Below are 55288 nucleotides of genomic sequence, written 5' to 3'. Positions count from 1 at the left end.
TGGCTTCTTCTATCAGCCGCTGCGTGAAGGTGAAGACCGCACCGTCACTTTTTTCCGCCGACTTAAGCGGGTGACTGCACCCGAACTACGTCGCGCCTCAGCGTGGCAACGGTGGCTGGAAGACCTCAGCCTGTTTCTTGAAGAGTACGTTTCGTTCCCTGAGTTAGATCTGCCAACAGATTTCCTTTCCCTCCTAGCGACAGACAACGTCGATTTGACCATCATCGATGACGCAGCCCTTCGCCTTCGCAAGCACTGGCGGCTTGGCCTCGGCCCGATCGAGCACCTCACCCGGACTGTGGAGTCCCACGGCATCCTGGTCTCTCGATTTGATGTTGGCGCTGATGACATTGATGGTTACTCGTTCTACAGCTCGAGTGGCAGAGGAATCATCGCCCTCAACGACTACAAGACCAACTACTTCCGTTCCCGATTTGACCTCTCGCATGAGCTGGGGCATTTGCTGCTCCACCGACAGGTCATGCCAGCAGAACTCAACGATGACCGGATTTACGAGCGCCTTGAGAAGCAGGCCCACCGGTTCGCTAGTGCTCTGCTGCTCCCTGCAGGTCCTCTCCTGCAAGAGGCAGAGTCAATCGACCTGGATTCTCTCTTGCTGCTTAAGAAGAGATGGGGCGTCTCTATTGGCGCTATTGCCCACCGACTCCTTGACTTGGAAGTGATCGAGCAAGAGGACTTTGTTCGAATCCGCAAAAACCTAGTGAGGCGGAAATGGAACAAGCGAGAGCCCCTTGACTTCTCAACTGATCCAGAGGCGACTGTCGCATTCCCACAAGCAGTACAAGTGCTTCTCAGCGAAGCTGACTTCACCAAAAACGACATCTGCGCCGACCTAATACGGTCACCCGAATCAATCAGAAGAGTGGGTAACCTACCGCTCGATTTTTTTAAGGAGCCGGACGAGTTGGTCGAAGTACACAGCAAGAATCTTCAACTCACCACTGGGTGAGCATTCACGGAAGCTGGCCCTGATGCATCAGGGCCAGCTTCCGTGTTGTAAGCGCCAATGACAACCGTCATCGTCTCTTTGATCAGGAGTCGCCATGTTCCGTCCCCTGAAACTGAAAGATACACTCAAACGCGAAGACCTCGTCCGAGTCCATTACCACTCCGCCGACCCTACTCGTACGTATGAACAGGGCTTGGCTTTACTCTTGTCGGCCAGCCGGCAGGTACAAGTCTTCGTGGTGCGCCTCTATAGGGGCGTGCCCGTACGTGCCATGCGTGCAATTGAGCCTGCCGAACTGCGCCGCCCGACGCTATTACCCGGTCAGACGGCCTATGCACTGGCATTTCAGCAGGGCGAGCAGAATTTCCTTTTGGTGGTCTCGCCTGGCGAATTACGCCTCCCTGAGCATGGCACCTTGCGGAGCCTGTTCGAGTCTGCCGGCATGCTTCACTCCTACAGACAACCTTCAGCTCCTATCGCGTTTACCAAAAACCGATCCATAGACTGACATGACCATGCTGCATGACCCTGATGATCTGATCCTGCAGATCCGCGCGCCGGAGATTCGGAAGTACGTCAGTGAGAGCGTACGGGCTCTCCGGGCCGGCGCACTGCGCGCCGCCGTCCTAAGTTTGTGGGTGGCAGTCAATTCCGACGTTATCGGAAAAATTCGTGAATTGGCAGCCAGTGGGGATCCGCAGGCCACCGCTGAGATCACGCAACTTGAGGGGTGGATTCAGAACAAGGAACTTCGCAATCTTCAAATCTTTGAGCACGAGATTTTGACCCTCGCCCGTGACAAATACGAGTTCCTGAGCGCGATTGAGGCGGATGAATTAGAGCGGTTGCGGCAAGATCGTCACCGGTGTGCGCACCCAGCGTTAACGCCAGACGGCACTTTGTATGACCCGACGCCTGAGCAGATCCGGGCACACTTGGTTATTGCCACGCGTGCGCTCTTCGCACACCCTCCAGTCCAAGGGCGTAGCGCTCTCAGACGATTCAAAGCGGAGGTTGAGAGTCAGACTTTTCCGCTCCAACTCAGTCAGGTGACGGCTTACCTGGGGCCAAAATATATAGATCGTGGCAAGGATGTCCTCGTCACACAGATCGTCAAGCTATACCTTCAGCAGGCTCTCGCAGAGACGCCTGCTGTACCGCGCTTGCGAGCGCTCCATGTGTTGCTCGCAGTCAAAGACCGCCGTTTCGCCTTGTATCAGCAGGCCATGAGTGACCATTGGGTAAAACGTGTGTCTGACGGAGACGAGAAAACGCTCCCCTTTGTAATAGACCTGCTACAACTTGACTCAGATCTGTGGCTCCAGCTGCCTGACCACGAACAGCGTCGACTGATCACATTCTTAGAGCAGGCCGCGGCTACGCAGGGGGAGACGCTGTTGAGCGCGTTGAAGCTGCCACCACTTCGCCACGCTGCATACACCCGGCTGGCCGAGATGCCGGCAGATGAACTCGTTCCTATCCTCATGGCTGAGAACCAACCACAACGCGACCTGGCGTTGCTGGCTGTGGAACGTCTTGAGACAGTGAACACCTATAAAGCTGCAGGACAATTCCTGGAATTGATTCTCGGAATGCTGAATATCCTCTCTGAAGCTGAGGTTCGTTGTGTGCTCGTAGCAGCGCGGGAGAACAGACAGATCTACGAGGCAGATTTTGTTGTTCCATTCCGGTTGCGTCAGTTGCTGCAGAGTACGAAAGAAACCTATGCAGGACTGGCACCCGACTGGAATCAACTGGTTCAGGATCGTCCTTATAGTTGGTTCACCGGGCTTAAGCGCGAGTTGAAGGAGTTAGGGTGGTTGGCAGAAGACCCGGTCGAGGATGAGCCAACGCCTACCCGTTCTACGGTAGAGCCGGCCTAACACGACATGCCCTTTGGCTGCCTCCTTGGAGCCTTTTGGGACATGCGATCTGCTGATACGTGCACAAGTTTGAAGCGCGGCTGGATGCCGCACCCTTGGCTACAGTCCCCTTACATCTCTCGTCAATGATCACTGACGAGAGATGTAAGGGGCTCCATCACCGCTATCAGTTAAGGTGCGGAACAGCAGTTTCGTCACAGCTGGCCTACCAGTCAGCGTTGACCTTCTTCTTCCCGGCGCGGGCGTAATTCACGTAGATCTCGCTGCTCGTCACGTCCCGGTGGCGCAGCGTGTCCCGCACGGCCAGCAGGTCCTGCGTCACGGTGAATACCTTTGTGCCCGCCGAGTGCCGCAGCCCGTGCACCTCACGGCCCTCGTACTGCACGTTCGCCTCCCGACACAACCGCTTGACCGCCTTCTCCAACCCCTGCCGCGTGCGGATGCTGAGCACGTACGGCGCCACCCCGGGTGTGGCGGCCAACCACGTGCGCAGCGCCGCGGCCGCCGAGCGGGACAGCGCCACATCCTGGCGCTTGCTGCGCTTCCCGGTCACCGTGATGTACGGCTCCCGCACGTCCAGGTGCACGTCCTTGCGCAGCAGGGTCAGCATCTCACTGTTGCGCAGGCCGCAGTGCGCGCCCAGCAGGATGATCACCGCGTCCTGCATCCCGCCTATCGCGAGCAGCGCCGCGACATCCTCGTCCGCGTAGGGCTTGCGCTTCTCCCAGCGCGGTACGGGGTCCGCGGCAGTCTTCACGTCCGTGAACGGCGCGGCCTGCGTGGCTTCCGCCCAGCGCAGAGCGCTGAACAGGGATCGCGCCGCCGCGAGGCGCACCCGCACACTGCTGGGCGATAGGCCCTGCGCTTCGAGAAAGCGGGCGTAACGAAAACCATCGTTCGCCCGGGGCCGCAGCAAACTCACGCTGTTCGGCTGCGCCCAGTCCAGGAAGGTCTGCACGCCGATCTGATAGGACTCCAGCGTGTGTTTGCTCACCCGGGCGCCCCGCCCACCCCGGGTGACCAGGAAGGCTTCCACGAGCGCCCACAGCGCGTCGCGGTTCAAATCCCGGGCGGCTTCGACCGCTTCGCGGCGCAGCGCGTCCGGTTCCAGGCGCGCGAGTCGATCGGCACGGGCCTGCAGGTCCAGGTTGTGGGCCATCAGCGCCAGTGTCATGCCCGAGAGCATACCGCCGGACGCGTGCTGCACTCATCTGCCACATCAAGGAGTGGAAATGACGTATGTGAGCCTTATTGTGCGGCACTTATGGAGGTTTAGGAGCTGCCGGCCTCAGGCTTGGCGGACTGATCGGCCTGAGCGACCTCCTCCCGGTAAGCCTTGATCCTCTGCCACATGTCAGTCTGAGGCGCGATGGGGTAGAGACCAAAGACCAACTGAGTGGCATGGGCCATGGTGCGTTCGTTGACCCAGTCGACATTGCTGCGGGTTGCTGGTTGCACTTCATAGGGCCGCAGCAGGGGCGATGTGCGGAAATAGGCCGCTGTGAGATCCGGAGCCAGCGGAAAGTAGAGTTGCGCGCGGGGATGCTTGAGCCCAGGCAGCCTGCCCATTTTTGAGCGTGTGGTTGAGCGAAAACCGTGTGAACTGGAACGGACCTCAATGGCATCATGCAGCGCAAGCACAGGGGCGTCACTCGCCCAGAAGGACCGGTTCGGGGGCGCACGGAGAACGGCAAGCTGAAATTCGGCCAAGCTCTCCAGCACCATATTTAGGACAAAACTGTCTGTGCCTCTCAGGAACTCGAGATGCCAGGCTCTGGCGGAATCATCGAGCGGACCTGGAACCCCAGCTTCCTTCAGGAGTGGCTTGACCAGCTCTCGGGTGCGCGGCAGCCGGAGCATCTGGTAGGCCGTCAGACTGTCCAGATCTGCGCGAAGGTCTGCTGGTAATAGCCGTTGTTGACGCAGGCTGGTCAGTGTCTTCTGATGCACGCGAGCGAGAGGATCTTCCACGTTGGCGCTGAGCCAGTGTTCGAATTCATCTGGGCGAGCAGCTCCGATCACTGTGTGAAAGCCTTTGACGTACGCCACCTCGGCCGGCTTAACGGGCGGGAGCAGTTGCTCTCGCGGCAGATGAAAGGCAAACATCCGGCCGTCTGGTTGGGTCCAGTGCTTCAAGTAGAACTTCGGCACCACATGGTGCCGCCGCGCTGGCTTCTGCTTCCCGGCCATCCGGTCACGCTAGCAGGCTCTCCCCTTCCGGCGAGCATGTTCATAAGATGACGAACCCCCGCTTTCGCGGGGGCCGGTATGAATGTGCTGGTCACATTAGCCGATAAAAACGGCTGGTGAAACGTTGAATATCTTGCTCAGCTGTTTGATGAGGTCGGTCGTGAATGCGACACGCCCATTAATGAGCCGGCTGATATTGCTTTGATGCACTTCCAGACGTTCAGCAAGCTCGTGCTGGCGCACGCCTTGTTGTTCCATCAGGAAATCAAGCATCACATGCGGTGGGGTCGGTTCAGTAGCATAATGCACCTCTTCGTAAGCGGTGATTTTCTCGATCAATCCCACATAGACTGGAGCAAGTGGATGATTGAGATCGCCTGCGATTTTTTGACCCAGGTATTCCTGCGCTTCAAGAGCGCGTTCGAGCTGCTCTTCATCACGAATTGGTGAGAGCCATTCGCGGGCGGCATCTGGGAGTTCAAGCAGGGCCGCAGCAGCACGTTCAAAGTTCTGGAGTTCCATGAATTTCATTCACCTCCCCCTGAGGGGGTGGCCCGCAGGGTATACGGGCCAAAGGGGTTAGGTCAGGGTTTCCACTTGTCGTAATCCGAGTGCGTCAAGAACTCCTTGACTCGGATCTTTCGGAAAGCGAAATCCACTGTGGTGATCAGGCGGAAGTGGTTGCCCTTGATGTTGAATATGAGGTATTCGGGGCCAACCCAGCTCACAGTTGCGAAAACTGCTTGCACGTCCGCAAATGAGGCGAAGTCTGACTTGCACGCCAGGTCATACCAGGCAAGTAGAGCTACGCGGGCTTCGGGGTACTCCTCTGCGAATTCGAGGAGTGTGCGTTTCGCTAGCACATTCATACCCCTGCAGCTTAATGCGATTATCGCATAAATGCAATCTTCGCATAAGACGCCCGACGGGGGTAAGCCATTGGCTCAACTCTCTCCTCTCTGGCGAGCATATGCGTAATACATGTTATGGAAACTCACCTGACTAGAGGGGGAATTAACAGACAGGAAAAGGCAGTCGGCTGTGAATCCCCTCACTTATTCATTCCCTCAAAGGAGCACCATGACCACCCCCACCACCCCAGAGGCCAGCGCCCCAGCAAACGCCACGGCGCCGGTCACTTCCACGCTCCTCGCCTATATCGAGGACCGCCTGAACACCCAGGCCCCCTCCCACGACTACGGCGCCGGGTACTGCGCGGCCCTGCACGATGCCACCCGCCTCTGCGCTGGCCTCAGCACCGAGCGCCCCCACGAGGTCACTCATGTCGCAGCTCCCTCAGTTCACCGGAGGAAACATGATCCGCAACCGTTCCGGCACCCAATGTAAGTCCGGGCATCCACCCTGTCCTGCCTCAACCGCCCCCCGCACCTGAATGACGGGGAGACCCACGCCCTGAGCCCCAGCTACATCCGCCGTGAGGCTGTCCCCGATCATGCACACCGCCACTGCCTCAGGAAACGCCCGCAGCACCACCCTGAACGCCTCAGGATGCGGCTTCTCGAAACCCGTCTCCGCAGAATTCACCGCCACGTCGAAAAACGCCGCGAGCTCCAGGCCTTCCAGAAGGCGCCTGAACTCTGGCACGTGGTTGGTCAGGACCGCGTGGGTCCAGCCTTCAGTGGAAAGCTGCTGCAGCACGGGCACCGTATCCGCATAGACCGACCAGTGCGCTGAGTCCGTGTACTGCTGCCGCATCTGCCGCGCACACCGCTGAGCCAGCGGTTCAGATAGCCCCGCCTCCACGTATGCACGCTTAAAGAGGGGCTGGAGTTCCGCCCACCATTCATCTGCTGAGCCCAGCGGGTGCGCCTGATCAGGCGCATGCCAGCGAAAGCCACGCTGCAACGCTGGGCGCAGCTGCTCAAGCTGCACGGTGTGGCCTGGCGCCTCCCGGTCTAGGATCTGCAGGAGGGCGCCGCTCCAGAGCCCCTGCCGATACGCCAGTGTGCCGTCAAAGTCCCAGATCAGCAGCTTCCTGACGTCATGCGGGGCAAGAGCGTTCATGCACCCCACAGTAGACATAGGCATCGACCTCGCCTCATCTATGTCGACACACGGTCGCTCGCCAGTCACCATCTGATCCGCCTCCGCCCTGGCCCGCGCCAGCACCACACCAGAGGTCACCATGCTCCAGCCCACCCCCGGGCCCGCCTGCCCCCCGCAGGCGGGCCTGCCCCCATTCCAGGTCACCCTTGCCGGCAGCCTGAACGTCATCATCAGCCTCGCCCAGACCAAAGGCAGCGACGCCAGCCGCTTCCAAGCCCTGCTGCCCCAGGTGGCCCACTTCCCGCAGCTGGACCCAGAGCGGCACCTCAGCGCTGTCCAACGCGAGACAGCCCGCCAGGCCCTGCTCAGCACCATGACGCTGGTCGAGGGAGGCCTGGTCGAGGACCCCCACGGCGTCCTGACCCTCGACGCCTTGGACGCCGGCCTTGACCTGCTGACCGGCGCGGCAGCCGCAGGACTGGACGCATGACCGAGTGGACCTTTTCCCCTTTGCAGTTCGTCCTGGTCCTGCTGGCCACCGCCCTGGGCGGCGGCCTGATCGGTGGCGCGTTGGTCGCCACCTACGCCTCCTGGCGCGCCGAGCAGGACGCCAGGGCAGCGGTGCGCCAGATCCGCACCCGGGAGCTTCTGGAGTTCTATGAGCGCTGACCTGTCATCGAGCCCCCTGCTGCAGCAGGCGCGCGCGCTGGCGACGGCCGCCGCCGAGCAGGACCTGGGCGTGCTGATCCTGCTGGCCCGGCCCACCCCCGAGGACTGGGCGGGCGAGGACGTCCACGCCCTGGTGCACGCCCTGCCCCGCGTCAGCCGCGACACCCTGTGCGACCTGGCCTTCGAGGTGCTGGCCCGATGAGCCCGCTCGGCGACGTGCAGGTGGCGGCGCTGCTCTGCCACCACTTTCCCCAGGCCTTCGTCCTGACCACCCTGCTGGGCGACTGGCCCGCCGCGCCGGCCCTGGAGCGCTGCCTGACGGCCGCCGCGCAGGGCGGCGATCTGCTGGTGGCCCCGCGCCACAGTGAGTTCTACAACGCCGAGCTGACCTGGGTGGCGGGCGAACTTGCCCCCACGCCCGCCGAGACGGGCCAGGCCGGCGCCGCCGTGGCCAGCCTGGCCCGCTCCCTGAACCTCAACCTGGTGCAGGGCCGCGACGTTACCGGCCGGATCTGGGTGACGCTCGACCAGCCCCAGGCCCAGGGCCCCAGTCTGGTGCAGGTGGGGCGCGGCCCCTGCTTCAGCGTGGCCGCCCTGCGCGCCCTGGCGCAGGCGGCCCAGGCCTGGGCCCTGCCCCGGAGGCCTGGGTGAGCTCGCCCCCCGGCGTCAGCCGGCTGGCCCAGGGCCTCGCGGACCTGCTGCGCCAGAGCCGGGCCACGGGCGAGCCGACCAGCGCCGCGCTGCACAACGGCCTGCATGTGCAGGCCGAAACTGTGGACGAGGACCTGCTGCGCCTGTGGCGCCGGTCCGGCCACCCCAGCTCCGACGAGGCGGCCACCGTGGCCCGCGAGGTGGGCTGGCTGGTTTTCGACGCGGATTGGGAAAGCGCCCACGGCACGCGGTATCTGGTGGTGCGCCAGCGCCCCGAGGTTGAAGATGACCACCCGGACGACGTGCCGCCCTGGGAGGCGCGCCCCCCGGCCACCCGCTCCGGGGTGCTGTTCCAGGCCCCGGAGCCCCAGCCCTACCCGGACGTGGCGCTGCGCCTGCGCCGGTCCTCTCAGCCCCCACCCGGGCGGATGATGGGCCGGCGCGACGAGCTGAGCCCGGCCGAGCAGGAGGCCTACGCGCGCTGCCTGCGCACCCGGCTGCCTGATCCGCTGCGGCTGCACTCGCTGACCGATTACGCCGCGCGGGTGCTGAAAAAGCGCGGTCTCGTGCACTGGCGCGGCCTGAGTCCGGCCCAGGCGCAGCAGGTGATGGCGCGGTGCGAAGCCGAGCACCCCGTGCGCCGGGCCGTGGACAAGGTGCCGAAAGTCGTCTGAGGCACAACCGTGCATGCGCCACCATCGACAAAACCGCGTGATACTCTGCCCCTACCCCGGTAAGGCACCGATTACAACTGCCTGAAAGGCGAATGCCCAGTGCTGGAAACACTGAGCATTCACAGGGACGCAGAGTTTTTGAGGGGCTCTGAACCATCTGGCTTCCACTGGAAGCTAGCGGCTTACCCGTAGTTTAGACGGTCTACGGGGTGCTGGTCAACGACACCAGCAGCGGCGCGAGCCGAAGCCTATCGCCACCGCCCTGCGGTGGAGCCGTCCGAGGACCATCCCGTGAGTTCAGATTCAGCCGGTACCAACGGCGCTGCAACCCCCCTGGCCGTCAAGGCCAAGGGCAACTTTAACTATGGATTCACCATCGTTCCGAACTACCTCCGCGACGAACTGATGCCTGTAGCTGGGAGCGACGTCTTCGTGCTGGCCTACCTGATCATCAGCTGGGCCGGCGAGGGCGACCGTGGCGCCCGGCTCTCCGCCCGGTACACCAAGACCGTCACCAAGTGGAGTGCGGGGCGATTCCAGTCGGCGAAGGATGACCTTCTGCAGGCCTTGCCCCGGGTGTTCAGCAACGTGCCAGGAGACCAGAAAACGTCCCGACCGGAAACCTGGTGGGTGGATTTTGACGAGCTCAGCCGGCTCCACGCGGCCTACCTCGCGTCCCTGCAGGAAAAGCAGGCGCAGAAACGTGGTCCAGGACGCCCAAAAAAACCTGTTCCGGAAACCGACACAGGTTTTTCTCAGGACACGAAAAACCCTGTTCCGGGAATCAACACAGGTTTTTCCGGCTTCGGGGGCTTCTTCGGAGAAAACCTGTTCCGGAAATCGGAACAGGGGTGTAGCGATTCCCGGAACAGGGGTGTAGCGGTCTCCGGAACACACAAAGAAAAGGGGGAAGAACAAGGAAAGGAAAGAGGAGGAGAGGGGGAACAGCCCCGCCAGTCTTCAGGTGGAGGTGGCTCCTCCTCCTCGGGGGAGGCTGCGCCTTCAACCCAGATCGTCCCTCCAGCGCCGGGGCCGTCAGACCAGGGGCCGCCTGACGGCGGGGCCGCTAACGCGGCCAGGGGAGGCATCCCCTCACGGAACCAGGCCAGATCAAGGGGCAAGACAAGCAGCGCAGATTCAGTCAAAGCAGTTGAACAGGTTCCGGCCGCCGCGCCGGCCCTGGACGCGGTCGACGATCTGGTGCCCCTGCCGCGTGCGGAGCTGGAAGCGCGGCCCCTGAAAGCCCGCAGCAGCGCCGAATTCCAGGCGATGATCGAGTACGGGGGCGAACTCACCCGCAAGACCATCGGCGAGAAGTCGCGCACCAACCAGATCCCCCGCTCGGAGTGGTGGCTGCGCCTGGACCTGGACGAGATCCACCTCGCCGGGCAGACCGCCAGCCGCGAGGCCGGGGCGGGGGGCGGCAACATGAGCACGCTGTTTTTCCGCGCCCTGGACCGTCTGGTGGGCGCGGTGAAGATCGAGAAGCCCACTGGCCCGACCATCGCGGACCCCAACTTCCGGGTCGGGGACGGCTGCACGGTCAAGGAACAGCCTGGCGTGGTGCAGGCCGTGAAGGCTGGCCTGTACCAGATCCGACTGGTGAGCGGCGAGGACGTCACGGTGCACCGGGACCGGCAGGTGCAGCTGGGCTGGCTCGGCCGGCTGGAGCAGGCCCCAGAACTGCCCCAGGAGACGAGCGGCGGCATCCCCGCTGGGGCCCTGTATCACCACACCGGCACAGGGCTGATCGTGCAGGTCAAGGAACAGTCCGGCGGCTTCGTGGTGCTGGACAACGGTGAGCGCATCCTGCTGCTGGAGTTCAACCGCCTCTACCGGCCCGGCGCCCGCGCCAGCGCGTAGCGTCCCCACCCCGCGGGGTGAGTTCAGGAGGCCTCCATGCCCACCCGTGAGCAGCTCGCCCAGCGCTGGACCACGTTCCAGATTGTGGCTGACCCTGACCCGGCCTGCCCGTTCTGCGCCGGCCACGGCCAGATCCAGGGCCCGGACCCCTACGGCCTGCGCCTGCCCTGCAGCTGCGTCCTGGGGTGGCCCGGCACGCCGATCATGACCCGCTGCACCCCCGCGCCCTTTATCCCCGAGGACCCCGCATGACCGACTCCCGCTGAAATGAGCGCCAGCGGCGTGCCCGGGGCACCCCACAAGCTCAGGACATGGACGACATCGTTCTGAACTTCGGCCTCAACCTCCTCGCTTCCGTCACCACCACGCTCCTCTTCCATGTGGGGGCCTGGACCCACGCGCGGTTCACGCGGCGCCACCTGGCGGGTGGCCCCGTGGTGTACATCGGCGCAGATCCACTCGCCCCGGTCGGCCACCGCGTCCGCCTGCAGGGGCGCGACTACCTCATCGAGACCGTGTTGCCGCTCGCGGATGGCCGGTTCCGTCACCAGCTGCGCCCCTGCTGAAGGGGCCACGCCGCGCCCTATGGGGCGCGTTCCTTCCCCCGTTCTGGCCCTCCCGGCCGGCGCGGGGCTTTTCGTTGGAGGTGCCCCCCATGACCGCCCCCGATGACCTGGCCCTGGATCTGCGTTCCCTGCAGGCCGAGGCCGACGAGGAACTCAACTGCCACGGCCCCGAGGCCCCCGGCGCCCAGCAGCGCCTGCAGGCCCTGACCCGCCCGGCCCTGCCCAGACCGCTGGACATGGAGACGGTGCTGCGCATCTTCGGGGCGGACCTGTGACGGTCGCCCGCGAGAATGCCCTGCCCTACCGCCGCCGCATCCCCGGGCCTGACCCGGCCCAGCCTTTCACCGTGCTGCAGGGCGTGGCCGTGGTGATCGGCCTGCACGACAGCGTGACCCTGCCGGCCGGCGCGACGTGGCCCGGCACGCGGCGGCTCAGCCCGGAGGTGCAGTCCCAGCTGCAGCCCTGGGAAACGCGGCTGCTCGGTAACACGGTGGTCACGCCCTGGACGCCCACGCCGCGCGAGGTGGAATTCGCTGCCGCCCTAGTGGTGGCGCAGCTGCTGCGCGGGCGCTCGCCCTTACCGGAGCGGCAGGCCCTGCTGCGCCAGTGCCTGCCCGCGACTGGGCAGGAAGAAGCGGGGCACAACCTTGACACCCTGGGTGCCGCCCTGGCGGTGAGCCGCAGCACCCTGCGCGGCATCTCGCTCTGACCAGCCCCCGCCCCGTTCGCCTGGCGCGGCCCCCATCCGCTGAGGAAGAGGGCCGCGCCCCTGCTTCTGGAGGTGATCCCCATGCTGCCCGAGTACTCGACCTGCCCGCCGCATCTGGCCAGTCGCACCGCCCTGAAAAAGCTGGGCCTCTCCCCCACCGAGGGCCCGGTCGCCACCTTGCGCTACCGCACCCCGGCGGGGTGGGCCAGCTGCAACCTGTACAGCCGCCACGCGACACGGTCCCAGAAGGACGCCAATGCCGCGAAAAAGCGCCGGCTGGCGAACCTGGGCGGCCAGTTTCTGCTGTTCCCCGCGGGGAACGAGTGAGGTTCGCCCGCGAGATCCGGGCGCCGGCTGGGGCCGCGTGTCAGGCCTGCCTGAGCTGGGGGCAGCATCTGCCCCCCAGCGCCCTGCGCGCCGAGATGCCGGGCGCGCACACCTTCCGCAATTGCCGGCGACCCCGCCACATCGCGTACAGCGGCGAGGTCACCGCCTATGGCCGCACCCTGTACACCCACCCGGACGGCCGCTGCGCCGATTTCACCCCAAAAGGAGACCCTGCAACTTGACCCGCCCCCTGCTCGTGATCAACCCGTTTTCTCTGTCCTCTGAACATCACTTGCTGCGTCGGCTCAACGACCGCGAGCCCACCACGCTGCTTGACGCCGTGGCCCGCGTCGTCCAGCTGTATCCCCAGTTCACGGTGCTGGGCCGTGCCGGTCACCCCAGTGCCGCGGCCATGCGCGCCTGGGACGCGATTGCGAAAGAGTCTTGGACCCAGGCGAAGCGGCAGGGCGGCCGGCACGGCCTGGTGCTGACTGGTCACGGCGAGCTGCGCCTGAAAGACCTGTGGCACCGCGAGGTGGTCACCCCATACCTGCGCCGAGTTGAACACGAGTTGGGTGTCGAAGCGGCCCGTGCAGCGGCCGCCGAGCTCGCCCGTGAACGCTGAGCCCCTTTCCTCTGGAGGTTTCTATGACGGTTCTTCGCATCCTGTTGGCAGCATTGATCGGCACGGTGGCCGCTTCGCTGGTCGTGGTGTTCCTGCCGGAGCCAGTCAGATTATGGGTTCGTCCCGTTCTGGCGGCGCTCATCAGCGGGAGCTTGTACCTGATCTGGTCTGCCCGGAAAGCGCACCGCGAAGCTATGGATGCCATGCACGCGCGGGTGGAGGAGCGTCTAAGCGCCATTGACGAGGACCTCCGCCTTGCGCGCACCCACCCCAGGCAGCACGCCCAGGCGCTGCGCCTGCATTTCGAAGCGGAGAAGCGGTCTGTGCAGGCCCAGGTGGCGTCTGTGAGCGCCGGCCAGTTGCTCCCTCGGTTGGTGCCGAGGCCCAGGCCGACCCTCAGCTGGGTGCCGGAGGTCCGTCGTCCCGAGCCGGTCAGCGCCACACCACCGATCCGGGCGATCACACCTCGGATCAGCACGGCCCCCCTGACGCGGTCAACGGGGTCCAGCAGTTCGGAGACGCCCAGCAGTGGTGACGCGTTCTATGCCGCCCTGTTCCTGCAGGACGTCCCCCAGGGGAACGTGCCTGGCCCGAGTGAGGACCGTCCCAGCCTGTCCACGCCGGACTCGCCGAGTTCGGGGGGCAGCGACTCGTCCAGCGCGGGGAGCAGTGACAGTGGCAGCTCGTCCTCCACCGACAGCGGTGGCAGCGGGTGAAGAGGTTCTGATGGGGGTGTACCGCGTGCGCGAGGGGTGCGGGGGCCTGCGGAAGGTGGTGCGCTGGCAGTGGCCCTGGCCTCGTTCGGTGACCTGCCCGGTCTGTTGTGGGTCTGGGATGCAGTTCCTTGACCGATCGGGCCAGCCCATCCCCCGCGTGCCTGAACCCCAGCCCCTCCTAGCCACGCCGTGCCGCTGCTGTGGCGCCCGTGGGTCGTGCTGGTCGGGCTGCCCCATGGGGCAGGTGCAGCGCCGGTGAGCCGCAGCAGCAAAGCGCGGCGAGCGGCGCGGGAGGACACGCACCTCAAGCGGCGGCGTGTTCGGTTGCGGGAGATCAGCCGCGCTCTTGATGAGGGGCTGCCCTTGCAGCTGGCGCAGGTGCGCGCCGCCCGGCGCCTGCGCGGCCAGACCGGGTCCGTCCCCATCCATGACCAGGAGCCGCACCTGATCACTGAACTGGGCCTGCGGCCGGTCCTGCCGGACGTGTGTGAGTGACTGGCCAGCAACCGCTGGCCTGGAGGAAGTGATGAACGTGACCACCCCATTAACCCCGGAAGAATTCAAACGCCGGTTGCCTGCCGCGCTGGCCATCGCCCAGGCAGAAACAGAATCGCCGGAGGACCGTCTGGCCAAACTGTCGTCACAGGCGGTTTGAGTTCGCTTGTATTCCCTATATTGGCGAAGCGATGCCCAATCCAGTCACTGGTCTCTTGCTCGGCTTATTATTAGCTGCCTGCGGCCTGCCGTTGCCCTGGAGTGCCGCTGCTTTCTTACCGCTTGCCCTAATCCTGCTATTTATCGCGTCTGCTCCTAGGCCACGGCAAGCTTTCGGTCGGGGCTTCTGGGTGGGACTGGGATATTTTGGCTTACACCTGTGGTGGCTCGGCGCCTTCCTTCTCAACCTCGTACCAGACTTTCCACCGTTGGCCGCTGCATCGCTGCTCCTCTTTGCCCTGGAGGGAGCTTTCCTGGCTAGTGCGGCCTTTGTTGCCTTCAGGATCACCCGCAGCCACACTGGGCGCATATGGACGATGGCGGGCGCGTGGGTGCTCCTAGAGTGGCTGCGGTTCCTCGGCCCGCTCGCGTTCCCCTGGCCCACCCTGGGTTACACGCTACTTCCCACGCTCGCTATCCAGATTGCCGATCTGGGTGGTGTGCTTCTTTGCAGTGTGCTCGTGAGCCTCACAGCAGCCAGCTTTGCTCACGCCTGGATCGAAATCCAGCAGAACGGAAAACACCCTCTATGCCCCATTCTGCTCACTGCTGTCGCCTGGGTGGCCGCCCTTGGCTACGGCTTGACCCGCTCGCCTGGCAACGGTCCCGAACAACCCATGCGGGTCATGCGCGTAACGTTCGACGCATTCGGACGCGCGAACGGGTCTGTCCCCGTCGAGCAACAGTTTCAGGTTGCCTGGGAAGCGAGTCAGAATCGCCCTCCGGGAAGCGTAGTCGTTTGGAGTGAAACGGCACTGAGTTACCCGGGGCGCCCTGGTCCACGTCCTGACTTTCCCGGTCCTGGCATCAGTGGGGCGGGTCGTTATACGTTGTATTTATCGCCAACGGCGACCGCTGATGACTTGCAGGATTACAATACGGCGCTGAGCTTCGACGCAACTGGACAGATCACCAGTAGAAACGACAAAACAAAACTCGTGCCTTTCGGGGAGGAGTTTCCGTTCCAGGCCATTTTCGGCCCTGTATACCGCCTAATCCTTACGCCTTTGGGCTTCGTGGCTCCGAATCTTATCCCTAACCCACGCCCAATACCACTGATATTGAATGGTGTGCAGTATGGGGCGTATATCTGTTATGACAGTGTATTTCCCCGCGTCGCCCGTGCATTGGCAGCGCAGGGGGCTCAGGTTCTCGTGAATCCTAGCAACGACGGCTGGTACAAGGGCTGGGGGGTCCAGCAGCACTTTCAGATGGGCCGAGTTCGTGCCATCGAAACCCGGCGTTGGCTCGTGCGGAGTGTCAACAATGGTGTTGCAGGCGCTGTGAACGACTTAGGACAGCCGATCCAGATTGCGCAGAGTGGTAATCAGCTGCAAACTCTGGATGTGCGGCCCAAACTTCTTAATGGGACCACACTGTATGTCCGGCTTGGTGATTGGCCGGCGCTGGCACTGGCGCTGGCTATGATCGTGTTCGGCTTGACGCGGCCGCCTCAGGACTAATGGTCTGAAGTAGAAGAATATTGGGAGTTTGAGAATTGGATTGGGGAGGTGGACAATGCACCGTGGCCCCTCATCCCCAGCCCCCATTTTGACCACCGAGGAGCGCCAGTTGCTGACAGCATTGGTGCGTCGTCGCAGCCCCCTCGGGGTCTGGCGACTCGAGCGAAGATCATCTTGCTCAGCGCCGACCAATCCACAGCGACGCTCGGTGACGTCGCCTCCCAGGTTGGGCTGTGCGGCGACACCGTGGGCACGTAGCAGCGACGATTCGCCCCCGAGCGTATCGTCGGGTTGAGTGATGCCTCCAAGAATGGCACCCCTAGTGGGTCAATTGACACGCCGCACGGCATAATGCTCAGACAGCTTCGTCGCCGTGCACCGAGCCACCCATCATCTGAAGAGGAAGCCCGATGTACCGGATGCGCTGCCAAGCCACCACGAGCTTCGCTTTCAGCACGGCGACAGAACGGGCACAGAAGTTGCCCAGCACATGGCGCTTCACATACGCCCACACCAGCTCGATAGGATTCAATTCCGGGGCGTAAGGCGGCAGAAACACCAAGGACAGTCGTTCGTGCGGCTGCACGAACGACTGTATTGCCTTCGCCCGGTGGATCCCGGCGTTATCCAGCACGACGACGATCTCTTCCTGTATGTGCTGTAGGAGATGCCGGAAGAACCGGATGACATCCCATTTGCGAATGGCGCCGGACTTCGTGTGCTGGAAGAAGCGTCAGTCCGACGTGATCGCCCCAATCGTTGAGAGTTTGTCCCAGTTGGCTGGCAAGGTGGCCAGGGGCGTCACGCCCCTGATCGACCATGTGCGGCGACGCACGCCTTTCAGCGAGAAGCCGACCTCATCCAGATATACGAGGATCGCGCCCTGAGCGACCTTTTTTTTTCAACTCGGGTGCCGTGTGTTCTTTCCAGGTGGCCATCCGAAGTTCATTGCGCTCAGCCGCACGTCCATCCGGCATTTGAGGCGTAAACCCCAACTGGCGAAGGATTTTTCGGACGTGATTGTGGTGATACCACACATCGAACTTCCGCCCAATCAGGTCAGTGACTCGCTGGGTGGTCCAGGTCTCGTCGGGAAAGCCATGCTGCAGTGCACCCTCCCGCAGGAGGGTGCGGACCTGGTTAAGGTGGGTGGCGGTGAGTCGAGCGGGGCGTCCAGTGGTCACCGTCGCTTGAAGACTGCCGGTGCGTTTCAACCGCTTTTTCCTGTTGCCGACAGTGTGCACGGAAACACCAAAGTGCTGGACGATCTCTTGGTGTGAACACGTGCGCTCTTGCAGCCAGGGCGTCGCGGCCAGCCGGCGTTCTTCTAGCTGGGCCCGGGAGTAGAGGGGTGCCATTCGGCCACGCCGTCAGCCTATCAGGCTGCACTTATGCCGCTATCAATAGGGGTAAGGAGGGGTGCAAAGAAAACCGGCAGCCCAAACTTGCTCCCTCTTTGTAACAGTTTGCGAGTTTTGTTCCCGATATTCACCAGTGGACGGATTTAGCTGCATGTAAAAACGCTGCCACGTGCTTTCAGTACCGAAGGGTATTCTCTCACAGGAGAGCATCTTCCACGGCCCCCAATATCCTGTAGTCATGGGCTGAACGAAAGAAACGGGTGTTTTAGTCAAATTTACAGGTGCTTGAGTGATTGATTGAGCGAAGGCTGTGGATAGTAAAGATGGAAGCATAACTACACATAAGGCAATCTTTTTCATTTAACCCTCCGAGTCAGAAAAATCAACTGCAAAGATATGAGGCGCACGCAAACAGCGCCCCCGAAAACGAAAGACTTCTCTTTGAAGTCTTTCAAATAGAGGTTAGAAAAATCTGCATCTCTGCGCAAGCGGACTTGCGCTATCGCACGTGTGTCGCTTGTGTTAGCAGCCATCCTAGAAACGCCTGGGCAGCGGCCAAGGTCGCTTCGCTCTCCTCATGCAACATCAACAGCGTGGTCCCGTGGCTTCGATTGATCAGCACTGGGATCTTCTTGGCCCTTTCTTCTCAGATCCACCCCGCTGCACTGATGGCAAAGGTCGTCCTCGTACCTCGAGCCAACCGATTCTCAATGCGATTTTGTGGATTCTCTGGACTGGTGCGCCTTAGAAGGACCTGCCTGCACACGACCCCCCACGCTCGACCGTGCACCGCCGCTTCCAGGAATGAATCAGCTCAGGTGTGTTCGACTACGCGCTGCTGATGGGACGGGTGGCGCCCCACCACCCCTGTCCTGCCGAGCGCGCGCCCGCCCCGCACCACCCAAACCGCTTTGTGCTGTGCGCTGGGGCGCCACCCGGGTGGTGCTGCTGCTCGGGCCCTGGGCGGTCAAGTGGCCCAACCCCGCGACGTGGCGCAGCTTCCTGCAGGGTCTCCTGGCCAACGATCAGGAGACCCGCTTTGCGTTCGCCGACCTGGGCTGGCCGCTGTGCCCCGTGCTCTGGGCCCTGCCCGGCGGCGCCGTCCTGGTGCAGCGCCGCGCCCGCCCCCTGACCGAGGCCGAATTCGCCGCGCTGCCCCGCGAGGCCTGGACGGACCTGCAGGACCTGGTCGAGTGGAAGCGAGACTCGTTCGGGGTCCTGGATGGGCAGGTCGTCGCGGTCGACTATGGCTGAGCGGCGCCGCTACCGCTGGCTGACCGAAGGCGAGACCTACCTGTTCCAGATGGACGCGCGCAAGACCGCCGTGCCCGAGCGCCGGGGCCAGCGCGTCGCCCTGCTGACCCTGTCCGCCCCGCGCGCGGCCTTTCCTGGCTCGCGCAACGTTCTGATCCGCTTTCCGGACGGGCTGATCATGATCACCGTCCCGGGCGTGCTGCGCCCCCTGCCCAAGGAGCCCCCCATGCATACCATCGCCCCCAAGGTCCGCCCATGAGTGGCCGTGACCGCCGTCAGGTTCGCCGGGCCATCGAGCAGCACCAGAACCGCCCCGCCCTAGTCAGCCCACCCATACCCGCCGCCGGGGTCCTGGGGGAGCCGATCGGCGCCGCCGCGCCCCTGCTGCGCCAGGACGCGCCAGGGCCCGCCGCCTCTCGCCCAACTCCGCCACCCCAGGCCGTGCCTGTGCCTGCGCCCCGGGTGGCGGCTGAGCCGGGGCCGCCCCCGACCACCCCCGAACCTGTGGTCCATCCCTTTACACCGGTGCCGTCCCTGGAGGCCCTGCTGCAGCAGCGCTACCCCAGCCCTCCCGCGCCGGATCTGCCCCCGCCCCATGAGCAGGCCCAGGACCTGCGTGACCTCCTGGCGCCGCCCAGCCCGGCCGCTGCCGAGCAGCTGCGCGCCCTGGGCATTGCCGTGCCTGCGCCCATGCCTGAGCACCTGCCCCTGCACCAGCGCCTGCTGTTCGAGCTCGTGAAAGTGCATCTCCAGATGGGCCAGGATTATTACCCGCTGGCCCGGCTGCACAGCGACCTGCCGGAACTCAAGGCCCTCGTGGGTGAAGTCCTCGCCTTCGAGCGGCCGCGAGGGGGTGAGGCGTGACCCTTCCTGCGTTGCCGGAGGCCACGCGCCACAGCCTGCGTACGGATCTGCGCCGCGTGGTGCAGGAACACATCACAGCCTCTCGTGCCGTGGAGGTTCTGGGCGATCCGGAGGCCTGGTCATTCCACGGCATCGGTGAGCGCACCTGCACCACGCTGAACTGGCGCACACCGGAAGGCTGGCATGTGGAAGTCCTGGTGTCGTTCAAGCAGGAAGGCCAGGCCTGGTATGGCCCCTGGGGCAGTGCCGCCACCTTCCGCCAGGACGGGCACCAGCTGAACCAGGAGAACACCAACGACCTCGCCCTCGTGCTGGAGAACTGCGCCCACCAGGTGCACGGCACGCGGGCGCGCAGAGACGGCGAGACCTGGCGGGGCTGGTACGGCGAGGCGGACAATGAGTGACGCGCCGCGCTCTGGCCAACGCTGGCGAGATGGGGAGGATGCCGAAGGGGTGATTGAGGCGGACGGCGCCCTGGTGGTGGTTACTCCGGAAGCCCGTGTCGGTGGGATCATCCCACCCCAGCACCCTGAAGCCCCCGGCACCGGCTGCACCTGGGTGCCCGTCGCCGACTCACCCCCACAGGTCGGCAGGGTCCGCACGTCAGCTGCGCCGCCCCGCACCCTCCCATGCCCGGTTGCTGGGTGCGGCACGCGCGTGCAGGCCCCCGGAGCCTCGCCCAGTTGTCAGCCACGCGAGTTGCCGATCAGCGCCACCCTGGCCACCCGGCCCTTCACCTGCACCTGCGAACGCCGCGCCGTGCTGGAACTGGCCCGCACAGGCCGCGGGCAGTGGAAAGTCCAGGAACTGCAGACCACCCCCGTGCAGCGCGAAGCGCACAACCTGATCGCGCACGCCCTGTTCATGGGGCAGGTGGAGCGGAACCGTACCGAGCGCCGTCCGACTGTCCGCGCTGCGGACCCGAGTTCGGCCAACATGGTCGAGGCCTTCCAGAACGCGCACCATCACTTCCGGCAGGCGGCCCTACAACTGGTGCAGGGGCACATCGCAGCCGCGCAGCGGGAAGCGGAACGCGCCCTGGCAGCCGACGCGGCCTACCAAGCGCATGCCCGGGTGGTGGCGCGCCAGCGCACGGGAGGCGTCCGGACGGGCCGCTGGCAGAACGGTGAGACCTTCTGGCTCATGCTGCCCGTCCCGCCGCCCGGGCAGTTCGGTGCGCCGCCGCAACCGCCCGTCCCGACCCGGTTCCGCTTTCAGTTTCTGGCCGTGTGGGGCACCGCGCTGGCGCCACCGGCTGAGGGCAGTGCCGTGGCCACCGTGGGCAGCAACACTGTGGAGGTCCTGAATGGGCCGGACATTGAGCGGCAGAGTGGCGTGCCGGTCGGGCCGGATGGCTGGCGGCAACTGATTGGCCTCCTCACCCGCTTTGAGGGCGGTAAGCCCGGGCAGGCGCCAGATCCGCTGGAACTGATCTGGCGCAGTGAGGACGGGAAGCTCAAGCTGCGCCAGCACATCAAAACGCGCTACCCCCGCGCCGTGCTGGCCCTGGAGGCCCTGCGCCGAACCCTCGTGCCGGCACCGGTGTACAAGGGCAGAGATCTGCCCTGGAGTGATGAGCAGGAGCCATCCTGGGTGCAGGACATGCTGGCGATTCGAGACACGAATAAAAGAAATGAGGAACCCTGACTTTACACTTGGGCATGCCGCCTGAAGCGCTAGCACGTTACAGAGAGATTCTTGCCAGGGGCCAGGAAACGCCGAAGATTGATTTCAAGCTTCAATTCAACCCTGAAGGGGACGGTCTTGCGGAGGCAGTAAAGGACTTTTGCGCTTTGGCAAATTCCTTCGACCCGGCAGACCCCGACCAGCGGCAGGGTCTGCTGTTCGTTGGGGTGAGGGACGACGGAGGTGTTCAAGGGCTGCCTGATGATTTCAATCACGACACTTTGACGTTGCGTCTGACACAACGTTTTGAGCGCCGTGTTGCGCCACCCATGCGCTTTACGGTATCTCCTCCAATTCTAGATGAGGCGTCTGGACAGAGCTTTGCAGTAATTGCCATTGAGCCACCAGTGCATCTTCCTCACCTTGCCATTCAAGAAGTGGGAAGGGTGCAACCGGGACAATGGTTCGTTCGTCGTAATTCATCGACGGTCCTTGCTGGTCCTGAAGAGTTTGCTGAACTCCACCGCCGTCTCCTAGCACAGGAGATTCACCCCATGCGCTCCGGCTTAGACCGACTCGCTGGTGAACTGGCGGTTCTGCGGGAGGAGCTTGGCCGTACTCAGGCGCGCGTGGGCGGAGGTGGAAGTTCAGTGCAGCCAACTGACCTGGCAGATGTACCTTTGGCGGAAGCCATACGCCAGGAATACGCACCGAAAGAAACCCTCTTGTTGAGCCGTATTCGTCAACTAGGTCGTGACCTGGTAGCACGCGTGCTGGAGATTGAGGCGGCCCACTTAACAGCAGGAGAGCGGATCACAGCTGAACACTTTGAAGCTGCGCTGACAGCCTTAGAGGAAGCCGCGCGGCCGATGGCTGAAGTGGGATTTGAGATCAGTGCATATGTGGACGATGCAAGGGTATGGGAAGCGTTCGCTCTGACGATGGAAGATGTGGTCAACGCTGTGGTGACTGGCCGTGTTCGCGAGGACGGCGCATTGGCACCCGTTTTGTGGTTTCCCTTCATTCTCTGTGCGTATGCTGCCGCGACGGCCGCTGTTATTCATCGGCGTTATCACCAACTGGTACCGATGCTTACTGGAACATACTTCCAGGGAAAACTTCCCATAATGCGCGCAATACGCGTTCTCCCTAGAGCGGAGGAATGGTACCGGCGAGCCACTGACAGCCGACAGTGTGCTCCTTTGGCGATCCGAGCTGTGAATGCTATGACAGGGGCAGCTGGATGGTTTGCTCACCGGGTACCGCGTGATCCAGAAGTGACAGGCCGCTTTGCTGAGATTGTGCTGTCACTTGTCTGGATGGCCACAAATAGCAAACTGAACCCAGGTGATCAGGCTCACCCTCTGCCGGGTGCCTTCCTCTACGAGTGGAGACATGGAGATGCGCTGCACCGTAGAGTGAGGCAAGATCGTGATGAGCTCCGGTCTGGGTTTCCTAACCTGCCTGATTTGCTGCGCGACTTTGACAAGAATGCATCGAGATACTCCGAGGGTGGATGCATGGTTCATTTCCACTCTCAGTTGGCCAATGCGTTGACTGAACCCTAAGAGCAGTAGCCATATTGATCCGCAGGCCAGCGCAGGCGCAACTTGCCTGTGCTGGTCCGCGTTGACACCCGGGGCACAATCGCCTATTTTTTCCTTACTCTGCGCAACGTGTCTCCATGAGCCCCCAGCGGGCCTTTTTCCGTTGCGCCCCACAACCCCGCTCCCCACCTGCGCCCCGGCCTCCCCCGGGGCGTTTCTCTTGGAGGCCTCTTCTGACCCCACGGCTGCTCAACGAACAGGTCGAACTGGTTGCCCTCGACCAGCTGCGCCCCCACCCGGAAAACCCTAACCAGGGCCATCCCGAGGCCATCGCCCAGTCCATCCGCCTCAGCGGCTGGTGGGGCACGGTCACGGCCCAACGCAACACGGGCCGCATCCTGGTCGGCGAGCACCGCTGGAAAGGCGCGCGGCTGGCCGGCCTGACCCATGTGCCCGTGTTCTGGGTGGACGTGGACGACGACCAGGCCCGCGTGATCCTGCTGGCGGACAACCGCTACGCAGAGCTGGCCACCCGCGACCCGGACGCCCTGCGCGCGCTGCTGGAACAGGTGCAGCGTGCCGGTCAGCTGGAAGGGACAGGGTATTCCAGGGCGGACCTGCAGGCCCTGATCGCCGAACTGGACGGTGAGGTCAGCCGCGAGCTGCTGACCGACGAGGATGACGCGCCCGCCCTGCAGGAGCGCCACGTCGCCCAGCCCGGCGACCTCTGGACCATCGGGGAGCACCGCGTGGGTTGCGGAGACAGCACCGACCCCGCCCAGCTGCGGCGCGTGCTGGGGGACCAGCTCGCCGATGTCATCTGGACCGACCCGCCCTACAACGTCAACTACGAGGGCAAGACCAAGGCGCGGCTCAAAATCGAGAACGACGCCATGTCGCCGGAGCAGTTCCGCGTGTTCATGGGCGCGGCGATGAACGCGATGTACGCCGTGATTAAGCCGGGCGGCTGCCTGTACGTCGCCTACGCGGAGCTGGAGGGCGCCACCTTCCGCGTGGCCTTCGATGGGGCCGGGTTCAAATACTCGCAGACCCTGGTGTGGGTGAAAAACGCCGCTGTGATGAGCCGGCAGGATTACAACTGGCGGCACGAGCCCCTGCTGTACGGCTGGAAACCCGGTGCAGGGCACTACTTCGCCCAGGACTTCACCAACACCACGGTCCTGGACCACAGCGTGGATCTGGCCAGCCTGAGTAAGACCGACCTCGTGGCCCATCTGCAGGCGATCCGCGACGCCAGCACCGGCGTGTACGAGAAGAAGCCGAACCGCAACGACCTGCACCCCACGATGAAGCCCGTCGCCCTGGTGCGGAAGTTGCTCGTGAACTCCAGCCGGCCCGGGGAGCTGGTACTGGACCCGTTCGGGGGCTCAGGCACCACCCTGATCGCCGCGCATCAGTCGGGCCGGATGGCCGCCCTGAATGAGCTAGACCCGCACTACGTCGACCAGATCATCCGCCGCGCCCAGGAGGCCACGGGGATGGTCGCCACGCGCCAGGACGGCGCGACATTCCACGAGGTTGCCCGGGAGGTGGCCGTTTGAACACACCAGACACCATGCGCCCCCCGTTCAATCGGCTCAGCCGACTAAAGCATCGCCATTGGCGAAAGCGCCGAGCGACGCTCTTGATGCCGAGGAAGGCGAGCGTGAGCCTCACGTTTTGCAGGCGGCGTGTCAGAGGTGATCATCTACACTGACGCATGCTGAATCGCTCGCTGTAGGTCACACCAACCCCCATGGTGCTTCACCCTGACGCCGTGTTGTGGCTGTTGATCCTGGTGCCCGGCGGTCTTGCGCTGACCGCGTTTGTTCTTTACGGCCGTACGATTCTCTGGTTCCGCCACCTCCCCATGGACAACACCCCCCTGTCTCAACATCTCGTCACGGTGGCAACCCCTTCAATTGACCGCCGTGCTCAAAGCTGCTTCGCACTTGAGCCCAACACCCCTGAACAGCAGGCGCAGGCCAAGCGGGCCCTCACGTGGGCGTGGTCGCCGATCGCCCAGGATCTCCTCACCCGGTACCCGCGCCGTCAGGTTCGGTACACCAGGCCATTTCTAACCCCGGAAGAACTTGAAGCGGAATTGCTCCGCACATGGGGCCAGTCTTTTCCAGCCGTGGTGGCATTCCAACGCGAATTGGCCGGCGTGACGTACCGAACGAGCTTGGGTGAAGCTGGGGATGAGTGGGCCATTTGGGGATTGGTGGCGGGAGATATCGATGGACCAGATTTTCATGAGCCGGGCGAACCTGTCGCTTGGGAATGCTGCACCTACACGACAGCGCGACCAGACGGTTACGCCATTGACCAGGAGGGGGTCTTGCGGTGGGACATACCCGTCGCCCGCAATGCCCACATCGAACTGGAACGGATTGCCTGGAAGATGCTGCGTCAAGTCGGCCCCTTTCCCGCACCGCGCCATCACCTCACCTTTTACCGATTGGCGTTGGATTTGGCGCTGGCCTTCGACGTGCTCAAACAGGCGAGCGAGCGGTGGGGGTGGGTCATTTACAGCCCGGGTGAAGACGAATTCGAGAAGCTCTACATTGGCGCCAGCGGAACCATGGCTGTTCAACAGGCGTTCGAAGATGCTGAGCATCTCCTGCTCACACTCCACAGCACTGAGCGGGCCCATGTCGAAGAAATTTACGCAGCGTTCCAGGCTTTGACGCCCTTGCCGCCACTGAATCTGCGCCCCCGTGCGGATGGCCACGTGCTCGACTGCACGGTCTGGTGATCCACTGACAAATGGGCAGTGAACGCGCGCCGTTCAAGAGCTGCCGAACGGCAGTTGCCGCCATTTGCCTCTGCCTTCAGAGAGCAGACGGCTGAGCTCGCCAGCCCTGCGCCCGTCTCGCTCCCCTGCCCCAGCGGCCCGCCTCCCTTCGAGCGCGGGCCGCGCCCCTGTGCACTGAGAGGTGACTTATGGCCCCCCGAGGGCGGAAAACCAAACTGACCCCCGCCCTGCAGGAGAAATTCATCCGCGCGGTGCGCGCCGGCAACTGCGTCGAGACCTGCTGCGACTACGTCGGGATCAACCCCGACACCTACTACGAGTGGCAGAAGCGCGGCCAGCAGGGTGGCGCCGCCAACGAGATCTACCGCGAGTTCCGCGCGGCGGTCCTGGACGCCCAGGCCAGCGCCGAGATCGAAAGCGTGGCCCGCATTCGCCTCAGTGGCCAGAAGGGCAACTGGCGGGCGGATGCCTGGTACCTGGAGCGCCGTCACCCCGACCGCTGGGGCCGCCAGCGTCTTGAGCTGACCGGCAAGGACGGCGAGCCTGTCACGCCAGGTGCGGTCGTCATCATCCCCAGCAACGGCCGGGACGACGCTTGATCCCATTTCTGTTCCCGAAAGCGAGGTGAGCCCTGTGGCCCCCAAACAGAAAGCACCCAAGCGCGGGGCCAAGGCTGCCCCGCGAGAACCCAAGGTCGAGCTGACCCCTGCGCAGCAGAAGTTCGAGGACAAGTTGCGCGAGTGCTCCCCAAAGGAACGTCTCTTCGTGAAGTTCAAGCTCGAAAAGAAGAGCCACACGGAAGCGGCCACTTTGGCGGGCTACAGCGAAAAAACCGCTCATGTGCAGGGGTCCCAGCTCTTAAAGCGACTTAGAGTTTGGGACGCGTATCTGGCGGGGCTGGAGGCCAACGGCTTCGGCATGCACGACATCCTGGGCGACATCCAGGACCTGCGCACCTTCGACCGCTCCCAGATCGAGCGCGAGATTCAGGTGCCGAGTGAAGAGTTCGTGGCCCGGCGCGTGGACGAGCTGTTGCCTGAGGTGCAGAAGCAACTCGAAGCCCTGCGCAACTACGTGAACACGCAGACCGAGGTCGAGCAGTCCACCCTGGAGCTGCAAGGTGAGCGCCTGCTCGCGCTGCAGAACAAAGCGATGGATTATGTCGAGCGCCTGGCGATCAACCCCGACGCGAAAATCGTCGAACTCCAGACCGTGTTCGTCACCAAACGCGTGCTGTGCTACGACCTGGCCAAGCAGAAGGGCCTGACCCGCTTCATCAAGAGTGTCAAACCCGGCAAGTACGGCGACGTAATCGAACTCTACGACTGGGTCACCGGCGTAGAGATGGGTGCCAAGGCCCTGGGCGTGTACAAGGAGCGCCACGAGTTGACCGGGAAAGACGGCGAGAGCCTCGGCATGGCCACCGTCATCGTGCTGCCCAACAATGGCCGAGACCGGAGCCCCGAATGACGCGCCGCCGCAAGGGGGGTGATCCCACTCCACCCCCAGCCGCACGAACCTTGCAGCCCCAACCCGGGCCGCAGACGCAGTTCTTCGAGTCGCCCGCTGACATCGTCATCTACGGCGGCGCCGCTGGGGGTGGCTAGGTAAATCCTGGTCGCTGCTGGTGGAGCCGCTCCGGCACATCAGCAACCCCCAGTTCGGGGCCGTGATCTTTCGCCGTGAGGGCGTGCAGATTTTCAACGAAGGCGGCTTGTGGGACGAGGCGATGGAGCTTTACCCCATGCTGGGGGCGCGCAGCAACCGCAATGAGAAGACGTTCTTCTTCCCCAGCGGCGCGAAAATCGGCTTTGACCATCTGCAACGGGCCGATGACGTCAAAGCCCACCAGGGCTCGCAGATCGCCCTGATCGGGTGGGACGAGCTGACCCACTTCCTCGCCTCACAGTTCTGGTACATGTTCAGCCGCAACCGCTCGAAAAGCGGCGTGCGGCCCTACATCCGGGCCAGCACCAACCCGGACCCGGACTCCTGGGTGGCCGACCTGATCGCGTGGTGGATTGATCAGGACGAGTTGCTGCCCGACGGAAGCGCCAACCCCCGCTACGGCCTCCCGATTCCAGAGCGCAGCGGGGTGGTGCGGTATTTCGTGCGGGAGAACGGCGAAATCATCTGGGGTGACAGCCCGGCAGATGTGATCGCGCAGCTGCCCTTCGCCGGGTTCACCGTGGACGACGTCAAGAGCCTGACCTTCATTCCGGCCAGCTTGGAAGACAACCAGGTGCTGATGAAGGCGGACCCGGGCTACCGGGCCAACCTCCTCACTCTGGACCCGGTGGAAAAGGCCCGGCTGCTGGGCGGGAACTGGAAGATCAAGGCGGCCGAGGGCCTGCTCTTCCGCCGTGGCTGGGTGACCTTCGTGGACGCCGTGCCCCGGGTGGCCCGCCGCATGCGGTACTGGGACCGCGCCGCCACCGAGGTCACCAAGGACAACCCCGATCCGGACTGGACTGTGGGCGTGTTGATGGCCATCACCGACGACGGGCAGATCTACATCGAAGACGTGGTGCGCGAGCGCGGCGGCCCGCTGAAGATCGAACAGACTGTCAAGGCTACCGCTGAACTGGACCGCCAGCGCTATGGCATGACGGTCACGATTGGCATTGAGCAGGACCCCGGCGCGGCGGGCAAGTCGGACGCGGCCAACTACGTACGCCTCCTGCAGGGTTTTACCGTGCGGGTCTACCCAGTCAGCACCAACAAGGTCACGCGCTTCGGCCCCTTCAGCGCGCAGGCCGAGGCCCACAACGTCCATGTGCGTCGCGCAGACTGGAACCACGCCTATCTCAGCATTCTGGAGAAATTCCCCAGCCCCACTGCCCATGACGACGACGTGGACGCCACGAGTGGGGCCTACAACGCGCTGATGGCCATGCCGGTGCTGCGGCCCCGGGGCGCCGCAGCCGCTGCTGGTCCCAGCGATGCCGACTACACCTGACCCCAGGAGGTGAACCTTTGTCCGTGATCCTTGGCCCTGATGGACGCCCGATTCGGAGTGCGTCCGCCCCCCAGACTTTTCACGAGGCCCGCGCCGTGCAGATTCGTGGCGGCCAGATGCCAGGCCCTGGCACGCCCCTGACCTCGGGGTGGCGCGACGTGACCAGCGGTGACGGTGCGCTGGGCTATGGCCGCTACGGCCCCAGCCGGGCGTACACCCGTGAGGTCAGCCGCCGCCTGTATTTCGAAAACGGCCTGTTTCAGATCGCCACTGATATCGCTGGGGCGTTCCTGGTGGGTGACGCGATCAGCTACGGCACGTTCGCAGATGACGGCCTGCGCCAGATCGTGGAGGACTTCTGGCAGGCCAACTCCTTCGAGCACCTGCTCAGCGGGCGCATGATCACGGAGTGGATGCTCAACGGTGAACAGGCCGTGCTGTTTCCCACCGGGGAGTCGTCGCCCGCCACGGATGTGCCCGCCCTGATCAGCTTGCTCGACGTGGACATGGGCGGCTTCGAGTTGGAAGTGGACACCACGCGTGGCGCCCTGCCTGCCGATATGGCCCGCGCCGTGGTGCTGCGCCAGAGCAGCGGCGACGTTCGGCGCTGGGAGGCGGGCGAGTTCACCTGGGCGGCGCACAACGCCATGTACAACGATGCGCGTGGCTGGCCCGTGGTGATGGCGGCAATGGATTTCTGCGTCGCCTACATCAATATGATGAACATGCGGCTGAACGTGCATCAGCTGCAGCAGCGCCTGCTCGCGGTGTATGAGGCGTTCATGGACCCAGCGGGCGTCGACGCCAACGGCAATCCGGACGGCGGCCGGTACGAGTGGAACCTGAAGAAATCGGGCTTCAGTCGCATGCCAGAAAACGGCGGGGTGCTGACCGTGGTGCACCAACCCGGCTATACCGACACGGACGGCACCAAATATGAAGGGGTGCGCGAGCGTATCGACTTCCTGCGCCCAGGCCAGGGGGCGTCGGAGGCCGGCAGCGACATGAAACTGATCCTGCGCATGGTGGCGCTGACCATCGGGGGGATGCCCGAACACTACTTCGGCGAGGGCGGGGGGGCGACCCGCACCACCGCGTCGGAGATGGGCCTTCCCAGTGTGCGGCTGGCCAACGTGCGCCAGGCGGCCATTCGAAACAACGTGACCCGCATCCTGCGCGCCGAGGCCAAGCGCCGGGCTGGGCCGAACGCCCGGTTTAAAACCGTGAAGGGCAGCCGCAGGAAAGTGCCGGTGGACCTGATCGAGTTCCCCCTGAACTTCCCGCAAATCCGGGAGGAAAGCTACGAGGACATCGTCAAGCGCGTTGAACTCGCGCTCACCCACGCGATCGTGGATGAAGAAACCGCCCAGGCCGACCTGGGCTACGACCCGGCCCTGATCGCCGAGCGCCGGCAGGGTCAGACCCCCAAACCCATGCCGGGCGACCCCAAGGCCCCCAAGGAGAAACAGGGATGAGGAAATCCTTCGTTCTGATGGCGCTGCTCAGTGACCTGTCCCTGGCCGGCTCGCTGAGCCAGATGCTGGTGCCCCGGCCCCCCGTCTCGCTGTTCGTGCCCCGCACCCTGCCGCACCGAGCCAACTCCCGGGCCCCCATCTGCCTGGACCGGCGCCCGGAGCGCGGCCCCGCCACCCGCCGTCAGTAGCCCTGCCCCTGGAGGTGACTGTGATGCCCCAATCCCACCCGGCCTGGCCGTGTGGCCCCTGACCCATGCCCGCTCGCCGCCCTTTCCCCGCCCCTGCGAGGTGTCCCGTATGACTGACCCGGATTCCGCCCCCATCACTGCGGCGCAGGCTGCCCAGCTGGCTCAGAAAGCTCAGCAGGACCATGCCAGGGTCAACCGCGACGCTATCAAGCCCGCTCTGACCCACGCCTACGCCGAGATTCGTCAGGCGGCGGGTGGCCGCAGCGGCCTGAACAGTGTGGAGGTCAAACTCCACACGTTTGGCATCAACCCCGACCAGCTGCTGGCGTTCCAGCGCGTCTTGCAACACGCGGGATTCAGCGCCCGCTGCCATCCCAGCGACCACAGCACATTCGTCGTGGGATGGCAGCCTGTCGCAGCAACCCGCCGCTCCAGCCCCGACCCACAGTTCGGCGTCCACGTCGGCACACAGCAGCTGCTGCGCGAGTAAAGGAGCCCTATGACCACGACCCGGAGCCCCTGCGCCCACCTCCGCTCCCTGGGGCTGATCAGCAGCCCCTTTCCCCTGCCTGCTGTGCCGTCCAGCCTCACCGCGCTACAGGAGGGGGCCGCCGAGCCCCCCACCCGCCCCACACCCGAAACCCTTCGGGAACAGGGCGTGCACGCGGGCCAGGTCGATAAGAACGTGGCCCTGCACGAACAGCCCCTGCGCCTGGGCGCCGTGCAGGAAATCAGCCGCGAGGCGGTCGAAGGCACCGACCAGGAACTGGTAACATTCCGCGCCGACATTGCGGTGTGCGACATCATCAACCTGAACTGGCGCTTTTACCCGCGCAGCGCCTACGAAGGCGCGATTGCTCGGGCGCAGAAGGCAATGGAGCAGGGCAAGCTCACCGCCCTGCTGGAGCACCCGGGCTGGGATGACGGCTGGAAAGGTCGCCTGAACGCCATTGCCGCCCGCTGGACCGCGCTGAGTATCGAAGAGCGCGAAATCGAGTGGCCGCCCGATTCCGGGCAGCGCGTCCGCAAGCCCGTGGTGTCCGGCGAGGGCGTGTACACCCGCACCGAGGGTGGCGCCCTGGTGCAGACCCTGCTGCAGGACGGTGTGTACGTCGGCATCAGCACGAACGGCTACAGCAGCGTGAAGTGGCTGACGTTTGCCGAGCTGGGGATTGATGACCCCACCGGCCTGCTCGACCCCGAAACGCCCATTGCCGTCACTGGCGACGACCTGACCTTCCTGACCATTGACTTCGTGGCCCTGCCCGCCAATGCCATCGGCCAGGTGCACGCCGAGTCCGGCCCTGCCGGCGGCTTCGCGCCGCCCCCTACCCGCCCCGCGCCCCCCGCCCCCTCACCACGTCCGGCCCCCACGCCGGCACAGGAGCAACCCGTGATTCACCCCAAAGTGCAGGAGCTGCTGACCAAGCATGGCAAGACGCTGGAACAGGTCAAGAAAGAGCACACCGGCGAGTACCAGGCCGTGCTCGAAGCGATTGCCTCGGACAGCCTGGCCCAGACCGCGCGCATCACCGAGCTGACCGGCCAGGTCACCACCCTGGAAACGAACCTCCAGGCGGCCACCGTGCGCGCTGTGACCGCCGAGCAGGGCCTGGTCAAGGAAAGCCGGGCCAAGCTGGTGGATGACGCCATTGCCGCCGCCAACCTGCCGGTGCTGCCCCCCTACCAGGACGGCGACACCCAGGTGGACCTGAACGCCCAGTGGCGCGACGCCCTGCTGGCCGAGGCGGTGCGCGCCGAGACCGACGACGCGGCCAAGGCCGTGATCACCCGCCAGGTGGCGGCCCGCCAGCACGTTCTGGGCGCCCGCCCCGTCGAGCAAACCCAGCAGCGTGAGGGTGCCCAGCGCCTGCCTGTGCCGGCGCCCAAGCTGCCCACCGGCAACAACGACCAGCCTGTGCCGCTGACCGAGGACGCCTCGCTCAGCGGCGACAGCCTGCTGGTCGGCATGCTGCGCTGACCCCAGCCCCCCGCCCCGTTTCCCCCCACTTTCCTGCCTCCGGAGGCATCCATGAAAAACCAGAAATACTACGGCGATCAGCACGGGCGTGGCCTGGCCATCGCCCTCCCCGTGCCCGATGGCACGGTCAGCGGCCGGCCCACCACCATCGGCCCGGCCGGCGACCCCGTGCTGGTGGTGCCGTTCACCGAACGCCAGACCCCAGCCCAGCGCGCGCTGGGCTGGGGCCAGGGCCTGAAGGACGGCGAGGCCAGCTGCTACGTGCCCGGCTTCGGCCAGATCCTGGACCTCGGGGCCATGCCCGCCGGCGTCGTGATCGGCCAGAAGGTTTATCTCAGCGCCGCCGGGATGCTGACCACCACCACCACCGACCTGTACGTGGGGCGCGTCATGCCCATTGAAGGGCCGGGCGGCGGCTTGGGGGTGGCGATCCGGGTCAACACCTGAAGCCTGAACTTGTTCCAGGGCCGCCCAAGCACCTGCTGGGCGGCCCCGTCGTCTGTCGCCACATCCCCCATCCCGGGAGGGACCCCCTGTGAAAAAGGACCAGATCACCGCCACGTTCCACAAGTTCCGCGAGGCCATCCGCAGCCGCCCCGCGCTGCGCGGCCAGGACGCCAACCAGCTGACCGGGACCTTCCTGGCCCTGGCCAGCCTCAAGCGATTCCATGAAGGCTTTGGCGGTCAGCTGTTCAAGCAGCAACTCAAGGCCGGCGCCGAACTGCGCGCCACCAACCCCGAGGCCTACGCGGCCACCCTGCGCCGCGTGCAGCCCTACCTGAACGATATCCAGGACCTGGGCCAGGACGCGGTGCGCGTGGTCGAAACCCTGACCAGCACCGACCTGAGCTTCGCCATCGGGACCACCCGCGAGATCGAGCGCGACGGGCAGGCCAACCCGTTCAACACCAACCTCTACACCATCGTGCGCCGCCGCACGGTGACGGACCTGATTCCGGTCGCCACCAGCAACGGTGTGGACCTGGAAGATCCTTTCCTGGCCTTCCGCAAGGAAGGCACGCCGCACAAGCAGACCAGCTGGACCGGGCGCACCGGGACGCTGAGCGTGGCGAACATGGAGCTGGGCTTCGAGCTCACGATGGAAATGCTGATGCGCGACCGGCTGGGCGAGTTCCTGGATGCGCAGGAAGAGCTGGGCAAAGCGGCGGCGCGTACGCGCGCCTGGACGATCATGGACGCCATCCGCCGCAAGGCTGAGCGCATCACGATACCCGTGACGGGCCCGGCGGGACCTGTGCTGGCGAACATCACGGCTGTTGACGCGCTGCTGGGTTACCGCGTGATTCACGGGCGGGAATACATCCGCCGCCTGACGGATCTGTACGTGCCTGGGCAGTACCGTGGTCAGGCGAACACCGCGCGCAACACGCAGACGCTCGCGCCTCAGGGTGGGGCGAATGGTCCGGCCACGCAGGTCAGCACCAGCAACCCGCTGTACCAGGCGTACGAGGTGCACGCCGAGGAAATCCTCTCGCGCATGGACGTCAGTGGCTACCCTGGCCACTCCAAAACCGACTACATCGCCGCCGACCGGGACGCGGAGCCGGTGGACTTCGCCACCCTGCAGGGCTATGAGGGCGGCGCGCGCCTGTTCGCCCGTGTGTCCGATGTGGCGAACTTCGAGCGCATGGGCAGCTTCGACCGCCACTTAATCGAGTACAAGGCTTCCGACTGGACGGGCGCCGAAGTTCGCGACGAAAGCGGTCTCGTGATCGTTGGTACCCAGTAACCTCCCTCGCCCACTTCACATTGGGGGCCGCCTGCAACTTTGTTCCAGGCAGCCCCCATCCAGGAGCACCCCATGAAGAAACAAGAGCTCATCGTGGATAAGCGCCTGTACCACGGCCAGCAGTGGTACAACCCCGGCACTGTCTTCCCACCGGAGACCGTGGAAGTGAGTGACGAAATGCTGACTGCGTACCGCCAAGGCGGCTATCTGGCCACCCGCGACGAACTTAAGGCCCGCGAGAACCCCCAGGCGCACACCGCCGAGCAGCAGCGTGATCAGGCGCAGGCCCGGGTGGCGGAACTGGAGGCCCAGCTGGCCCAGGTCGCCCCCCCGGACCTCAGCCCCCTGTACGCGGCCCTGGACCCGAATGGGGGCGTGTCCTCGGTGGAGGATGCGGTGGCGTTTCTGCACAAGCGGCAGGCCCAGGCACAGCAGGCCAGCGCTGACCTGGTCCGCCGCGCCGAGCAGGCCGAGGGGCAGGTCTCGGCCCTCACCACCCGGGCCGAGAAGGCGGAGCAGGATCTCCAGGTCGCGCAGGCCCGCCTCACCACCTTCGAGACGGTGTTCGCGCCGGCCGAAGGCACCGAGCTGCCCGTTAACTTCGCGCGCCGGGGGGCGCTGGCCAGGATCGGGCTGACCACCTGGGAGAGCCTGCGTGGCCGCAGCGCGGCGCAGCTCACCGCCATCGAAGGCGTCACCGACGAGGACGCGGCCAAAATGGTGGAAAAGGTCGCGGCGCATTTCGCCGGCGCTGACGGGGCGTAATGACCGCGCCGCAGCCCCCCGCCCTCTCGGCGGCGGCGCGCCTGGAAGGGCGGTACGGCCTGGTCGCCGAGGATTTCGCCCTGACGCCGACCGACTACGCGCAGCGTGTGGCGCTGTGGGAGGCGATGGCCGCTGAGCAGGCGAGCGCGACGCCCGAGCAGCGCCAGGCCCACGTCCAGGTCCTGGCGCTGACCGCCGTGATCATGGCCCAGACCCGCCGGGCGGACAAGTTCCGCGCCGAGGGGGACATCACCACGGAGCGCGACATCCTGGGCCGCGTCGCCATCTTCCAGGGCTGGCTGGCCGTGGCCGAGGGGCTCGCGGGCCTGGCACCGCCCGCGGCGGCGCCTGGGCCACGCCGGGCCAACCCCAGCCCCGTCATTGACCCCTGGGGGCTGCGGTGACCCTCCGGGACGACCCTGAGCTGCAGGCGCTGCGGCGCGAGGCGCAGGGCGAGGTGCAGGCCAATGCGGGGCTGATGTTCCGGCACCGGGGCACGTTCGAGCACACCCAGGGCGGACGGACCACCCCGTATCTGTGCACGTTCAGTGTCAAAGACCCGGTCAAGGGCAACCGGGATGAGGTGGCCGCCGCTGAGGCGTTTGCCACGGCGGAGCAGGTGCCGTTCCGCGACGTTCGTCTCCTCACGGTGAATCCGGCCGATCAGCGGCCACCCAAGGGCTCCTTCCTGCGGGAACCCTGGGATGGCGGTCGGCTGGAGGTGCGCAGCTGGAGTCAGGCCAGCGATTTCACCGGCCTGCGCCGCGCCCTGTGCATCCTCCGGAGGTGAGCCGTGCTGGACCAGATCGCCAGCCGGCTGCGCGCGGCCCTGCCCGGGTCGGTGCCCATTCTCCGGCCCCTGCAGCTGCTGGACGCCGCCGACTGGCTGGAAGTGGACGAGGCCGGCGATCCCCTGCCCGAGGGGCGCAGCGGCCTGCAGGTGTATTTCGAGCAGCGCGCCCCGCTCGGGTACGTGCAGCTCTACCACGGCCAACTGGAGGTCCGCGATGGGCCCAAGGACCTGGGTCGGCTGCAGATCGACGTCATGGCCCCCAGCCTCGGGCACGCCCAGGCCCTTGATGGGCGCGTGCGCGGGGCGCTCGACACCACGCCGGTGCGGCCCACCCCGTTCAAGCTCAACAGCTGTCAGGTGCTGGAGGAGATCGACCACACCCGCATCGTCCTCATCTTCGAAACCCGCGACATAGGAGTTCCCGATGTACGACAAAGTGCAGAACACTGACAACCTCGACAAGCGCATGATCAACCTGAGCGGGGGCTACCGCCTGTTCGTGCCGGACGCGGCCAGCCCTTTCTTCAACCCCACGGCGGGCCGGCAGGCCATCAACATGGGGCACGTCCGCGCGCCCAGCGAGACCTACACCCCCACCACCAAGAAGATCGGCAGCGCCGTGTACGGCAACCTGCGCGACGTGCTGGAAGTCACCACCCGTGTGGAAGAAACCGGCACGTTTGAAACCATCTCGGTGCGCAACCACATCATTCGTGGTCTCTGGGCGGGCAGCAAAGCCGTCGCGGCGGGCGCCACGCCCATCGCGGCGTTCCAGGCCAACACCGCCTATGCCGCAGGCCAGTTCGTGGTGCCCACCTCTGCCAACGGCCACTATTACGAAGTGACCACGGCCGGCACCACCAGCAGCACCGAACCTGTTAACTGGAAAACGGACGGCACCACCAACACCAGCGGCACTGTGACCTTCACCGACCGTGGCGTCATTCCCGAGTCCAGCGGTCTGGTGGTCATTCCGCGCAACCGCGCCAGCTTCACCGGCATGCTGATCGATGTGAGCGTGAGCGCCATTGCAGGCCAGCCGCTGGAAATCTTCGTGGCGCCCGCCGTCGTGCTGCGCGGCGACGGCTACGGCTCGGGCCGCGACGGCGAGAACGAAACCGCGCTGAAGTTCGCCTACACCCTGCTCGCCCCCCCGGCGGGGTACGTGATTCCCTCGACCATTGACGCGGCGTTCAGCCCCGTGAAGGTGAATGGGGGCTACGACATCTTGGACGTGCCCGAGAACCAGGAAGTGGCGATCATCGACAAGCTGATCGCCGCGTACTACGACTGAGCCCCTCCCCAAACGCGCCGGGGCCCTGTGTCCCGGCCTGGACTTCCTTTTCGCACTGCCCGGGAGTTTCCCATGAGCTATTACAGCCGGCCCTACACCCTGACCAGCGGGGCCACCATCACGCTGGAGCCCTGGTCCTACAAGACCTTCGGTGCCTGCTACGCCGACCTGCGGGCGGTGCTCAAGGCGTTCCGCGAGCGCGCCAGCGACAGCCCCAGCCAGGAAGAGGACCTGCAACTGCTGCTGGACCGCGTGTTGCTGGCGGCCGTGCCACGGGCCGAGGACCGCGACCAGGTGCTGGGTCCGGATCTGGCCGATCTGCTGGGCGCCATCTTCGACCTGAACCGGGTTGACGAGGTGGCGGCAAAACCCCTCAGCCTGTACCAGCGTCTCCTGCAGGCCGAGTTGAGCACCCTGGAGACGCCGCCTCCGCCCTCGACCGGAAGCTCCTAGAGGAGATTGCCGACCTCATCGTGGGGATGGGCACGGGCGTCTTGGACCTGCCGCCCGCCGCGTTCGCCGACCTGCGGGCCGCCCTGGTCCGCAAAGATGCGGCGCGGCGCTACCACGCCATGACGGAACACGAGCACCTGGGCGTGAAGACCGTGTGGATCGGCGAGGGGTCTCCGCCACCGCCGCTCTACGACTACGACACCACGGCGCGCGAAGCGTACCTGCGCCACCTGCGGGATCTGGCCGGCATCCCCCATCCCCTGCCCACCTCCCAGGAGGCGCAGCTGGCCCAGGACCGCGCGAACTGGGCGGCCCTGCGCGCCCAGCGGCGGCGGCGATGAAGGCCAGAACCAAACGGGGCAGCGCCAGCGTGTTCCGGAAACGGGCCCAGGCGCTGCAGCGCAACCTGGGGGCCATCGCCCAGCAGGGCGCCCGCACGGCGGAGCTGCACGCCCGGCGGGGCGCCCTGCTGAACGTGTACCAGACCGCGCCGGGCGAGTACCGCCGCAGCAGGGCCCTGCTGCGGCACATCTATGCCAGCGGCCACGCCAGCGGCAGCGTCATCGGCATCCAGGTGGGCGACCGCGCCAATTACGCCAGCTTCGTGGAGTACGGCACCGTCCCCCACGCCCTGACCCCGGCGCAGCTGGCCAGCTACCTGGAGGCCCTGCCGCCCGGCGGGCTCCTGCGTTTCGGGCGCAGTGGCCGGGCCTACCTGCTGCCCGGACCCTTCATCGGCCCCGCCCTGTTCGCAGCGCGGCACCGCACCCACGCGCGCATCCGGCAACTGCTGCAAGAATTGTGGAAATATTGATGCCTGCTTAGATTGGTCACGCTCTGGGGGCTTGGCTCGATACGTAGGTGAGCAGGAGTCGCGGTAACTGTGGTCATCCATCTACTCCTGATCCAGATTTCAAAATCACGGATCTGCACAGGTGTCAATAAGTCAGAAGAATCGTGGTTTGATAGCAGCATGCCCGAAGGCCGCCATGACGTCTCCCTTGGCTACAAGTCGAGAAGCGCCTTGCCTGGCGGCTTAGGCAAGAACACTGACGCGGGTCTGTTGCCAGGTAAGCAGATTCGCTTTGAGGCACACACCAATCTGGGCGAAGCAGCGATCCTCACGTCAGCCCGTCTACTCCTTATGCATGTTGGCCTCTCCAACAACAGCATAGGCAAGATTGACGCTTTTGGGTTTTGTGAACTGATTGACGTTACTTTTCAGGAATGTGGGTTCATCAAGAAATTCTACGTTATTTATATAAAGTCTGCCTTATATAATTATGAATCTACCATAGCGGATCAAGTTAAAGAGATTGAGAAGGTAAGTCATTGATTGAAATTGTTGAGCCAGAAGAGAGATTTGCCAACGTGTTCAGGACTTTGTCCTTCATTCTTGTAAACCATCGTTCAAAGATGTTTGGCGAGTTGGGTAAATCAGTTGAAACCAGACTCCAAGTTGAAGAACAGGTGCTTCGGGAATATCGCTCGTAACTGTTCATCAATGCTGCGCTGAATAGTCGCCCAAGGGATGTTAGTTTGTTGCTATAAATATACACGCCGCTATTAAAAGGAGGGGTTGTAATGATAAAGTTGGACGGTCCTTATGGCAGATACTTTCGATTCGTCGTCGGTATTCATCATATTTGCCCACCACGCTCTTTTTGGAAATATTTTAGAGGTTTGTTGAATTATCGATTCATATCTATAGCATTATGCATTTTTGGTTCCAATGCCTACGCCCAGCTAAGAGCGTGTAATGATTCTAATAGCTCTATGTCCATAGCGAGGGTGGTATGGAATAGTCCTGGGTACGACTCTGTGGGATGGTATAAGATTGATGCAGGTGCATGCAGAACAATATATGACCGGCCCATGAAACCAGGCATGCCCTTCTATTATTATGCAGATAACCCGAAAGGTAATACGTGGAGTGGAGCCGATTCAAGATGGAATTTCTGTATTCACCCTAAAGATGCCTTCCGTTTCAACTGGATAGTGGACTGCCCAGAGAACCAAAAGGTCGTATTTATACGGGTGGAGAATCCATCTTACACTCGAGTCACGTTCACTTTGCCACCTATCTCTAGTGGACCAATTACTCAACAGCGGATACAGGAATGGGTCGCCTTCACCGGAGGTACTGAGCCCAAAGCTGCACCCATGCCTATTCCAGCTCCAAAACCCATGCCTATTCCAGCTCCAACACCTGTGCCTACCCCAGCTCCAACACCTGTGCCCACTTCTCCTTCCACATCTACTTGGACGCCTCGAGAGAACTTCATGTGTGCCACCCAAGCACCTCCTTCAGGTTGGGTCGTTGTCCGGCATGGTGAAAACCCTTTTCAATGTTCACAACCTGGCTCACTTCAATACAAAATCATTGATTTAAGCGATGCTCCAATGAACACTGTTGTTGCCGTGTGTGATCTCGGTCTTCCAATACCTTCAAATTGGCAGATCGTCGGGCAAACCTTTGGTGCTACTAATTTCCTCTGCACTTCTAAAGTACGTGATGGCAGAATGTTAAATATAAAAAAGCTCAATTAGGGATACATTTGTCTGCTAAGCGCGGCATTGGGTGTGGCGTTGAGTAGTCGCCTTCACTCAAAACGTGGAGGGCTCGTGGAAGCAGATCAGCATAAATTACTTGTCAGAGGTGGTCCGGCGTCGCAAACGATGTTCAGGCGGAAAATGAAAAGCTATCTGTTCGGCGCCATTACAAGCATCAAGGTCAGCGCCAGTGCACTCATCGGCAGAATTCAGATCATAGTCCCGGGTTCGTCGGAAGGCAGTGATCGTTCAGCAGGTCCTGCAGTCACGGAGCAGATGGAGAATGTGGACTACATCTCGCTTCCGAGGTCGCCTGAAGCGCGCGCCATAGCCAATTCATTGAAGAGAAAATTGCCGCCAAGCAGCCTGTGAAACGCATGACACACGGACACCGCGCGGTGTCCGTGTTCCGACAGCGTCTCGATCATCTGGAAGTCCTCCTGCTTCATCCCTCGCCTTCGTCCTGCCGGACACCTGGGACCTCATGCCCAGTTTTAACTGGTAGTCAGCCCATGGCTATGGCGCCGCTTTACGCGGCGCCATACGTCATTTGAAAAGGAGCAATCCCCCGTGGCCGAACTGCGCGACACGATGCTGCTGGACAACACCCAGCCCATCCGAGCAATCGAGGAGATGGAGCAACGGTTCGCGCGGCTGTTCCGCGAGCGTGAAGTCCCCATCAAATTCAGCCTGCCGCCGCTCCCCAAGCCGGGCAGCCGCCCTGAGCGCCGCGCCCAGGACAGTCAGCTCGACCGCCTGAGCAACCGCCTGCGGGTGGTGCAGCAGGAGCTCAAGCGCCTGGGCGACAACGCCACCGGCGACCAGCTGCGCGTGCTGGAAACGCGCCTCGCCCGCCTCACCGCCCAGGCCGAACTGATGGCCCCGGGGCTGGACAAGGGCAGCCGGGCCGCCGCACGCCTCAGCAACGTCATGACGGGCCTGGTGACGACCAGCGCGGGCGTGCAGGCGGCCATGAACACGGTGGGACAGCCCAAAGGCCTGCAGACCGCCGAGGGGCAGATGAAGGCCTACGCCCAGACCCTGGGCACCGTGAACAATCTGTGGCGGCTTCAGGTCCTGACCGATGAGCAGGCCGCCAAAAGTGCGGCCAAGCTCCGCGACGAGCTGCTGAAACTGGCCGCGGCTGGCGGCACCAGCGGGGACGCGGTGCTCAAGGCCGTCCAGCTGGCCACGCAGGCGCAGCGGGTCGTCGACGGGGCGATGGGCGAGGCCACCAAGGGCGGCTTTGCCTACAACGCGGGCATTGCCATTCTGGACGGCATTGCCCGCATCCGTGGCCCCCTGGGCGTGCTCGCGGCTGGGTTGGGTGGTGCCATCAACACTGGACTGTTTACCGGCATGGGCGCGGGCAAACCCAAGGTGGGCCGCGGCGCCCAGGACCTCGGGGACGAGGTCATCTCCGCCCTCAAAACCCGCCTGCAGATCCGCAGCCCCAGCCGCCTTGCCCAGCTGTTCGGCCTGAACGTCGCTGAGGGCCTCGCGCTGGGCATGAAGTCCGGGCAGGCCCAGGTGGCCAAGGCCGCGGCGGATCTGGGCAAGGCGGCTGGGGCCAATGTGAACTCGGCCCTGCAGGGGCTGACCGGGCCCAAGCTGGCGCAGACCGTGGGGGGCAGCGCCGGGGCCTTCGCGGGCCTGACCACTGGGGCCAGCAACGGCGCCGCCGCGCTGGGCCGGATGGCGATCAGCGCCGAGGCCCTGGCGTTCGTGGCGGGCGCCACGGCAGCAGCCATCACCGTGCTGGCCACGGCCTTCACTGCGGCGGTGAACAGCGGCGCAGCGTTCGAGGAACAGCTCGTCAATATCAAGGCGCTCACCCAGCCGACCGCCGAGCAGCTGGCGCAGCTGAAAGACGCCGCCATGAACCTGGGCACCGACCTGGGGGTGGGGCCGAAAGAAGCGGCGCTCGCCATGCTGGAGCTGAACAAGGCGGGTCTGAGCGCCCAGCAGGTGATCGGTGGCGGGCTCGCCGGGGCGCTGAACCTCGCCGGGGCCGCAGGCGTGACGGCGGGGGAAGGGGCGAACATGGCGGTCTCGGCCATGACCGCCTTTGGCCTCGTGGCCGAGGATCTGCCCCGTGTGGCGGATGTGTTCGCCAACTTCGCCAACAAAACCACGTTGGGCGCGGCGGATCTGAGCCAGTTCTTCGCCTCGCTCGGGCCGACGGCGAAAGACGCCGGGCTGAACATCGAGCAGGTCGCGGGGTACGCCGCCACGCTGGCCCAGGCCGGTTTCAAACAGATGTCGGACGCCGGCACGTCGTTCAAGACGTTCCTCACCAGCCTGCAGGCGCCCAGCGACACGGCCAAACGCGCCCTGAAGGAACTGGAAGTGAGTTTCTACGATGCGACCGGCGCCACCCGCCCCCTGGGCGAGGTGCTGGAAGAAACCCGTCAGAAGCTCGCCGAGCTGTCCGACGAACGCCGCAACGACCTGATCACCGACATCTTCGGGTCGGATGCGGGGCGCGCCGCCCGGTCGTTCTTCGGGACCACGAACGCCGCGATTGAAGAAAACATCAAGGCGATGGGCCTGCAGGGTGAGGCGGCCCGCGTGGCGCGCGAGCGCATGGAAAGCTACGCGGGTCAGGTGAAGGTGCTGGGCGCCGAGTGGGAGGCGTTCACGGCCATGATCGGCCTGATCTTCCTGCCCGCCCTGACCAGCATCGTGAAGGGCATCCGCAACGTGGTGGAAGGCGTGCGCGTGTTTCTGAACGACGGCGAGCGCCTGAAGCTGCTGCTGCAGAACACCGCCATCGTGGCGGCGGGCGTGGGCCTGGCCTTCGTGTACCTGCGACAGGAAATGATCAAGGCGGCTGTCCTCGGAGCGTGGACCGCGCTGCCCGGTATTTTTGCCGCGTCCCGGCTGGCCATCATCGGCGCGGCCACCGCGATCAAGACCACTTACATCCCCGCCATCATCGGCGCGGCCAAAGCCACCGCCGCCTTTATCGCCGCCAACCCCTGGCTGCTGGTGATCGCCGGCACGGCCGCCGCCGCTGTGGCGATCAACAACCACTTCGCCACGATGCGCGACACCTACGCCGAGGCGGACGCGGCGAACGAGGCCAGCTTCGAAGGCACGATGAAGCGGGTGCGGGCCCTGACCAAGGAGGGGGGCGAACTCAACAACACCAAGGCCAAGTACCTGCTGGCCCTGGAGACCCTGAAGAACGCCGAGGCGGGCCGGGTCAAGGGCGTGACCCTGTTCGGCGAGCGCATCATCGAGGTGGACGAGAAGGAGGTGGCCCGCGCCCAGAAGCTGGTGCGGGATTACCACGCCGAACTCACCCGCCTGAACACCGAGGCGGCGCGCCGTCCCCCGGTCAAGCCCATCAATATTGACCCCAAGGAGGTCGAGAAGCAGAAGAAGGGCCTGAAGGACCTGCGCGAGGGACTCGCCGGTCGCCAGCTGGAGCTGCGCGTGAAGGGCATGACCGAACTGGGCGGCCAGATCGAACAGCTGGGCAACCAGTTCGACGCCCTGGCGATCAAGCTCAAAACGGCGTTCAACTTCGACCTCTCCAACTCGGATCTGCAAAAGGGGCTGGCGGAACTGCGCGCCCAGCAGGCCCGGGAGCAGACCGCCCTGGTCAAGGCCTCGCTGGATGAGCAGAAAGAGGTCCGATTGGGCCACGAGCGCGACGTGCGCTCGGCCGAGGCCGCGCTGTCGGCCGACGCCCTGGCCCGGCGCCGCGCCGAGCTTGACGCGCAGCTTGAGGACGTCCGCAGCCGCTACGCCCCCCAGATCGCCGAGCTGCTGCGCAACGCCCAGAACAAAAACCTCTCCAGCAGCGACCGCCGGCAGTTTCAGGCCGAGGCGGGTCAGCTGCAGGTCCTGCAGAACCGCCAGATCGTGGCGCTGGAACGCCAGCGCGACCAGGAGCTGGAACAGATCGCCCAGGACCGTCTGGATAAGGTGCGCGCGGCGCAGCAGGAGACCTTGAGCAGCCACGTGCGGGTCAGCGAGGCCGTGATCAAGGTCCTGGAAGGGCAGCGCGACCGCGAGCTGGCGATGGCCGGGGACGTGCCCCAGGCCCGGCTGGCCATCGAGCAGCGCTACGCCCCCCAGTTCCTGCAGTTGCGGCAGCAGCAGCTGGCCCTGGAAGCGGAGGTGCAGCGCAGCGCCCTGCGCACCACGTACCTGCAGCAGATGCGGGACGCGGCCAGTGCCGGGGACCAGCGGGCGGCGCTGGAACGCGAGGCCCGGACCCAGCTCATCAATGGGCTGCGCCTGCTCGAACTGAACGGTCAGCAGCAACTGGCCGACGAGCAGCTCCGCCTGGACGAACGGGTGCAGCAGGAACGCACCGCGATCTACCAGGAAGGCCTCGACCGCCGCATGGCCGGTGCCCGGGACGCCAGCGCCGCCGAACTGCGCCAGCTGGAACGCGTGCTGCAGGCCGAGCGGGCCCGTGCCCAGGCGGCGGGGGACGGGGGCAAGGTCGCGGCCATCGACAAGGCCCTGGGCTCCATCAATGAGATTCAGGCCGACAACGTGCGCGAGTTCCGCAAGGAACTGGGGGAGGCGGAACGCACCGCCGCCGAACTGCAAAAGCGCCTGGCCGAGATCGATCAGCCCCCCCTGGGCAAGGCCCGCAGCAGCGCCGCCGCGCCCTTTAACGACATCATCCGCGACACGGACCAGCAGCTGCGCGCACTGCGCGAGCAGCTGGCCAAGACCGACCTCTCCCCCGCCCTGCGCGCGCGCTACCTGCGCAGTGAAGCGGAGCTCACCCGTATCCGGACCACGGCGGCCCAGGAGCGGGGCCTGGCCATTCTGACCGCCGAACAGAAGTACGACCGCGAGCGCCAGGACAAGGCCCAGGCCGCCGCCCTCAAGCTGGCCCGCACCAGCTACGAGGCCACGGGTGACGCGGCGGCCTACCAGCAGCGGCTGGCCCAGGACGCGGCGTACTGGCAGGCCCGGCTCGCCCTGGCCCGGCAGAAGGGCAGCGAGGAGTTGCAGGTGCAGGCCGAGCAGGCCCTGGCCAGCAATGCCGAGGCCCGTAAAGGTGTGCAGGACGATCTGAAGCGCCGGGAGGAGGCGGCCGAAAAGGATCGGGACCAGGAGCAGAAACGCCGTGAGGAGGCGCGCAAGGGCGAGGATGAACTCGCCAGCGCCCAGGTGCGGGTGCGCGAGGCCCAGGTGGCCTACGGCGCCGCCGTGGCCCGCAGCTCGGCCGAGGTGCTGGCGGCCAAACAAGCGGGTCTGGCCGCCACCCGGGATGAACTGGCGCTGATCGACCGGCAGATTGCCCAGGCGCGCGCCCGTGGCCTGAGCGAGGCCGACCTGCTGGACCTGATCACCGAGCGCACGCAGAAGGCCACCAGCCTGTACGAGCAGCAGCGGGCCATTCGCCAGTTCATCATGGGGCTGGACCAGCAGGCCTTCGAATATGGCGAGGCAATGCTCGCCCTGGACGCGGCGCGCACCCGATCCGGCCAGGACAGCCTGCGCGATCAGGTCACCGCCCTGGGGGTCACCCAGCGGCAGATCGCGCAGCTGGAACGGCAGCTGGCCCTGGCCGACGCGAACCTGCTCACCGAACAGGAGCGCCTCGACCTGCAGACCAAGCGGGTGAACCTGCTTACCCAGGAAACCGAACAGGTGCAGGCCCTCAACGACGCCCGCCGGGCTGCCGCCGAGCAGGCCACGCGGGCGATTGCCCCTGACCTGACCGAGGCCCGCAAGGCGGCGCTGGGGGCGGCCACCGTCGAGGTTCAGCGGCTGCAAAGCGTGACCGAGGCCCAGCAGGCGATGGTGGACCAGCTGCGCGACTCTCTGGAAACGTTGGAACTGGCAGGGGTGTCCACCTTCGAAACCCGGCGCGGCCTCACCGTGCAGGAGGGCCTGCTGGCCGATACCCAGCTGAAGCTGACTGCGGCGCGCAAGGCGGCGGCCGAACTCAACCACGCGCTGGTGCAGGCCGAAGAGGACCTGAATGTGCAGCTGGCCCGGGGCACCGACGAAACCCGCGCCCTGGCCGGGGCTGGCCTGACGCTGACGCGCAGCCGTGAGGCCCTGGCCCAGGCCCAGCGGGAATACAACGCCGCCCAGCAGGGCGAAAACAAGGAACGGGCCAAAACAGCCACGGAGGGGCTGATCAAGGCCATCACCGACGAGCGGGCCGCCGTGCGGGCCCTGCAGGGTGAGTACGAAAAGCTCGTGGGGCAGATGGACGGGGTGCAGGGGGCCACGGAACGCCTGCGGCGGGCGGTCAGCGGCACCGAGGCCCGCGAGCGGATCAACGTCAACACAGAGACCGACCGCTTCTTCGCGCTGCAGCAGCGCCGCGACATCCTGCTGCGGGCCGCGCAGAGCGCCCTGCGGGAGGGCGATCCCGCCGCCATTCAGAAAACGGTGGCGGCCCTCGCCGAGCAGGAGGAACGCCTGCGCAAGCAGCAGGCCCTGCTGCGGGACAACGGCGTGTCGGTCGGCGTGAGCAACAGCGCGGCGGTGGACGACCTGCTGGAGCAACTCGACCGCCTGGGCGTGACCTACGACCGGGAAGCCGCCGCCGCGCAGGACCGGGTGGCGCTGCTGGACCGCGAGGCAGAACTGCTGCGCGCCGGGCGTGAGGCCGAGCATCTCCGGCTGGAGCAGGAAGGGGAACTGCTGTCGGAGCGGGCCCGCCTCGCCGATCAGGAGCTGGCCACGGCCCGGCAGTACGTCGCCTCCGCCCAGGACCTGGCGGCGGTGGCCGCCGCCCTGCGCGCGTCGATCTCGGCGGCGGGCAGCTACCTCGTGACCACCGTGGCCAGCCGCCCTGCCCCGCCCTCACCGGCCCAGGTGAGCGCGCAGGCGGCGCAGGCCGCGTCCGCCGCCGCTTCAGGCGGCACGCCGCCCCCGCCGCCGCCCCCCACATCAACCACGCCAGGAGGTGGCAACAAAACCGTGACGATCATCAACCATTGGGGCTTTACCACCACGTTCGAGGCGGGCGAGGACCGCACCCAGGACCTGCGCCGGTTCGTCCACGAGGTGGTGGACCAGCGGGTGAACCGGGCGCTGCGCGACCAGGCCTGGTCGGGGGGGTGCGACGAATGAACTGGCAGGACCGGTACCTGACGGTCGGGCCCGTCGCCTTCGGGCCGGCGGCGCCCGATCCCGAAACCGGCTACGTGAAGGCGAAGCCGGAGCGCAACCTCAACATTCTCGCCCTGGCCAGCGGGCTGAGCCTGGCGCAGCTGCCGCCCGATATCCAGGCCACGCGCATCACGATTGCCGGGGGCACCAACATCGCGGTCACCAACGACCAGGCTGACATCCTGCGCAACCTGCTGCCCGGCGATCTGGTGACCATCTCGGAAAATTACACGCTCAGCACCGGGCGGGTCTGGGTGGACGCGGTCGTGGTCAGCCCCTTTGACACCACGCTCCACGCGGTGCAGGCCGGCCCGGACGGCGTGCCCGTGGAGCAGTACTGGACCTACAGCGGCTTCGAGGCCGTCATTCTCGGGAGGCCCACATGAAACGGCTCGAACTTCAGCAGCTCGACGGGACCCCCGCCCCCGCCACCGACTTCGGCAGCGTGCCGCCCGGCACCACCACGCCGACCCGGCAGCTGCGGCTGGTCAACACCGGCGACGAGCCGGTGCCGGGGCTGCGCCTGCGCGTGCTTCAGGACGGCGCGGTGCCCGGCACGTATCTGGTCACGGCCAATGGCCTGGCCCTGGGTGACGCCTGGACCGCCCCACTGGCCGACGCCCCGCTGCTGCCCGGTCAGGCCGTCCTGATCAGCGAGGCCTGGACCACCCCGGCCGGCACCACCACCACCGGGGCGGATCACGGGCGCCTGATCATCTCGTACCAGAGGTAACGCATGTTCAATGTTGTGACGCGCCGCACCGCGCCGCGCGTGACCCTGATCCATGAGGCCGCGGCCACCAGCCTGCAGGAGGTGCAGTTCGCGCATTACGCCCGGGGCGGCTGGCTGGGCCACGAGGAGTTCACCCACTTCGCCTCCACGCAGCCCTGGGAAGAGGTGGAACTGGTGCACGACGCGTTCGCCTTTCTGACCCGGCCGGCGTCGCCGGGGCAGCCCGCCCCGGCCCCCCGCCCCGCCCTGGACATCATTCACGGCGTGCGCCCCCTGATCGTCACGGCCGAGTCTCCGCTGGGCCCCCTGATCAGCGCGGAGTACAGCGACGACGGGGCGGGGCCCACCGCGACCCTGGTGCTGCCCGGCGAGGTGGTGCCGGCCGTGGGTGCGGCCGTCGCCATCACCGTCATCAGCAAGGGGCAGAGCGGCCGGGCCGGCGCGATCAGTGGGCCGGCCGGCGCGCCCAAGCCCCGGTCCCGCAAGCCCTATGAGTTCGTGACCACCCGCACCGAGGTTCACCTCGTGCTGGATGACCAGTACGAGATCAGTGGGGCCCGTGGCGGCCTGCAGACCACCCTGCGGGCCTACGCGCCGGCCGCCACGGCGCTGGGCACCACAACCCTGCCTGAACTCGTGCCCTTCATGGCGACGCCCACGCCACGCCCGACGCGCGACACGCCCTGCACGGCCCGGCTGCAGCCGCAGACCGCGCCGCTGGGGCCCATCGTGCGGCAGGCGGTGGCGGCGGCGGGCCTGAGTCTGACCGTGGTGGGGGGGGACGAGCTGGGCGGCGAGGCCTGGACCGAATTCGAGATGCCGTACTCGACCAAAGGCAAGTCGCCGCAGCAGGTGCTGGACGACACCTACCTCGCCATCGGGTACCGGCCGGTCATTCGCCGCGAGGGCAGCGCGACCCGGCTGCTGCTGCTGCCCCCCGGCGTCACGGAGGGCGGCCTGCAGGTCAGTGGCGATCAGGTGATCAGCAGCGGCACGCGGCGCTGGGAAAGCGCCCATTTCCCGGCCAGCGTCACGGTCACGGGTGCGGATCTCCTCGTGCCCCTGCCCAGGCTGCAGGACCTGATCGACCTGGCCCCCGACCCGGAAAGCTTCGACCAGGCCATGCAACCGGACAAGGAGTGGACGAAGATCGTGCCCAGCCCGGACGGCAAGGGGGAAGTCATCACGGGCTACAAGCGGGTGAACGGCCAGCTCGTGGGGCTGTACCGCCTCACGGTTCAGGACCTTACCGTGCAGGAGCAGGTGGACGGGAAAACGGTCACCGTGCCGTTCGGCCGGGTGGCGACCAGCCTGGAGGAGACGGAAACGACGTACCACCCCACCTGCACCGACATGCTGCTGCGGCAGGAGGTGCGGAAAATGACGTGGAGCTACACCGTGGCCACCCGGACCAGAACCGAAATCGTCGGCCGGTACGGGTATATGGGCGTGGCGGCCGTTGGCGATCTGCTGGGCGACGAGATTGAGGTCCTGGAGCAGCACTGGAGTCCGGAAGGGTGGCTGCGCACCAAGATCCAGCGGTCCAGGAAGCTGTCCAGCGTCAAGCAGAGCGAGCCGGAAGGGGAGCTCAAGGACCGTGGCCCGGTCAAGGCGCACGAGTACGTGGAGCGGCTGCGGACCGAGGACTACCTGCCAGACGGGCTGGGGTGGGTGATGCTCTGGCAGGAGACCGGGGGCATCCCCGTGGTGCTGTACGACGAGGAGAGCCTGGAAGCGGTGCGGCTGAGCGTGCGCGCCGGCACGCTCACCAGCGGCATGGACAAGATGGACGCGGCCCCGACCAGCGTGCGGTGTCCTGATCCCTGCGCCGTGCGTAAGCGGGCGCTGCCCAACAGCGTGCGGGTCACCAGCCCACAGGGCAAACAGGGCGCGGCCGTCACCCGCACGGTGGGCTGGACGCGTGACCGGGCCAAGCTGGAACGGTACGCCCGCATGGTCATGCAGAGCCTGGCACCCCGCATGGCGGTCAGCCGCAGCAAGGTCCAGGCCCTGCCCGTCGCGGCGGGCATGGGGCTGACCCCGAAGGGACCGGAGGGCCTGGAGGGCAATGTCCAGAATTACGGGTGGAAAGCCGAGGGGGGCGGCCAGTCTGCCGACGTGACCGTGCATCTGCCCGTGCCCTACACCGCCGAGGTGCAGGAGGGCGCCACCCTGCCGGACGTGCACCGCGACATCGTGCTGTTCCGGCAGATCGGCGGGGTCACGGTCGACCATTTCACGGGTCGCTTCAACGGCCAGCAGCCCATCTTCGAGCCCCGCTTCGTGCGGGTGTCCGGCGCGCAGCCCCCCGCCCCACTGGACGAGATCGAGTGGGTGGACGACCCGCGCTACGGCGCCACGGCGACCGGCAACTACGGGCAGGAACTCGCCTGATCAGGGAGGTGAACAGTGCAGAAGAAAGACAAGGCGGTGCTCGCGCTGTTCAGAGGCGAGTGTTGCTGCTGCTGTAAAGACGGCCAGCATGACCCGGGCAAGGGTGCCCCCGTGCGTCCGCAGGTGCATGGGCGCCCCCGGCCCGCACGGGCCCCGCAGGAGCCGGAGGACGCCCCCTTTGCGCCCGTGGCGCCGCCCAGCTTTGACAGCCCCCAGCGCCCCGCCCCCGGTCACCTGCCGGGGGTGGATGCCTTCGGGGCGTTCGTGGGCACGGGTTCTCTGACCGACCTCCCGGTCCTGACCCTGGACGACGGCACCCTGCGCATGCTCCGTCCCTGCGTGGTCAACCACGTCGAGCGCTGGGCCGAGTTCCTGCCCGACCCCGTGATCGACGACCAGCCCCCGGATCTCAAGCCCCTGGGCATCCGCAGTGACTACGCCTGGGCCGACAAAAACGACCCGCGCGTCACCATCGTGGACCGGCAGACCACCAGCGGCGGCCTGCTCACGGCGCGGCATGACCTCACCCGGGTGTATTTCGACGGCCGCGAGGAGGTCACGCCGATCACCCTCAGCGCGCCTTTCACCATCTACAAAGCCCGGGTGCGCGTGCCTGGCGTGGATTATCCCGAGCCCACGCCCGACATCCCGGCGCACACCATCACCGAGTACCGGCTGCGCGAGGCCTGGTTCCGGGTGGGCGAGAATCAGGACGCCCCGGATGGCCCGGACGCCCTGTGGCGCCGCCGCGTGCAGGTCTACGCCGTAGACCCCCAGGGCCCGCTGGGGCGCCGGGGCTTTGTCCTGGAAGAGCGGGTGCTCCCCGACCGCACCCGCCGGGAGTGGGAGCGCCTGGAGACCCCGCCGAACCCCCAGGACCCCAACCACCCGGAGACGCCCTGGCGCACCATCCAGGTCAGCGACGTGCTGGTGGACGCCCCGAGCGCCCCGCCCATTCCTTATCCCACCCGGGTCGGGCCGCGCTTTACGGCGCCGGGCGTCACGGTGTGGGGCAGTCCGGGGCGGCCCTATACCGACAACCACGCCCTGCTCGAAGACGGCGCCCGCCTGGAGGCCCACGGCCACACCTTCGAGACCGGCTCTTGGGCGGCGCTCTGTGGACCCACCAACGCCCAGGGCGTGCCCGAGGTGTGGGTGCTGCACCACGCGGCGTTCGGCCGTTCGGTGGCCCTAATCACGCGGGCCGGCGTGACCCGCCTCCCGCTGCTGGATTTCGAGCTGGACGTGCTGCGAACCTCGCCCGATACCTTCCGCGAATTTCACCCCAGTGGGACCCTGACCCACACCTGGCCACCACACTGGGCCTTGTGCGACTGTGGCGCCGGGCTGGCGCCCCTGTTCGCCCGGGGCGAGGTGCGCGGGCTGGCCGTGGGGGACGCGGACGGCGGGCTGCGCGCCGTGGTCCGCTTCGACCCCTGGCGCGATACCCGGGCGGGCGAGCCCCCAGAAGGCAGCACCGAACCCCCGTTCTGGTGGTGGAAAAGGCGGCCGAAAAGGCGGCCCACGAAGCCGCCCGTGGACCCGCCGGTGCCCCCCTTACCCCTGACCCTGGCCGATGTCTTCGCTGGTGGTGGCCCGCCTGATCCGGGGGGCGGGTCGTGAGCCCCCTGATGGGCGAGGCCCTGCGCCGGGGGCAGGCCCCGTGGCTGCGGCCCGCCAAGGTCGAACAGTTCCGGGACGGCGTATGGCGGCCCAGCGCGAGTGCCCTGAAGGCCCTGGACAAGCGCATCGCCTACCCCCCCACCCGCTGGCCCGAGGAGCTGGATGACCGGACCAGTGCCTCTGGCCGGTTGCGCCTGACCTTCACTGACTCGTTTCCCGGGGGCGGCGAGGGCGTGCTCGTGCTGCGGGTGCGGGTCCGGCGCGACGTGCCGGTGTGTGCCGTGCATGGGCCAGTGACCCTGCTCGGGCACAACGTCGGCCAGCCGCTGGCCCGGGGCTGGCACCCCGCCCTGCTGCCCGTGGGCCCCCTCAACACGCCCTTTGTCACCGAACTGCGCCTCGACGTGCCCGTGAGCCGCGCCCTGCTGGGCCGGGGCGGCTTCTCCCTCCCTGGAGGTTTCCCTTGACCTTACCCACCAACCCCCCGCCCGATCCGGCGCAGTGGACCTTCACCGACTTTTTCAACCGGGGCACGCCAGGGCCCGACTACACTGTCGTTCTGGTGGGGGCCGCGCCGCCCCTGGTGTACACCGATCAGGAGCAATTGGTCCTGGGCCCGATGGGGTTTAACAACGGCAGCACCGGCCAGGACCCTGTGGACAGCCTTCAGGTGGCGCTGAATCCCGCCCGGTGGAGCGGCGACGGCCTGCAGCTGCAATACGACCTGACAGTGGGCCTCACACCTGTCCAGCCCGTCACCTACGGCGTGGACTGTGGCTTCGTCCTGGCTGGGGACGGTGCTGCCGTGCGCTGGGACGGCACCCTGCTGACCTGCACGGTGGGGGCCACCACCCGCACGGCGCAGTTGCCGCCGTTGCAGGAGAACACCCTGCAGCGGGTGCGGCTGACCATTGACCCGGTCGCGGGCGTGCTGCAGCTGACCCGCAACCAGATGGGCCTGAGCTTGCCCCTGCCCGCTGGCTACCTGAGCGGCATGGTGAACGCGCAGCTCACGCTGTTTCTGACCAACAGCCAGGGGGCACTGGACAACAAACAGATCTCCGCGCGCTTTGACAACCTGGCGCTGCGCAATGGAGACGGCACCGCCGACCTGAGCACGGGCCAGACGAGCAGCGGGGGCCTGCGGCTGGGCGGCGAGTGGCGCTTCGTGGCCGGCGTGCCCGACAACGGCGTGGGGTCAGACGGCGACGTCTGGGCCGACACCAGCGGCACCGGCAACATCTACCAGAAGCAGGCGGGCGTCTACGTGAACGTGCTGCAGTTGCTGGCGAAACCCGGTACGAACGGGACAAACGGCACGAACGGCAAAGACGGCAAGGATGGCAAAGACGGGCGCGACGGGATTCTGCACGGCGCCGTGCCGGTGACGTTCATCCTCGCCGACGCCACGCCGGAGGAAGGGGTGCTGTTTCCCGTCACCGATGAGCCTGGGGGACTGGTCGGCATCCGCCTGGAGGGCCTGACCGGCATCCCCGCCGAGGTGGCGTTCCAGGCCGAAGGCGCACTGGACTTTCTCCCCGTCACGTTCCCAATGGTGCTGCCGCCGGGCATCCTCCGCCTGCACCGCACCGACGACAGCGGCGCGGCGACCCTGCTGCGCGCCCTGGTGCCGGCCCAGGGCGGCTCACTGGAGGGTGGCGGCAGCCCCGGGCCCTACATCACCACGACGGACCCCGCCGGCTACGTCACGATCACGAACGCGAGCGGCACGACCGACGCGCAGGGGTACCTCACCCTGCCGGACGGCACCGCCACCCCCGACCCCGACGGCTATCCGGTCGTCGAAAGGAGCAACTGATGCCTGCAGGACCACTGGTGACCAAAGCACAGCACGAGGCCGCGCTCACGCGCATCACCACCCTGGAACAGGGCGGCGGCAGCGGTGGTGGGGGCAGCGTGGGCAGCCTCACCGGCACGCCCACCGACATGCCCAACGTGGTCAGCGGCAATGGGGCCACGGCGGGCGGCCTGGGGTCTGAGGCCCAGGGCGACGGGGCCCTCGCGCACGGCCGCGTGGCCGGGGCCTACGGGGACCAGTCGGTGGCCTTCGGGGACAGCAGCCAGGCCTTTGCCGACAACAGCGTGGCGCTGGCCGGGGGCACCACGGACGGCGTGGGGAGCATGGCAGTCGGGGGCCACAGCCTGTTTGCCGGTGGCCACGCCCAGGGTGTGGCCGTCGAGGGCGGCAAAGGCGCCTCGCAGGTCGAGCGGGTGGTGCTGGCCGGGCAGGCGCTGGGCCAGGGCAACACCTTTCAACTCATCCCGGGCACTGATCAGCTGCCGCCGGACATGCAGCCCATGCCGAACCGCTGGTTCTACGCCGAGGGCGTGCTGACCTGTACGGACGGGGGCGGGGCCTACCACGTCCAGCACGTCCGGTTTGCCTACGCGCACGACGCCCTGATCGGCATGGCGGACCTGGACGGGTTCACGAACGGTTTCAAGACGGTGTTCCAGGTAGGAACGCGGGTCTGGACCGCCGCCGTGGATCTGGTGCCCGCCATCGTGAGCCACCGCCTGCGGGTGCAGGTCACCACGCCGCCTGACGCGGTGGGCACCAGCCGCGCCCTGCTGGTCATGGACCTCTACGCCCGTCGCCGCGGCTGAGCCGCGCTTCACCCCGCCCCCACGCGCCCGGCCGTGGGGGGCTTCGCATTCCGTCCGGGCAGGGAGCCGCATGCAGGAGAAAGACTTTTTTGGAGTGCTGGGCGCAATGCTGCTGATGGCCAGTGATGGCAACGGCGGCGTGGTGCGCGTGACCCTGGCCGACCTGATAGGCGGTGGCAGTCCTGGGGCCACCCTTCCCCAGGAGCACCTGCGGATGCAGCGGGAACTGGTCCAGAACATGCCCTTTGGCCTGGCGGGCGTGCAGGGGCCCGAGGGCACAGCGGTGCGCGCCATCGTCAGCGTCGAGAACGGCGCGATCCGCACCAGCGTGACCCACGGCTTTCCGCCCAGCGCGGATTCTGGGGAGGGCGTGCTCTGGCCGGCGGGCAGCATGTTCGAGCTGGAAACCCCCCTGGAGCTACAATATTTCAGCGCAGTCAACGCCGACCCGGCGGCGCCGGCCGTCCTGATCGTCCAGTACCTGGGCGTGCGCACAGCGCCGCCCTTTGGGGGCAGCAGCTGATGCGCGCCATTTTCCGTCCCCAGCCCCCAGCGGCGCCGCCCCCCCCGGCCGCCGCTGGGCCGGTGCGCCTGAGCGCGCTGCCCCCACAGGTCTACCGGCTGTTCACCGTGGCCGGCAGCAGCGTGGGGAGCAGCCTGGCGGGCGGCAACCACGTCTCGGAGTACCAGGCCCTGCAGCCGCTCACGTTCGATGCCCTTGAATCCGAGAGCGATTTCGAGGTCGGGCACACGGTGGAGGTGCTGGACGCGAACAATGCCGTGCTGGCCTCTGGGACCTGGGCCCTGGCCCCGAATCCACAGCAGCCCAACCGGCGCGTCGCGCAGCTGGACCAGACCGTGCAGCTGCCCAGCAACGCGACCTTTAAGGCCCGCATCACGCAGGGCCTGGTGTGGGTGGACGTGAACCGCACGGTGGGCTTCGAGCGGGCCGGGATTCGCTTCCTGTCGAACCCCAATATGTTCCTGCCCGCTTTCAACTTCTTCAGCGGCACGTATCTGCCCAAAGGGGTGGCGGGCCCGCTGGACCCCGAGGACTTGCCCGGCGCGGCCACGCTGGGGCCCGGCCGGGTGTACACCGAGACCGATGACAGCCCAGGTTTCGTGGACCTGCGCGAGGTCGGGCCGCGCCTGTTG

Annotated in this window: 66 protein-coding genes and 2 pseudogenes (1 of these 68 cut by a window edge); 61 read left to right on the top strand and 7 right to left on the bottom strand. The window is 65.8% G+C overall.

The window, feature by feature from the left end; all coding sequences use genetic code 11:
• The 3 genes from K7W41_RS19930 to K7W41_RS19920 form a co-directional block, all read left to right on the top strand.
• Positions 1-970: the 3' portion of a helix-turn-helix domain-containing protein gene (locus K7W41_RS19930; RefSeq protein WP_224611998.1), read on the top strand. The gene continues 221 nt to the left of window position 1, outside the view; only the last 970 of its 1191 coding nucleotides appear in the window; the start codon falls outside the window, past its left edge; it ends in the stop codon at positions 968-970.
• Positions 971-1064: 94 nt separating this feature from the next.
• Positions 1065-1478: a hypothetical protein gene (locus K7W41_RS19925; protein ID WP_224611997.1), complete on the top strand. Its 414-nt coding sequence runs from the start codon at positions 1065-1067 to the stop codon at positions 1476-1478.
• A gap of 1 nt (position 1479) precedes the next feature.
• The gene (locus tag K7W41_RS19920; RefSeq protein ID WP_224611996.1) at positions 1480-2853 is read left to right on the top strand and encodes a hypothetical protein; all 1374 of its coding nucleotides are present in this window, start codon (positions 1480-1482) and stop codon (positions 2851-2853) included.
• A 205-nt stretch (positions 2854-3058) separates the two neighbouring features.
• Here the strand turns inward: K7W41_RS19920 and K7W41_RS19915 are convergent, their stop codons facing one another.
• The 4 genes from K7W41_RS19915 to K7W41_RS19900 form a co-directional block, all read right to left on the bottom strand.
• Positions 3059-4027: a tyrosine-type recombinase/integrase gene (locus K7W41_RS19915; RefSeq protein WP_224611995.1), complete on the bottom strand. Its 969-nt coding sequence runs from the start codon at positions 4025-4027 to the stop codon at positions 3059-3061.
• A gap of 98 nt (positions 4028-4125) precedes the next feature.
• Positions 4126-5043, bottom strand: coding sequence for a DUF4238 domain-containing protein (locus K7W41_RS19910; RefSeq protein ID WP_224611994.1), 918 nt, complete (start codon positions 5041-5043; stop codon positions 4126-4128).
• Between the two features lie 96 nt (positions 5044-5139).
• Positions 5140-5574 (bottom strand): helix-turn-helix domain-containing protein, encoded by a 435-nt coding sequence (locus K7W41_RS19905; RefSeq protein WP_224611993.1) that lies wholly within the window; start codon positions 5572-5574, stop codon positions 5140-5142.
• A 53-nt stretch (positions 5575-5627) separates the two neighbouring features.
• Positions 5628-5912, bottom strand: a complete 285-nt coding sequence (locus K7W41_RS19900; protein ID WP_224611992.1) for a type II toxin-antitoxin system HigB family toxin — start codon at positions 5910-5912, stop codon at positions 5628-5630.
• Positions 5913-6123: 211 nt separating this feature from the next.
• On the opposite strand from K7W41_RS19900, the gene K7W41_RS19895 reads away from it, so the two are divergent.
• Entirely contained in the window at positions 6124-6390 is a 267-nt protein-coding gene (locus K7W41_RS19895) for a hypothetical protein (protein WP_224611991.1), read from the top strand.
• Here K7W41_RS19895 and K7W41_RS19890 read toward each other — a convergent pair.
• Positions 6340-7068, bottom strand: coding sequence for an HAD family hydrolase (locus K7W41_RS19890; protein ID WP_224611990.1), 729 nt, complete (start codon positions 7066-7068; stop codon positions 6340-6342). The genes K7W41_RS19895 and K7W41_RS19890 overlap by 51 nt on opposite strands.
• Before the next feature lie 121 nt (positions 7069-7189).
• On the opposite strand from K7W41_RS19890, the gene K7W41_RS19885 reads away from it, so the two are divergent.
• From K7W41_RS19885 to lnt, 17 genes are all read left to right on the top strand, one after another.
• Positions 7190-7540, top strand: coding sequence for a hypothetical protein (locus K7W41_RS19885; protein ID WP_224611989.1), 351 nt, complete (start codon positions 7190-7192; stop codon positions 7538-7540).
• Entirely contained in the window at positions 7537-7719 is a 183-nt protein-coding gene (locus K7W41_RS19880) for a hypothetical protein (protein WP_224611988.1), read from the top strand. Before K7W41_RS19885 ends, K7W41_RS19880 begins: the two co-directional genes overlap by 4 nt.
• A complete protein-coding gene (locus tag K7W41_RS19875) occupies positions 7709-7921 on the top strand; it encodes a hypothetical protein (protein ID WP_224611987.1) in 213 nt (70 codons plus the stop codon). The genes K7W41_RS19880 and K7W41_RS19875 overlap by 11 nt, the downstream gene beginning before the upstream one ends.
• Positions 7918-8370, top strand: coding sequence for a hypothetical protein (locus tag K7W41_RS19870; RefSeq protein ID WP_224611986.1), 453 nt, complete (start codon positions 7918-7920; stop codon positions 8368-8370). Before K7W41_RS19875 ends, K7W41_RS19870 begins: the two co-directional genes overlap by 4 nt.
• A complete protein-coding gene (locus K7W41_RS19865) occupies positions 8367-9044 on the top strand; it encodes a hypothetical protein (RefSeq protein WP_224611985.1) in 678 nt (225 codons plus the stop codon). Before K7W41_RS19870 ends, K7W41_RS19865 begins: the two co-directional genes overlap by 4 nt.
• Positions 9045-10244: 1200 nt before the next feature.
• The gene (locus tag K7W41_RS19860; RefSeq protein WP_224611984.1) at positions 10245-10907 is read left to right on the top strand and encodes a hypothetical protein; all 663 of its coding nucleotides are present in this window, start codon (positions 10245-10247) and stop codon (positions 10905-10907) included.
• Between the two features lie 36 nt (positions 10908-10943).
• A complete protein-coding gene (locus K7W41_RS19855; RefSeq protein WP_224611983.1) occupies positions 10944-11159 on the top strand; it encodes a hypothetical protein in 216 nt (71 codons plus the stop codon).
• Between the two features lie 59 nt (positions 11160-11218).
• A complete protein-coding gene (locus K7W41_RS19850; protein ID WP_224611982.1) occupies positions 11219-11473 on the top strand; it encodes a hypothetical protein in 255 nt (84 codons plus the stop codon).
• A gap of 89 nt (positions 11474-11562) precedes the next feature.
• Positions 11563-11748 (top strand): hypothetical protein, encoded by a 186-nt coding sequence (locus K7W41_RS19845; protein WP_224611981.1) that lies wholly within the window; start codon positions 11563-11565, stop codon positions 11746-11748.
• On the top strand, positions 11745-12182 hold the full coding sequence (locus tag K7W41_RS19840) for a hypothetical protein (RefSeq protein ID WP_224611980.1): 438 nt from the start codon (positions 11745-11747) through the stop codon (positions 12180-12182). Before K7W41_RS19845 ends, K7W41_RS19840 begins: the two co-directional genes overlap by 4 nt.
• A gap of 81 nt (positions 12183-12263) precedes the next feature.
• On the top strand, positions 12264-12509 hold the full coding sequence (locus K7W41_RS19835; RefSeq protein WP_224611979.1) for a hypothetical protein: 246 nt from the start codon (positions 12264-12266) through the stop codon (positions 12507-12509).
• Entirely contained in the window at positions 12506-12751 is a 246-nt protein-coding gene (locus K7W41_RS19830; RefSeq protein WP_224611978.1) for a hypothetical protein, read from the top strand. Before K7W41_RS19835 ends, K7W41_RS19830 begins: the two co-directional genes overlap by 4 nt.
• The gene (locus K7W41_RS19825; protein WP_224611977.1) at positions 12748-13134 is read left to right on the top strand and encodes a hypothetical protein; all 387 of its coding nucleotides are present in this window, start codon (positions 12748-12750) and stop codon (positions 13132-13134) included. The genes K7W41_RS19830 and K7W41_RS19825 overlap by 4 nt, the downstream gene beginning before the upstream one ends.
• A gap of 23 nt (positions 13135-13157) precedes the next feature.
• Positions 13158-13850: a hypothetical protein gene (locus K7W41_RS19820; protein WP_224611976.1), complete on the top strand. Its 693-nt coding sequence runs from the start codon at positions 13158-13160 to the stop codon at positions 13848-13850.
• A gap of 255 nt (positions 13851-14105) precedes the next feature.
• Positions 14106-14345, top strand: a complete 240-nt coding sequence (locus tag K7W41_RS19815) for a hypothetical protein (protein ID WP_224611975.1) — start codon at positions 14106-14108, stop codon at positions 14343-14345.
• A 31-nt stretch (positions 14346-14376) separates the two neighbouring features.
• Positions 14377-14505 carry a hypothetical protein gene (locus tag K7W41_RS23615; RefSeq protein ID WP_263489984.1) on the top strand — a complete coding sequence of 43 codons (129 nt, stop codon included), beginning with the start codon at positions 14377-14379 and terminating at the stop codon, positions 14503-14505.
• A gap of 31 nt (positions 14506-14536) precedes the next feature.
• Positions 14537-16027, top strand: a complete 1491-nt coding sequence (gene lnt / locus K7W41_RS19810) for an apolipoprotein N-acyltransferase (protein WP_224611974.1) — start codon at positions 14537-14539, stop codon at positions 16025-16027.
• 355 nt (positions 16028-16382) lie between these two features.
• On the opposite strand, the pseudogene K7W41_RS19805 reads toward lnt, so the two are convergent.
• A pseudogene (locus K7W41_RS19805) lies at positions 16383-17385 on the bottom strand (IS630 family transposase).
• 42 nt (positions 17386-17427) lie between these two features.
• Entirely contained in the window at positions 17428-17748 is a 321-nt protein-coding gene (locus K7W41_RS19800) for a hypothetical protein (protein WP_224611973.1), read from the bottom strand.
• Positions 17749-18306: 558 nt separating this feature from the next.
• Between K7W41_RS19800 and K7W41_RS19795 the strand changes: the two genes are divergently transcribed.
• The 40 genes and pseudogenes from K7W41_RS19795 to K7W41_RS19595 form a co-directional block, all read left to right on the top strand.
• Positions 18307-18642: a hypothetical protein gene (locus tag K7W41_RS19795; RefSeq protein ID WP_224611972.1), complete on the top strand. Its 336-nt coding sequence runs from the start codon at positions 18307-18309 to the stop codon at positions 18640-18642.
• The gene (locus K7W41_RS19790; RefSeq protein ID WP_224611971.1) at positions 18635-18901 is read left to right on the top strand and encodes a hypothetical protein; all 267 of its coding nucleotides are present in this window, start codon (positions 18635-18637) and stop codon (positions 18899-18901) included. Before K7W41_RS19795 ends, K7W41_RS19790 begins: the two co-directional genes overlap by 8 nt.
• Positions 18898-19506, top strand: a complete 609-nt coding sequence (locus K7W41_RS19785; RefSeq protein WP_224611970.1) for a hypothetical protein — start codon at positions 18898-18900, stop codon at positions 19504-19506. Before K7W41_RS19790 ends, K7W41_RS19785 begins: the two co-directional genes overlap by 4 nt.
• Positions 19503-19910: a hypothetical protein gene (locus K7W41_RS19780; RefSeq protein ID WP_224611969.1), complete on the top strand. Its 408-nt coding sequence runs from the start codon at positions 19503-19505 to the stop codon at positions 19908-19910. Before K7W41_RS19785 ends, K7W41_RS19780 begins: the two co-directional genes overlap by 4 nt.
• Before the next feature lie 253 nt (positions 19911-20163).
• Positions 20164-21153, top strand: a complete 990-nt coding sequence (locus tag K7W41_RS19775; RefSeq protein ID WP_224611968.1) for a hypothetical protein — start codon at positions 20164-20166, stop codon at positions 21151-21153.
• A 14-nt stretch (positions 21154-21167) separates the two neighbouring features.
• Entirely contained in the window at positions 21168-22700 is a 1533-nt protein-coding gene (locus tag K7W41_RS19770) for an ATP-binding protein (protein WP_224611967.1), read from the top strand.
• 116 nt (positions 22701-22816) lie between these two features.
• On the top strand, positions 22817-24241 hold the full coding sequence (locus K7W41_RS19765) for a DNA modification methylase (RefSeq protein ID WP_224611966.1): 1425 nt from the start codon (positions 22817-22819) through the stop codon (positions 24239-24241).
• Positions 24242-24456: 215 nt separating this feature from the next.
• The gene (locus tag K7W41_RS19760; RefSeq protein ID WP_224611965.1) at positions 24457-25437 is read left to right on the top strand and encodes a hypothetical protein; all 981 of its coding nucleotides are present in this window, start codon (positions 24457-24459) and stop codon (positions 25435-25437) included.
• A 188-nt stretch (positions 25438-25625) separates the two neighbouring features.
• Positions 25626-26036 carry a hypothetical protein gene (locus K7W41_RS19755; protein ID WP_224611964.1) on the top strand — a complete coding sequence of 137 codons (411 nt, stop codon included), beginning with the start codon at positions 25626-25628 and terminating at the stop codon, positions 26034-26036.
• Between the two features lie 34 nt (positions 26037-26070).
• A complete protein-coding gene (locus K7W41_RS19750) occupies positions 26071-26907 on the top strand; it encodes a terminase small subunit (RefSeq protein WP_224611963.1) in 837 nt (278 codons plus the stop codon).
• Positions 26904-27044 (top strand): hypothetical protein, encoded by a 141-nt coding sequence (locus tag K7W41_RS19745; RefSeq protein ID WP_224611962.1) that lies wholly within the window; start codon positions 26904-26906, stop codon positions 27042-27044. Before K7W41_RS19750 ends, K7W41_RS19745 begins: the two co-directional genes overlap by 4 nt.
• Before the next feature lie 20 nt (positions 27045-27064).
• Positions 27065-28396 carry a phage terminase large subunit gene (gene terL, locus K7W41_RS19740; protein WP_318010930.1) on the top strand — a complete coding sequence of 444 codons (1332 nt, stop codon included), beginning with the start codon at positions 27065-27067 and terminating at the stop codon, positions 28394-28396.
• Positions 28397-28413: 17 nt separating this feature from the next.
• Positions 28414-29871 (top strand): hypothetical protein, encoded by a 1458-nt coding sequence (locus K7W41_RS19735; protein WP_224611961.1) that lies wholly within the window; start codon positions 28414-28416, stop codon positions 29869-29871.
• Positions 29868-30059 carry a hypothetical protein gene (locus K7W41_RS19730; protein ID WP_224611960.1) on the top strand — a complete coding sequence of 64 codons (192 nt, stop codon included), beginning with the start codon at positions 29868-29870 and terminating at the stop codon, positions 30057-30059. The genes K7W41_RS19735 and K7W41_RS19730 overlap by 4 nt, the downstream gene beginning before the upstream one ends.
• Positions 30060-30168: 109 nt before the next feature.
• Positions 30169-30549: a hypothetical protein gene (locus tag K7W41_RS19725; protein WP_224611959.1), complete on the top strand. Its 381-nt coding sequence runs from the start codon at positions 30169-30171 to the stop codon at positions 30547-30549.
• Between the two features lie 9 nt (positions 30550-30558).
• A complete protein-coding gene (locus K7W41_RS19720) occupies positions 30559-32040 on the top strand; it encodes a hypothetical protein (protein ID WP_224611958.1) in 1482 nt (493 codons plus the stop codon).
• A gap of 51 nt (positions 32041-32091) precedes the next feature.
• Positions 32092-32487 (top strand): hypothetical protein, encoded by a 396-nt coding sequence (locus K7W41_RS19715; RefSeq protein WP_224611957.1) that lies wholly within the window; start codon positions 32092-32094, stop codon positions 32485-32487.
• 88 nt (positions 32488-32575) lie between these two features.
• Positions 32576-33790, top strand: a complete 1215-nt coding sequence (locus K7W41_RS19710) for a phage major capsid protein (protein WP_224611956.1) — start codon at positions 32576-32578, stop codon at positions 33788-33790.
• A 72-nt stretch (positions 33791-33862) separates the two neighbouring features.
• A complete protein-coding gene (locus K7W41_RS19705) occupies positions 33863-34555 on the top strand; it encodes a hypothetical protein (protein ID WP_224611955.1) in 693 nt (230 codons plus the stop codon).
• Positions 34555-34959 carry a hypothetical protein gene (locus tag K7W41_RS19700; RefSeq protein ID WP_224611954.1) on the top strand — a complete coding sequence of 135 codons (405 nt, stop codon included), beginning with the start codon at positions 34555-34557 and terminating at the stop codon, positions 34957-34959. Before K7W41_RS19705 ends, K7W41_RS19700 begins: the two co-directional genes overlap by 1 nt.
• Positions 34956-35345, top strand: coding sequence for a hypothetical protein (locus tag K7W41_RS19695; protein WP_224611953.1), 390 nt, complete (start codon positions 34956-34958; stop codon positions 35343-35345). The genes K7W41_RS19700 and K7W41_RS19695 overlap by 4 nt, the downstream gene beginning before the upstream one ends.
• 3 nt (positions 35346-35348) lie before the next feature.
• Positions 35349-35798 (top strand): hypothetical protein, encoded by a 450-nt coding sequence (locus K7W41_RS19690; RefSeq protein WP_224611952.1) that lies wholly within the window; start codon positions 35349-35351, stop codon positions 35796-35798.
• Positions 35773-36642, top strand: a complete 870-nt coding sequence (locus K7W41_RS19685) for a hypothetical protein (protein ID WP_224611951.1) — start codon at positions 35773-35775, stop codon at positions 36640-36642. The genes K7W41_RS19690 and K7W41_RS19685 overlap by 26 nt, the downstream gene beginning before the upstream one ends.
• Before the next feature lie 72 nt (positions 36643-36714).
• Positions 36715-37095 (top strand): hypothetical protein, encoded by a 381-nt coding sequence (locus tag K7W41_RS19680; RefSeq protein ID WP_224611950.1) that lies wholly within the window; start codon positions 36715-36717, stop codon positions 37093-37095.
• Positions 37096-37115: 20 nt separating this feature from the next.
• Positions 37116-37436: a hypothetical protein gene (locus K7W41_RS19675; protein WP_224611949.1), complete on the top strand. Its 321-nt coding sequence runs from the start codon at positions 37116-37118 to the stop codon at positions 37434-37436.
• Complete coding sequence (locus K7W41_RS19670) at positions 37433-37909, top strand: hypothetical protein (RefSeq protein WP_224611948.1); 477 nt, start codon at positions 37433-37435, stop codon at positions 37907-37909. Before K7W41_RS19675 ends, K7W41_RS19670 begins: the two co-directional genes overlap by 4 nt.
• A gap of 159 nt (positions 37910-38068) precedes the next feature.
• A complete protein-coding gene (locus K7W41_RS19665) occupies positions 38069-38431 on the top strand; it encodes a hypothetical protein (RefSeq protein ID WP_224611947.1) in 363 nt (120 codons plus the stop codon).
• 248 nt (positions 38432-38679) lie between these two features.
• Entirely contained in the window at positions 38680-39645 is a 966-nt protein-coding gene (locus K7W41_RS23610) for a DUF1036 domain-containing protein (RefSeq protein WP_263489983.1), read from the top strand.
• Positions 39646-39720: 75 nt separating this feature from the next.
• On the top strand, positions 39721-40020 hold the full coding sequence (locus tag K7W41_RS19650; protein ID WP_224611946.1) for a hypothetical protein: 300 nt from the start codon (positions 39721-39723) through the stop codon (positions 40018-40020).
• Positions 39999-40153, top strand: a pseudogene (locus tag K7W41_RS19645) (IS4 family transposase); the annotation flags it as partial. The gene K7W41_RS19650 and the pseudogene K7W41_RS19645, both read left to right, overlap by 22 nt.
• Positions 40154-40218: 65 nt before the next feature.
• Positions 40219-46716: a phage tail tape measure protein gene (locus tag K7W41_RS23605; protein WP_318010929.1), complete on the top strand. Its 6498-nt coding sequence runs from the start codon at positions 40219-40221 to the stop codon at positions 46714-46716.
• Positions 46713-47141, top strand: coding sequence for a hypothetical protein (locus tag K7W41_RS19635; RefSeq protein WP_224611945.1), 429 nt, complete (start codon positions 46713-46715; stop codon positions 47139-47141). Before K7W41_RS23605 ends, K7W41_RS19635 begins: the two co-directional genes overlap by 4 nt.
• Positions 47138-47488 carry a hypothetical protein gene (locus tag K7W41_RS19630; protein ID WP_224611944.1) on the top strand — a complete coding sequence of 117 codons (351 nt, stop codon included), beginning with the start codon at positions 47138-47140 and terminating at the stop codon, positions 47486-47488. The genes K7W41_RS19635 and K7W41_RS19630 overlap by 4 nt, the downstream gene beginning before the upstream one ends.
• Positions 47489-47491: 3 nt before the next feature.
• On the top strand, positions 47492-49882 hold the full coding sequence (locus tag K7W41_RS19625) for a hypothetical protein (protein ID WP_224611943.1): 2391 nt from the start codon (positions 47492-47494) through the stop codon (positions 49880-49882).
• Positions 49883-49897: 15 nt separating this feature from the next.
• The gene (locus K7W41_RS19620) at positions 49898-51505 is read left to right on the top strand and encodes a hypothetical protein (RefSeq protein WP_224611942.1); all 1608 of its coding nucleotides are present in this window, start codon (positions 49898-49900) and stop codon (positions 51503-51505) included.
• Positions 51502-51972 (top strand): hypothetical protein, encoded by a 471-nt coding sequence (locus K7W41_RS19615; protein ID WP_224611941.1) that lies wholly within the window; start codon positions 51502-51504, stop codon positions 51970-51972. The genes K7W41_RS19620 and K7W41_RS19615 overlap by 4 nt, the downstream gene beginning before the upstream one ends.
• Positions 51969-53324 (top strand): hypothetical protein, encoded by a 1356-nt coding sequence (locus K7W41_RS19610; RefSeq protein WP_224611940.1) that lies wholly within the window; start codon positions 51969-51971, stop codon positions 53322-53324. The genes K7W41_RS19615 and K7W41_RS19610 overlap by 4 nt, the downstream gene beginning before the upstream one ends.
• Positions 53324-54133 (top strand): hypothetical protein, encoded by an 810-nt coding sequence (locus K7W41_RS19605; RefSeq protein WP_224611939.1) that lies wholly within the window; start codon positions 53324-53326, stop codon positions 54131-54133. The genes K7W41_RS19610 and K7W41_RS19605 overlap by 1 nt, the downstream gene beginning before the upstream one ends.
• Before the next feature lie 70 nt (positions 54134-54203).
• Positions 54204-54656, top strand: a complete 453-nt coding sequence (locus K7W41_RS19600; RefSeq protein ID WP_224611938.1) for a hypothetical protein — start codon at positions 54204-54206, stop codon at positions 54654-54656.
• Positions 54656-55288 (top strand): hypothetical protein (locus K7W41_RS19595; RefSeq protein WP_224611937.1); only part of this gene is annotated, 633 nt, incomplete at its 3' end. The genes K7W41_RS19600 and K7W41_RS19595, both read left to right, overlap by 1 nt.

It is taken from the genome of Deinococcus multiflagellatus, assembly GCF_020166415.1.
Lineage (GTDB): Bacteria > Deinococcota > Deinococci > Deinococcales > Deinococcaceae > Deinococcus > Deinococcus multiflagellatus.
The sequence above is the reverse complement of the archived record's forward strand: the minus strand, read 5'-3'. Positions and strand labels throughout refer to the sequence as shown.

Bases quoted from the DNA above. Each gene is read 5' to 3' on its own strand.
- K7W41_RS19925 (WP_224611997.1), top strand. From the start codon at position 1,065: ATGTTCCGTCCCCTGAAACTGAAAGATACACTCAAACGCGAAGACCTC.
- K7W41_RS19920 (WP_224611996.1), top strand. From the start codon at position 1,480: ATGACCATGCTGCATGACCCTGATGATCTGATCCTGCAGATCCGCGCG.
- K7W41_RS19915 (WP_224611995.1), bottom strand. From the start codon at position 4,027: ATGACACTGGCGCTGATGGCCCACAACCTGGACCTGCAGGCCCGTGCC.
- K7W41_RS19910 (WP_224611994.1), bottom strand. From the start codon at position 5,043: ATGGCCGGGAAGCAGAAGCCAGCGCGGCGGCACCATGTGGTGCCGAAG.
- K7W41_RS19905 (WP_224611993.1), bottom strand. From the start codon at position 5,574: ATGAAATTCATGGAACTCCAGAACTTTGAACGTGCTGCTGCGGCCCTG.
- K7W41_RS19900 (WP_224611992.1), bottom strand. From the start codon at position 5,912: ATGAATGTGCTAGCGAAACGCACACTCCTCGAATTCGCAGAGGAGTAC.
- K7W41_RS19895 (WP_224611991.1), top strand. From the start codon at position 6,124: ATGACCACCCCCACCACCCCAGAGGCCAGCGCCCCAGCAAACGCCACG.
- K7W41_RS19890 (WP_224611990.1), bottom strand. From the start codon at position 7,068: ATGAACGCTCTTGCCCCGCATGACGTCAGGAAGCTGCTGATCTGGGAC.
- K7W41_RS19885 (WP_224611989.1), top strand. From the start codon at position 7,190: ATGCTCCAGCCCACCCCCGGGCCCGCCTGCCCCCCGCAGGCGGGCCTG.
- K7W41_RS19880 (WP_224611988.1), top strand. From the start codon at position 7,537: ATGACCGAGTGGACCTTTTCCCCTTTGCAGTTCGTCCTGGTCCTGCTG.
- K7W41_RS19875 (WP_224611987.1), top strand. From the start codon at position 7,709: ATGAGCGCTGACCTGTCATCGAGCCCCCTGCTGCAGCAGGCGCGCGCG.
- K7W41_RS19870 (WP_224611986.1), top strand. From the start codon at position 7,918: ATGAGCCCGCTCGGCGACGTGCAGGTGGCGGCGCTGCTCTGCCACCAC.
- K7W41_RS19855 (WP_224611983.1), top strand. From the start codon at position 10,944: ATGCCCACCCGTGAGCAGCTCGCCCAGCGCTGGACCACGTTCCAGATT.
- K7W41_RS19850 (WP_224611982.1), top strand. From the start codon at position 11,219: ATGGACGACATCGTTCTGAACTTCGGCCTCAACCTCCTCGCTTCCGTC.
- K7W41_RS19845 (WP_224611981.1), top strand. From the start codon at position 11,563: ATGACCGCCCCCGATGACCTGGCCCTGGATCTGCGTTCCCTGCAGGCC.
- K7W41_RS19835 (WP_224611979.1), top strand. From the start codon at position 12,264: ATGCTGCCCGAGTACTCGACCTGCCCGCCGCATCTGGCCAGTCGCACC.
- K7W41_RS19820 (WP_224611976.1), top strand. From the start codon at position 13,158: ATGACGGTTCTTCGCATCCTGTTGGCAGCATTGATCGGCACGGTGGCC.
- K7W41_RS23615 (WP_263489984.1), top strand. From the start codon at position 14,377: ATGAACGTGACCACCCCATTAACCCCGGAAGAATTCAAACGCCGGTTG.
- lnt (WP_224611974.1), top strand. From the start codon at position 14,537: ATGCCCAATCCAGTCACTGGTCTCTTGCTCGGCTTATTATTAGCTGCC.
- K7W41_RS19800 (WP_224611973.1), bottom strand. From the start codon at position 17,748: ATGAAAAAGATTGCCTTATGTGTAGTTATGCTTCCATCTTTACTATCC.
- K7W41_RS19790 (WP_224611971.1), top strand. From the start codon at position 18,635: ATGGCTGAGCGGCGCCGCTACCGCTGGCTGACCGAAGGCGAGACCTAC.
- K7W41_RS19785 (WP_224611970.1), top strand. From the start codon at position 18,898: ATGAGTGGCCGTGACCGCCGTCAGGTTCGCCGGGCCATCGAGCAGCAC.
- K7W41_RS19770 (WP_224611967.1), top strand. From the start codon at position 21,168: ATGCCGCCTGAAGCGCTAGCACGTTACAGAGAGATTCTTGCCAGGGGC.
- K7W41_RS19765 (WP_224611966.1), top strand. From the start codon at position 22,817: ATGAGCCCCCAGCGGGCCTTTTTCCGTTGCGCCCCACAACCCCGCTCC.
- K7W41_RS19755 (WP_224611964.1), top strand. From the start codon at position 25,626: ATGGCCCCCCGAGGGCGGAAAACCAAACTGACCCCCGCCCTGCAGGAG.
- K7W41_RS19745 (WP_224611962.1), top strand. From the start codon at position 26,904: ATGACGCGCCGCCGCAAGGGGGGTGATCCCACTCCACCCCCAGCCGCA.
- K7W41_RS19730 (WP_224611960.1), top strand. From the start codon at position 29,868: ATGAGGAAATCCTTCGTTCTGATGGCGCTGCTCAGTGACCTGTCCCTG.
- K7W41_RS19725 (WP_224611959.1), top strand. From the start codon at position 30,169: ATGACTGACCCGGATTCCGCCCCCATCACTGCGGCGCAGGCTGCCCAG.
- K7W41_RS19720 (WP_224611958.1), top strand. From the start codon at position 30,559: ATGACCACGACCCGGAGCCCCTGCGCCCACCTCCGCTCCCTGGGGCTG.
- K7W41_RS19715 (WP_224611957.1), top strand. From the start codon at position 32,092: ATGAAAAACCAGAAATACTACGGCGATCAGCACGGGCGTGGCCTGGCC.
- K7W41_RS19705 (WP_224611955.1), top strand. From the start codon at position 33,863: ATGAAGAAACAAGAGCTCATCGTGGATAAGCGCCTGTACCACGGCCAG.
- K7W41_RS19700 (WP_224611954.1), top strand. From the start codon at position 34,555: ATGACCGCGCCGCAGCCCCCCGCCCTCTCGGCGGCGGCGCGCCTGGAA.
- K7W41_RS19685 (WP_224611951.1), top strand. From the start codon at position 35,773: ATGTACGACAAAGTGCAGAACACTGACAACCTCGACAAGCGCATGATC.
- K7W41_RS19680 (WP_224611950.1), top strand. From the start codon at position 36,715: ATGAGCTATTACAGCCGGCCCTACACCCTGACCAGCGGGGCCACCATC.
- K7W41_RS19670 (WP_224611948.1), top strand. From the start codon at position 37,433: ATGAAGGCCAGAACCAAACGGGGCAGCGCCAGCGTGTTCCGGAAACGG.
- K7W41_RS19665 (WP_224611947.1), top strand. From the start codon at position 38,069: ATGCCCGAAGGCCGCCATGACGTCTCCCTTGGCTACAAGTCGAGAAGC.
- K7W41_RS23610 (WP_263489983.1), top strand. From the start codon at position 38,680: ATGATAAAGTTGGACGGTCCTTATGGCAGATACTTTCGATTCGTCGTC.
- K7W41_RS19635 (WP_224611945.1), top strand. From the start codon at position 46,713: ATGAACTGGCAGGACCGGTACCTGACGGTCGGGCCCGTCGCCTTCGGG.
- K7W41_RS19630 (WP_224611944.1), top strand. From the start codon at position 47,138: ATGAAACGGCTCGAACTTCAGCAGCTCGACGGGACCCCCGCCCCCGCC.
- K7W41_RS19625 (WP_224611943.1), top strand. From the start codon at position 47,492: ATGTTCAATGTTGTGACGCGCCGCACCGCGCCGCGCGTGACCCTGATC.
- K7W41_RS19605 (WP_224611939.1), top strand. From the start codon at position 53,324: ATGCCTGCAGGACCACTGGTGACCAAAGCACAGCACGAGGCCGCGCTC.
- K7W41_RS19600 (WP_224611938.1), top strand. From the start codon at position 54,204: ATGCAGGAGAAAGACTTTTTTGGAGTGCTGGGCGCAATGCTGCTGATG.